Raw genomic sequence first — 57,671 nt, forward strand, 5'->3', positions numbered from 1 at the left:
CATACGGTTTTAGAAATTTTGAAAACTTCAGACAGCGTATTTTAATTAGCTTTAAAAATTCATATTTTGCGATAAATTACAAAAAAACAACTAATTCAAATTATGAATTAGTTGCTTAATAAATTAATTTAATTGTTTAGTCTATCAGTACCATTTGACAAAGAGCCTGTTTTACTCCAATGCTCTTTTTTATTTACAGTAATTTATGAAAATTTAATAAGTTAAAATATTTAAGCGCAAGCGTTCTAAGGCTTGATTATTAAGGATTAAATAGGTCAGGATAATTTGTAAGGGAGCCATGATTAATTGCTTGATAGCTCTAAGCTCGATTAACTTAATGGCAGCCATTCCATGATAATTATATGTTATGATAACCCATGTTGTATTCATGAAAATATTAACGATAATGAGGACTAATGAGACAGCAATAATCACCCGCACTAAATTGATTTTTGGCCGATTATAAAAGAAAATTCCATAAATGAAGACCCCAGTAATAGCTGATAAGGCAAAGCCAATAAAATAAGGATACCCACTCAGTAACGTGTTAATATAATCAGTAAAGACAGCCATGATACTTCCCCAAACTGGGCCAAACCATTTACCAATCAACACGACGACAATAAAGGTGACACTAAACTTCAAAAAGTCAGGTCCAAAAGAAAAACGGCTTAAAACTAATTGTAAAGCAGTTAATAGCCCCAAAAGAGCCATGCTTTTAACGGATAATTTCGGATATCCCCACGATAATGTTTTCATTAAGAAAACCTCCTTATATTTGGAGGGTTTCACTGTAACAGTGAATGCGATTACTAGCACCGCAAATAATTACTAACAGACTACTGAATATGGAAAATAGTAGAGGCTTATAATAATTATTTTTCGTTTATGGCTCACATCCCGTTTCCATAACACTTAACGCACTAGAATCTACCCTGTAAAACTTGTTGTGGTTAACAACTATTTAATAATATGCTATTTTTTGCTAAAAAGAAAGCTCTTAATTTTGTAAGTGAATTTTAGCAAATTTCTAAATTGTGTAAATACTCTGTTATAATGAAGACTAAAGTACGAGTGAGGGAGGCCAAAATGGCAAAAGAAAGCATTATTACATTGATCCATACCAATGATTTGCATTCACATTTAGAAAATTGGCCGAAGATAAGACGTTATTTAAATGCGCAACAACAAAATTTAAAAACGGCAAATAATGATGTATTCACTTTTGATATTGGTGATGCACTAGATCGAGTAAATCCGTTGACCGAAGCAACCTTGGGGACAGCTAATATTGCTTTGTTAAATCAAGCACATTATGATGGGGTTACAATCGGAAATAATGAAGGATTAAGCCTGCCCCAAACTGCGTTAAATAAACTATATGATACTGCTGAGTTTCCCGTTATATGCGCTAATATTTTTGATAAAAAAACTGGTGTCCGACCTAGTTGGGCGACACCGATTAGTTATCAAACAGCGCAAGATGGGACTAAAATCGCTGTTATAGGTTTGACCGCTCCTTTTCCTGATTCGTATCCGTTAAGGAATTGGACGGTCACCGATATTTGGTCGCTATTAACCGATTTGATTAAAACAGCTACCAAACAGGCGGATATTATTATTTTATTATCACATTTAGGAATTGATACAGATCGACAAATTGCGAAAGCTTATCCAGCAGTTGATGTCATTTTAGGAGCCCATACCCACCATCTATTAGAACATGGTGAAGTAATTAATAACACATTATTAGCCGCTGCTGGTAAGTGGGGACGGTGGATTGGCAAAATTAATTTATTTATCGAAAACCATAAGATAGTAAAAAAAATAGCGCGAGTAACTATAACCGATGAATTGCCCAAAATTGCTGCTGATGATGTTGAAATTGCCGGTTATTTTACTGTAGGTGAGCAACAATTAACTGCTAGTAAAATTGCTAAATTAAAAGAACCATTACGTCGAAATGATGGGACGTTAATGCAAGAAACCTTAAATATGCTTAAGGCGCGAACCAATACTCCAGCGGCTTTTTTATCAACTGGTCTCTTTCTAACTGATTTACCGGTGGGGTATATTAATAAAAATGATCTATTAAAGCTCTTACCACATCATATGTATCCGATGGTGACCGAGTTAGATGGGCAAAATTTAATCAGGTTATTAAAGGAAATGCACAAAAACCAGATGTTTATGCGTGGATTCAAAATGGTGGGGTTAGGCTTCCGTGGTAAGGCATTAGGTGATATTGTGTTCGATGGTATTCATTATGATCTTAAATTAAAACAATGGTATTATGACAATGAGCTAATTGATGAACAAAAACGATATCAAATAGCTAGTTTAGACTATTATAAATTTTTACCTTTTTTACCAAGCATTGAAATTGCTGGTAAGAATCGGATAATTATGGAAAAAATTTTACGTGAGGAATTGGCGGATTATTTAATGCAAACTTATCCGCTTAATTAAAAGGAATAAGCATGGATCGTGAGACAATGAAAAATAAGACCGACGCGCAAATTATTGAGCGTGCGGCAGAAACTAAATTGGTGCATTTACCAGAAAGTCAATTAATGATAAATGATCACCCATATAAATTACTTGATAATTATCGGGATGCATTTGATGATTTAAAGTTGAAGGCCCGTTTTAGTGATATTTTAATAAAATACGATTATATTGTAGGGGATATTGCTGCTGATCAACTCCGATTAAAGGGCTTTTATACAGTTGATCGCCCCAATGTTAATGCTAACCAAACGATTGCAACGTTAGAAGATTATTTGTTTGAATATGTTAACTTTGGGGCACCCTATTTTGTTTTACAAAATTTAAATCCTAAAATGGTGAGTGCTAATCGCAGAGAGCCAGTTACAAATCGGACGAAAAAAAGAAATCGGCGGCCAAGTAGTACTAGCACTAAGTACGCCGAAAAAAATAATAAAGCAACTGATAAGCAGCAAACAGGAAATAGCAGAAAAAATAAAGCAGCTAATAAAGTACCTGAAAAAGGTAGTACACCAACGGCTAAACGAACCAACAATTATAGCCGTAATAAGCGGCAGCGACAAGCACAAGCAAATATTAAAGAAGTTCGTACTGAAGTTAATGATATGAAACAAACGGTAAGTAATAATAGTGTTGCGATAACTCAAAAAAGGCATAATCATCATAAGCGCCATTTTACTATTAAACAAAAAGAAGATTGAGATAGGAACTACGAATGACAAGTTATCAAGGATATTTAATTGATTTAGATGGTACAATTTATCAAGGTAAAAATAAAATGGCGAGTGGCAAACGGTTTATTGAACGCTTACAAAAGGCAAATATCCCATATTTATTTTTAACAAATAATTCAACGAAGACACCACAACAGGTTGCCCAAAATTTAACAGTCAATCATGATATTAAAGCAACCGCTGAGCAAGTTTATTCATCAGCATTAGCAACCGTTGATTATCTAGAGAGTATTAGTACGGATAGTACAGTTAAAAAGGCATATGCGATTGGAGAAGCTGGTTTAAAGACAGCCTTGCAAGCCGCTGGCTACACATTAACGGCCAAACAACCAACCTATGTGATTGTGGGCATGGACATGCAAGCAACGTATGCAATGTTTGAAACGGCAACGCTAGCAATTCAAAATGGGGCGCAGTACATCGCAACAAACTTAGATACTAATATTCCAAATGAACGTGGTAATGTTCCAGGGGCTGGCTCATTAAATGCATTAGTGACTTATGCAACAGGAGTTAAACCACTTGAAATTGGGAAACCAAGCACAATTATTATGGATTATGCGCTTAAAAAAATGGGCTTAAAGCACAATGAAGTTGTGATGGTAGGCGATAATTATCATACCGATATTTTAGCAGGAATAAGAGCCGGCATACCAACCTTACTAACATATACTGGTATTTCAACGATTAGTGATGTTGCAAAACAAGTGCAGCAACCGACGCATGAGGTTAAGAATCTTGATGAATGGCAAATTTAAACGAACTATGGTATGGCTGATGCTATTAATTTTTTTATTAACCTTAAGTATTACCATTACGATAAATAGTACGTGGTTATATGCATTAAATGTTTACTATGGTGACTTCTTACCATTAGTTAATTTATCCGCAAAGGCCATGTTGCAAAACTATCATGCTTTGCTTGCCTATTTAAATTATCCATGGGTGACAACATTAAAAATGCCAGACTTTACTGACTCACCAAGTGCCTTAGTGCATTTTAGCAATGTTAAACAATTATTTATGATTAACTATATTATGTTGATTGGGACTAGTTATCCAGCTATAAAGTGGTTAAATTGGTTGAAAAAGCATGAACAGCAATGGCGATTAATTAGCATCATGCAAGGAACACTAACAGTGTTGGGGTTTATCTTAATAATGATGTTTTTGAATTTTAATCAATTCTTTATTGTGTTTCACAAAGTTCTTTTTCGCAACAATGATTGGGAGTTTTATCCTCAACAGGATCCAATTATTAATGCATTGCCCGAAAGTTTTTTTGCGCAAGCCTTTTTATTATGGTTAGGCTGTTTTAGTGTTTTTTGTTTAGGATTACTAATTTATGGTAAACTATATTTCAAAAGTAAAAAGTAAAAACAGGTTTTAGTTGAGCAAGGCGTAATTACCCAAATAATATTAAAAAGCACCAGTGTGAAGGAATTAGCCTACACTGGTGCTTTTATTAATTAGCATTTAAGCTAACTATGGAATTACAAAATTTATTTGATCCGCTTTCAAAAATTGGAAGATCCGCTATAATCTTCGTCAACTTTAATATTAATGGATCATCAATAAAAAATAAGTGTGGCTTTAATCAGCCATCAATTGCATGTAAGGTTCTTTGCAAAGAGTAAGGTAAATGATGATGATGGGCTTCCACAAACGATAATAAAGCATCCCTATTAAAGTGTTCCATGACATAGGCATATTCCTTTTTGGTATCCAAAACAACAACACAAGGAGTATTAGTGATCGCAAACTCCAAAGCTAATCGTTGATTTTGAGTCAAGCGTTGTTTTGTCTTAGCAAGTTGCCGTTCATGTAAAAAATTATTAACATCGACACCGAGTGTGTTAGCAATTTCAGTAATTAAACTTTCTGAATACACACAATGCTGCGTAATAACGGCACTTTGGAGTGTACGTAGAAAAATGCGCGCCACTTTACGACCTTGAATAGCGATTGCTTCATGATCAATACTCATTTGAAACGCTAGCTGCATTAGATAATTTGGATCAGAAAATTGAGAAGTTGTAGTAAGTTTATCAGCAATTTTGGCATAGGTTTTTAGATTAAGCAACGGAATATATTTATAACAAACTTTAGTGTCAAATTTTGAAAGTATTTTTATCATCTTTTGTTCAGCTTCTAAACTCTCTAATTGCAAAGGATTGATAAATTGAAAGACTTCTAGCACAGCCTTAATGCCTCCTTCTGTTAGTTTGTAATCCCAATGTTACATTGGTAGACAACAGATTAATTAAATCTGTTTAAGTCGGTAATCCAAAATATAGTTTAGCATTGAACTAGTAAATCGGCTAGTATTTTGTCTTATCAAAAATAAAAAAGTTGCATGTTATAAGAACTTATAAAATTGATAGTTTCTAAATCGCTTCTTGCTAATTTTACACTGACAAAGTGGTATAATTTAGAAATGAGCTTATTTATAGATAAAGCTTAAGGAGGAATGTGATGATTGAAGATTGGGAAAATTTTTTATTACCATATGAGCAAGCAGTTGCTGAATTAAAAGTTAAATTGCGCGGTATGCGCCCACAATTTGATCAAGAAAATCAGCAAACCCCCATTGAATTTGTGACTGGCCGGGTTAAACCAGCTGAAAGTATTCAAGAAAAATTAATTCGGCGGCATATTTCTGAAAGTCGCATTGAGCAAGACCTACAAGATATTGCTGGAATTAGAATTATGACACAATTTGTTGATGATATATATCAGATTGTCGATATATTACGAAAAAGAACTGATATGAAAATTTTAGAAGAACGTGACTATGTCATTAATGCGAAGCCTTCGGGCTATCGATCGTATCATATTGTGATTGAATATCCAGTACAATTAGTGACTGGTGAAAAGAAAATTTTAGCCGAAATTCAAATCAGAACAATGGCTATGAATTTTTGGGCGACAATTGAACATTCGTTAAATTATAAACATAGTGGTGTTTTTCCTGCTGATGTAAGTGCAAGATTAAAGCAAGCTGCAGACACAGCATACTCAATTGATCAGGAAATGTCTGCAATTCGCTCCGAAATTAATGAAGTACAGTTAACTGATGAAACTGCCAAATAGGAAGAGATAAGATGAAAGTCGGATTATATGCAAATGCAAGTGAACATTCTCAACGCGTTAAACATCATTTATTAGAAGAACTAGGTAAACAAGCAATTGATATTGACCATGAAGAGCCTGATATCTTAATTAGTATCGGAGGTGATGGGACCTTACTTGGGGCGTTTCAAAAGTATCGTAATCAATTAAGTAAAATTAGATTTGTCGGTCTTCACACCGGTCACCTAGGCTTTTATACTGATTGGCGCGAGTATGAAATTAAAGAGCTAATAGCCTCGATTCTGCAGGATACAGGCCAATATGTTACCTATCCCTTGCTAGAAGCAGTCGTAAAATTTGTTGATGGGTCTGTGATGCGGACGTTATCATTAAATGAAGCAACGATTAAAAAAATGTCTGGGACAATGGTGGCTGATGTGTATTTAAGTGGCGATTGGTTTGAACGTTTTAGAGGAGATGGGCTAGCAATTAGTACCCCGACTGGATCGACAGCATACAATAAAGCGATTGGGGGAGCAGTCATTCATCCCAATTTAGAAGCAATTCAATTAGCAGAATTAGCCTCAATTAATAATCGGGTATTCAGAACGTTGGGGTCACCATTAATCATTGATCCTGATGATACTATCAGAATTGTTCCCGCTGATTCAGTTAATCTAGTGTTAACATATGATCAATGTGTTATCGCTGGGCGGCCAATTAGTGAAATTATTTATCATGTGGCACCAGAAAAAATTGCTTTTGCCAAATATCGGCATATGCATTTTTGGCACCGCGTTAATGAATCATTTATTGGCAAATTACAAGAATAAAAAAGTTGAATAGGATAAAGTTATATGGAATTTACATGGCTAAAAGAGACACCCCAAGAACAAAGGGTTAAGGCCTTTTTAATTGGACATGGGGTCTCACATCGAATGTTTACTTTAATTAAGCACAATGGTGGCGATATATTGGTTAATGGCGTTCATGGTCGTACAGTTGATCACATTAAAATGGGTGATACGGTGACTGTATTGATGCCACCAGAAGTAGATAACGATGTAGTTGCTACTAGTTATGGTGAATTAGAAATTGTTTATGAAGATACTAATTTTTTAATTGTTAATAAACCAGCAGGCCTAACTACAGTGCCCGGTAAAGCAGACCGCGAAGACACATTAGTTAATCGGGTAAAAGGCCATTTAAAGCGGCAAGGGGCGACTGATTTAGTACCCCATATTGTAACACGGCTTGATCGCTTTACTTCGGGGTTAGTATTGATAGCAAAGCACCGTTTTGCTCATGCAATGATGGATAAGTTATTGCAAGCACATGCCTTAGAAAAGCGCTATTATGCCCTTGTTGCTGGTCAATTAACCAGTGAACATGCCCTAATTGATGCGCCAATTGGACGAGTTGATGATGATTTTATCCGGCGTGAGGTTCGTAGTGATGGACGGCCATCACAAACCGAGTACTGGCTTAAGAAAAGAAAAGATAATTTTACGTGGGTAAAAGTACAACTACATACTGGGCGGACCCATCAAATTAGAGTGCATTTTAAATATATTGGACATGCATTATTGGGAGATGAAATCTATGATGGGCCGATGGATCAAGGGATTACACGGCAAGCTTTACATGCTTATTATTTGAAATTTGTGGATCCTTTTACTAATAAGATCCTCGAATTAAAATTGCCCCTACCAATGGATATGCAAAAAATAATTAAAAATGGGGATTAATGGGTAATGGATGACATTCGGGATGAAGTACTTGATCAATTAAAACACATGCAGTTTTTAATTGATGAAAACCAATTAGATGACGCTAAAAAGATTTTCTTAACGTTGCATGATTTTGAACAAGCAACTATATTTGTCAATTTAAATGCAACGCATCGCCATGCTTTAATTAAAATTTTATCCGATCAGGAATTGGCAGATGTCTTCGATGATATTGATGAAGAACCTAAAAAAATTATTGGACTGTTAGAAGAGTTGTCACCTAAACGGGCTTCACATATTTTAAATTTAATGTATACAGATAATGTTGCTGATATTTTAAGTGTGATGGAAATTGAAGAATTAGCGACTTATTTAAGCTTAATGCCCAAAGATGATGCTGAAGAGCTACGACAGTTAATTAACTATGAAGATCAAACAGCAGGAGCGTTATTAGCGACAGAATATTTAGCAATTGAACCTGATTGTACTATCGGTGAAGCACTACAACGAGTTAAACAAGAAGCTAATAATGCCGAAACAATTTATTATGTTTATGTGGTTGATGATACTGAAAAACTAGTAGGGGTTGTTTCGTTAAGAGATTTATTAACTAACCCGGATGATTATCTTTTGAAGACCATTACGAATACACGAATTATAAGTGTGCATCCAGCTGATGATCAAGAAGATGTTGCTAAAATGATGCGGGACTATGATTTCCTAGCTTTACCCGTAACTGATGTATTTAATCATATGATTGGGATTATTACTATTGATGATATTGTGGATGTAATGGACGAGGAAGCTATCAGCGATTACTCAGGTTTGGCGGGGGTTAACGTTGATCAAGGGACAATTAATCCTTTCTTAGCAGCAGCAAAGCGGCTCCCATGGTTAATCACCCTTTTATTTTTAGGAATGTCCACTGCATCGTTAATTTCGCACTATGAAACTTTGGTGGCAAAAGCATCCGTTTTAGCAGTTTTTATATCATTAATTACAGGGACTGCCGGAAATGCTGGTACTCAATCATTAGCCGTGGCAGTACGAGGCATTGCATTAGATGAAGAAAAATCAATGTTAAAAATGATTTTTACTGAAATTTTAATTGGTCTTTTAATAGGGACAATTACCGGTTTGACAATTTTTATAATTGTTGGTATTTGGCAAGCTAATTGGCTATTAGGCTTTATTATTGGAATATCAATGATGGCAGCCATTACTGTGGCTAATGTGGCTGGGGCCTTGATTCCACTTGGAATGAATAAAATTGGGGTTGATCCAGCCGTAGCATCGGGACCATTTATTTCAACGCTATCCGATTTAACATCAGTATTAATTTATTTTTCGATTGCGCAAATATTTCTTTCAAATTTTATGAATCACCATTAGAATAGAGGGATAGGCTAAAAAAGGAGAACGAAGCAAGTGGTCGTAACGCGTGAAAAATACAAGGTTAGACTATACTTATCAGAACTATATGGCGAAGAGCTAGAAGTTACTGGTGTTTATCGGGTAATCGATAAGCAAAAAAGAATTTTAATTGAAGATGTACATGATTTAGAAGGGAGGTTTATTGCAAACCATTTATGGTTAAAAACTAATCCAGAATTTTATCATTATTTAGTTGGTATGAAATTACAACGCGGATCAAAAATTAGATTAAAAGGTTATGTTGGTACCTACAAGCGACGATATAAAGATGAAGGTGGCCGCGTACGGGTGACAAGTTCCGATGAATATACCTTAAAAAAAATAACCTTAGTTTCAAGTACTATTTTTGAAAATAGTGAAAAATTTGTTAGACCTGCTGAATTATATTTTTATTCAATCATTGCTATTAATAATGGTGATGAATTTGAATTAGGAAAATTACAAAAATATGCAGATGCGTTAGGGTATGCCAAACAAGCTAGCAAAAAAGGTAAAGTTAAAGTACGACCAGCAAATGGTGAATCGCGTTTAAAAGCTTGGGTTGGGCGGCTAACAAAACAACATGGTTAACAGCAATTATTAAAATGTTGATCGTTTTATTAAAAACATAGAAATCAATCGGTTTAGTGGATCGTTGATAAAATTATTTTTTAAATAAATGGATGCCAATGTAAAACTACATAATAACATTATCACCATTAACGTTTTAAAAGACGTCAGCAATTAAATTATAAATGATAAGAAGGTTAGCGCTAGCGATACAGTAGTGCTAACCTTTTTGGCGCTTTGTCAAATGGTACTGATAGACTAATTAATTTTTTTACCATTAGTTGTAATATGTTGTTAACGTAAAAAATAAGTGTCTGCTAACTTTACCAAGCATATCTTTAATTTTAATCGGCTTAATTTTTCCGGCAACAATTAAAGTAATTGTTTTGACAGCTAGCAATAATGTAATTAGTTTTAGTGTTCAACCCAGACTTCATGATAGTAACCAACATAATATTTATTCTTCGCTAGAGGATAATTGTGTAACAGATGAACAATAGGAGGATGTTACTAGCATAGTTAACTTTTTTAAGGGGGCTAAATGCTGAGAGAAACATTTAAAAGATCTATTAGTACCACCATAAAAATGATATTAGCCTACTCAACAACCGGTACTTTTTATTTACTTAAAAATACGATGCACTTTATTAAGAATATATTTCCATCATTATTTATACTCGCTATGATTGAAAATCATTAGTTATTACAGCATAAAGTAAATACCAATGATAATATACGGTGTTAAGAATGAAAATTAATTAGGCGTGGTACTACTTAGGTAAAGGTTAATAATAGGAAAATTTAATAGCTAAAATTTTAATTATCAATTAGATATTAGCAATCAAAATTACTATAATGAAAGCGATGAAATGATTTGTGAATATTTTATCAAATTAAAAAACGTAGTATTGAAAGGATTTGGTAATTAATTATGAGTAACGAATTAGATGGAAGAACTCGTTTATTGACTTTATTTGGCTCACCAATTGGCCACACCAACTCACCAAAAATGTATAACTATTGTTTTGATAAAATGGGCATTAATTACATTTATATGGCGTTTGATGTTAAAAAAGATGGTATCGCCAAGGCACTTGAATCAATGCGAACGTTAAACGTACGTGGTGGGAATGTAACAATGCCTAATAAAAAAGCGGCCGTTGAGTTAGTCGATAAACTAACACCAGCAGCCCGGTTAGTTGGGGCGATTAATACGGTCATTACTGGCTACAATACTGATGGTGAAGGATTCGTTAAAAATTTAGCTAATAATGATGTTTCAGTTGTCGATAAAACAATTACTTTATTAGGTTCAGGTGGTGCAGGTTCAGCGATCACAGCACAACTAGCATTAGATGGCGTTAAATAGTTAATGATTTTTAACCGTCAAGATGATTTTTATGCACCGGCAGAAGCATTAGCTAAACGGGTAATGTAAGAAGTCCCTACGTGCCATATAACAGTTACAGATTTAGCAGATCAAGCAGCTTTAAGCGCAGCAATTGCAAAATCACAAGTTTTAATTAATAGTACGGGTGTCGGCATGGCACCAGATATTGATGGTATCAATATCAAAGACCCAACAATGTTTAGACCGGATCTAGTGGTCGCTGACACTGTTTATAATCCTGGTCAAGCACGAATGCTCCGGGAGGCAAAAGCAGCGGGCGTTACTAAGACGATTAATGGTGATGGCATGATGCTATGGCAAGGCGTTGCCAACTTTAAGCTTTATACAGGTCAAGCCATGCCAGTCGCTGAGGTTGATAGGTTATTTAATATTAAATTAAGTACTAAAGTAAGTAATTAGGATCAAAAATTTTTAGCGTATACTTAGCTAATAAACGGGGCAAAGTAGCTAGGTGGACGATCAATAACTATGCAAAAAGAGCCGAAGGTAAAAATTCGGCTCTTTTTGCATAGTTATTGATAATAATTAGCAGACTGATTTTATTAATTATGGCCAATGCTATTTAAGGATGTCAGCAACAAATTGATCGATGAGCGGTAGGTCCGTTGCTTCAGGCCACAAATTTATTTTTAAGTTAGCCGTTGCTTTAGTTGCATTTGTTGCTTGAAAGGCGAGATCAAAAATATCGACGGCTTTACAAAAATCACTGCCATAAAAGTCATCACCTGATCCAGCAACAGCATATTTAATACCGGTTAGATCTAACGTTGCCAAGTCATCATAAAAATCAAGACCTTCATCCGGTAAAGCTCCTAAATCATAGGTGTAAGGAACAAGGATGATTAAATCAAAATTTAGTAATGTTTCAGGATCACTTAATGATATTTCTTCTTTAACGGTGGCTATATGGTTACGGCTTAAACGTTCAATAATTAAATCAGCTAATTTTTCATTATTACCGGTAATTGTAGCATAAATAACTTTGGCATTCATCTTAAAACCTCTTATCTTAAAGTATATACATACCTATCCTACTTAATCTACAGCGTAAAAACAAACATTATTGTAAAATTGCAATTTCTTTTTCACTAATGAACTGAATAAAGGCGTTGGCTGCTGTATTTAGGGTATGCCGTTTTGAGGTACAAAGGTAAATGAGGCGTCTAGGGCCATTAGTGACTAAAGGAACAATACATAACTTTTGGGTGGCTAGAGCAAGTCGTTTAGGCACAATTGCCACACCTAAATTGTTAGCTACTAAGCCAGCAACTGCTAAATCATCATCAACCTGATATTTACTTTTTGGTTGCCAGCCGTATTCTTGATAGAGACTTGCAATAATAGGAGCAAGGCCGCTACGTTTGGAATAACTTACTTGGTCGTATGGTAATAAATCTTCAATTGTTAAACTCGTTGCTGTGCTTAAAGGATGCCCTAGTGGGGTAATAACAACTAATTCTTCTTGCGCAATTGGTGTAAAGTTGATATCAGGATAACCGTTAATTTTGGAAGCAAAGCAAATATCATATTGATTATCACGGAGATTGTTTAATAAGTTTAGCGATAAGGTCGTATCACTGATGAAGGAAAAAGCCACATTTTTACCAGCTGAAGTATTTTTGAACTCACTGATCATCTTAGGCAGCCAAACGGCATTTAAAGCTGGAATCGTTACCAATGTAATTTGGTCCTGATGCGTATTATTAGGATATAAACTAGCAATGCCGGCATCTAAAATTGTCAGTGATTGAGTTACTTTTTGGGCGAATAACTCCCCATTTAAGGTTAATTTGACATTACGACCAGTTTTATAAAAAAATTGAGTATTTAATTCTTTTTCTAGCGTGTGGATTGCACTGGTTAACGTTGGTTGCGTAATATGCAATGATTTGGCGGCTTGTGTATAATTTTGCAAAGCGGCTAGGCGAACAAAGTAGCGTAGATGATTAACATTCATAAGCGAACTCCTAATTGTTGTTAAATATATAGAAACTATCTATGAATAGAATATAAATATTCAATTAGATATATTAGCATAATTTCCATATAATATAAATGTAAAATGATTGTGAAATTATTATCAATAATTTTATATGTGAAATATTAGTTAAATTATTAATTAAAAGCGGAGCTACCATTTTAAATGGTTCCAATGTTGTCGCAACTGGGTCAAAAGTAGCGGATAATATTTTTGGTGCTAATACCGATACAGCCGCGCAGCTTGCAGCTGATGTAACTCGCGAAAGTAAAGGGACGAATTATCCTGAATTAACCCAATTAATGACGGCAAATATTGGCTCAGCAATTGATTTTATTAGTGATTTTGCTGATTTACACTATCAAAAAGCACAAACCCAAACCCCAGAACATAGTATTGCTCGGCAAGTCGAATTGCCAAGTGCAAGTAGTTATGAATTTATTGAAAAAGTTAGTCAGGCCTTTACCGCTAAAGGTGGTGAGATTCGTCTTGGAGCGCGGGTTGAAAAAATTAAACGCGATGAACAAGGGACAATTATTGGCCTAATTGCAGAGACAAAAACGGCAACTTTAGATATTAACTGTCGTTCAATTGTGTTAGTAACTGGGGGCCATGGGGCCAATGCTAAAATGCGTGGTAGTGAAAGTGAAGGGATTGATTACTACGATCCGATGACTTCAACTGGGGATGCGTATAGCTTTACTGAAGAACTTAATTTATCAACTCATGATTTAGGTTGGTATAAAATTTATCCGCACGGTGTTGAAGTTGAGCCCGGAATTGCTAAATTAACAACATATGCATCTAAGAAGGCAACTGACTTGGGTGGAATTTATGTTAATGTTGAAGGTAAACGGATCATTAATGAATTAGATGTTTATACAACTTTTAGAGATGTAATTTTACAACAAACTGGTAAGGTTGCTTATCTAGTAATGGATAAACGAACATGGCAAGAATTCTATGCATTGTTGGTGCAACATAATTTTTCTGAAGTGGAAGTCGCAGCTTTCTTTGAAGAGCCAGCTAAACGGCCGGTGTTTGCTAAAGGTTCACTTAAGGAAGTAGCTGCAATTGCTGGGATTAATGATAAACAATTAGCACAAACCATTAAAGACTACCAAGGCTATGCCCAAAGTGGAAGTTATTGAAATTAAAGATATTCCATTGTTTAATGAAGACGATATGCAAAATTCACCAAAATGTGTACACGTTTTAGCAGAGAAAATTATGCAAGCTGATGGGGTAATCTTTGGGGTCCCAGAATATGATCATGCGGTTCCAGCTAGTCTAAAGAGTGTTTTGGAATGGTTATCAAGTGTTGAACATCCTTTTGAAAATAAACCAATTATGATTGTTGGTGCATCATATGGTGTTCAAGGTTCAGTACGGGTACAAATTAATTTGCGGCAAATTTTAGATGCCCCCGGTGTTAATGCTCAAATTATGCCAGGTCATGAGTGTATGCTATCTAATGTACGTGAAAAATTCGATGAAAATGATAATTTGATTGATAGTTCAAGTGTTGCTTTCCTTGCAGAATGCTTTGGCTCATTCCTTTCATTTATTAAAATTGTTAATTTAGATTTAGTTGAAAATTAGTATTCAAAAATTAGTTTAAGCGAAGAGAGGCTAGGATTTTTATCCTAGTCTTTTTTGTACATTTGCATCAGCCATTAATTAATATAATCAGGTACTTTGCAAGAAATACAAGGGTAAATAGCCATTGTAGGTGGTTGTCAACTTTGGAAAAACCCCCGATATTGGATTTTAATCCAATACCGGGGGTTTACGTCAACTTTAGCTTTTTAGTATTTTGTTGCTAAATTCATTTAAAATTTTGTGTCTGTCGTTGTTGATAATAATTAAGTAGTGTGGGGCTTAAAATATAATCAACAGTAGTTAATGCATGTTGATCTTTAGCACCAACCAATGCAAAAAGTTGCTGTAATTGATATTGCCAGTTTAAGATTTCTTGATGGAGCCCCGCTTGTTTTTCGGTTAAGAGGGTATGCAAGAAATGACCAGCAATCCCAACGGCTTTGGCCCCCATCACTTGTGCTTTTAAGATATCAAGTGGTGAATTAATGCCACCAGTTGCTAATACCTCAATTTTTTGCGAATTAGCAATTTGAGTTTCGATTAAGGACTCTAAGGTGGTTTGGCCCCAATCAGCTAAAAAAGCATAATCGATGGCATGATTACGGCGATCCTCAATGGTGGCAAAATTAGTGCCGCCGCGACCACCAACGTTGATGTGTTTAACACCGATATTTTGGAGCTGCTGAATCGTTTTTTTGCTGATACCGAAGCCAACTTCTTTGACAATTACGGGAACAGACAGATGGTTAACAATGGCCTCAATGTTTTTAAGCCAGTGAAAGTCACGATCACCTTCAGGCATAACTATTTCCTGGGCTGAATTAATATGAATTTCCAGAGCATTTGCGTTAATTAAGTCAACAACTCGTTGAGCATTTTCAACGGAATGACTAGCGCCTAGGTTAGCCATAATAAAGCCATGTGGATTACTTTTACGAACGATTGTAAAGGATTTTTGGCTAGTGGGATCTTTTAAGACAATTGATTCAGAGCCCACGGCCATTGCTAAATTCGTTGCTTGCGCGATTTCAGCTAACTGCTGATTAATGGCGGTTGTTTTATTAGAACCACCAGTCATTGCTTCAATATAAAAGGGATGTTGCCACTCCGTATCTAAGACATGGGTTTTAAGGGAAACATCCGTAATTGCTAATTCTGGTAAACCGTGATGAACTAAGCGCATTGCTTGAAAAGCATCATTAGCTAGCCGTTGTCGATATTGGCTCTCAGCAATTGCTAGATGTTCATCCTTACGGTGAGCATGTGCTGACTCCATACTATTCCTCACTTTCTGCCAAAATGGCAATTGATTCGTGATAAGGTTTAACGGATAGAGGGATAATACCAGCGGCTTGCCAGCTAATTAAAATTTGATCAACGTTGGTATGTTCATCAACTAAAGCAATCCCACTATCACCAAAACCAGCGCCAGACGTTTTGGCGGCCCCACCCAGATTATTTGCAATTTCAATGAGGGTACGTAATAAGGGTGTTTCTATTTGAAGGTTTGCTGCTTGACTTAATGATAGTAAAAATTCGCGGTTTAAGGCAATTCCTCGTACAACATCATCGTAGTTGTTGGTTAATAAACCATTAATAATCATTGAAACGGCAGCATTAGAGGCAATTAAGAAATCTTGGTAGATGGCCGGATGTTTTTGGCGATCAATTTTTTTTAAAATATCTCCTGTTTTTGCAGGTGAACCAGTCCAACCAACAAGTAAACTAAGCGCGTTAGGTGCTGGAATCGATTGAATATTTAAATCAGGCCAACTCTGATCAACCAAAGTAGCATCAAGGAGATCAGCCGTTTGTGCAGATAACCAAGTCCGATTAGGTGAATTGTATGAAATCCAACCAGTATAAACACTAGCAGCCACATCGCCAAGTGAGCCGTTTTTTTGGATGGTAAAGTGAGCGAGACTAGCTAATTTATAAATCGTTTGAGTCGGTAGGTGGCGAAAATGAAAAGCTAAAATTGCTTTCACAACACTTACGCAAACCGCTGCGGAACTACCTAAACCATATTTAGTACCATCATCAGCATCAAGTTGACTATCAATCAATAGTTTAAAAGGTTGGAAGGGCCAATTATGTAGTCTAAAATAATTGTAAGTAACTTTTAAAGCGGCATTAATGAGCGTTAAGGACGGTGTTTCTTGCAGGATAATTTCATTATCACTTAAGGTCCAGGTAGTAATTTCAGTTGGTGCTTGTGTTGAGTGAATTTCACCAACTAGGTTGGCGGTAATGTCAGCGAACACAAAACGGTCAATAGCTACTAAAATAGCAGATTGACCATTTTCAACAACGGCATATTCACCGCTGATATATAATTTTCCAGGTACTTTGATTTGCATAAATAATTCCTTAATCTAAATAAATAAGACCATGACCAGGTTTAGCAATCTCCACTTGAACATGTGGAAAAGCTTGTTTGAGTATATCAATAATGGTGGCAGTATCTTTTGATTGAGCGATAATTTTAACATTAGGCCCCGCATCCATTGTTGCAAAGGCTAAAATTTGCTGTTTACGTAAATTCTGAACAAGATCTAAGATTTCAAGGGTACTACCATTAAAATACGTAAAACCCGGTTTGGCTGACAAATTAAGACTATGCATTTGCAAAGCATTATTTTCAGCCAAGGTACCAAGTGCTTTAAAGTCATTAGAAACAATTGCGGCCTTCATGGCCACTAAATCTTTGGCCGCTTCATTAACCCAGGTTTGATAGAAGGGTGAGGTTAAAAGAGCGTGTTGCATCCCCATCCGACTTGTAATCTTTTTTTCGTGCGCATCAACGACGACAGTAATCATCTGAATATCCATTGTAACATTTTCTTGAATTGGATGGGCGAAAGAATTTAAGTCGTTATCGCCGGCGTGCCATTCACTAAAACCGCCAAAAATCGAGCGTGCAGCCGAACCAGAACCACGACGGGCTAATCTTGATAGTGCTTGTTTAGTAAGTGTTAGGCCAGCTGCCTTACTACCAGCCCCAGCTAAAGCCGCAAAAGCACTCGCTGATGAAGCTAAGCCTGCGGCAGTTGGGACGTGGTTAATACTTTCAATTGTTGCAAAAGTATCAATTTGGGCTTGTTGGCGAATTAGCTTTAAAAAAGCAAAGGTTTTATCGGCAATCGGGCCAACCATTTGCTGGTGGTTTAGGTAAAAAGTATCTGCGGTGAGCTTATCATCAAAAGTAACTTTTGTATCAGTATAAAATCTATCTAAAGTTAATGATAAACTACTGGTGGTAGGAATGATAAGTTCTTGATTTTTTTTACCCCAATATTTAATTAAGGCAATATTAGTATGTGCGCGTGCAGAGCTAGTACTTTGCATGTTGATTACTCCATTCTATGTTAATTAGCTTCAAGTGGGCTAATCCAGTATTCCGTTGCCCCGGCTTTACTAAGGGCTTGGGCAATTGTGTTAGCATCATGTAAATTTCCAGCCAAAGCAATAATACTACCACCGATACCAGAGCCAGTTAACTTAGCACCGAGGGCATGATTTAAGAGGGCAGTTTTAACTAGTTTTTCTAAGTGTGGATGTGATACTCCAAGGGAGCGTAAATGATCATGTGCAGTGTTCATTAGGTGCCCAAGCATGTTTAAATCACCATGTTCTAGCGCTTGCTTAGCTTCAATGGCGGCTTGTCCAAGATCCGAAATATGGCGTCTAGTGCGTGAGGGCTCTTCAGCAAATAAACGTTTAACCGCGCTGACAGCTAACCCAGTTTGCCCCATAATACCAGTATCAGAGATCACTAAGAAGCCAGGCATATGAATTTTAAAAGGGGTAATTTCTTTGTTTTTAATGAAAAAGATTGGATCTTTTGAACTAGCAGTAGCCGTATCAATACCGCTAGGCGAACCGTGCGTTATTGATTCTTCAATCGCTGCTAATCTTTGTAAATTATTTGAGGTTAGCGACTTTTCGAATAAATTATAAAATGCTCTAATAATGGCAATTGATGTGGCCGCTGAAGAGCCCATGCCCCGTTCTTGGGGAATTTTACTATTAAAGGTTAAAGTGAAACCTAAATTGGGCGTTGCAAATTTGGCCAACAGACTAATGATTAATTGGCGAATACCTTCATAGTTGCCGGCGAGATCATTCATTGCCCCATGATAATAGCGACTATTGATGATTTGTTGGTGATCATTGCGTGTTTCGATTGTAACTTGCATATCAATGTTTGTGAGGGGGATAGCGATGGCTGGTTCACCATAAACGACCGAATGTTCCCCCATTAAAATTGCTTTAGCGTGACTGTGACCAATTCCTTGTGTAAGCATATCTCTCTTCTTTCATTTATTTTAAAGCCAAATAAAAATTAAGGTGTAAGTATTAAGCTAAAAAATTAATCCTAAATAATCATACCGCAATCAATAAAACTTGACTACTTATAGGCGACGTTTAACTGAAGTTTTAACTTTTTTTTGATAAAATAGACTATGAACCATTTTACGGTTAGAAGATTAAATGAAGATTTGTGAGGGTAAACTGTGTTTGCAAAAAATCAAAAATTTGCTGTTGTCGATATTGAAACAACAGGTACAAGTAGTAAAGATGGCGACCGAATCATGCAAATTGGAGCGGTCTTTATTCAAAATAATCAAATCATCCATACTTTTGCGACCAATATAAATCCCCAACATGCTATCCCCGATGCGGTCCAACGGTTAACTAAATTAACACCAAAGAAACTAAAAGATGCCCCCACTTTTGATGCAGTGGCGGCAACACTCAAAAACAAATTAACAGATTGTGTGTTTGTAGCCCATAACATTAACTTTGACTTGCCATTTTTAAATAGTGAATTTGAACGCGTCGGTCTAGCGCCAATTGATGTTTTAGGTGTCGATACGGTGCCATTAGCGCAAATTTTATTACCAACAGCACTCGGCTATCGTTTAGTGGATTTGACTAAGTTATTAAAAATCAAACATTTAGCACCTCACCGGGCTGACTCAGATGCGCGAGCCACTGCTGAGTTATTTTTGGCATTGATGCAAAAAGCGCAACAGTTACCGCAAATGACCTTAGATATGTTAGATAAAATTCCTTTGCAATTACCGCGTGAGACGCAACAAATTTTTGTAACTGCTTCGGCAATAGTTAAAGAACAGCGACCAACGTTACCGGGGAATTTACGCATTGTAAACGGACTCGCTTTACAACGGCTACCAGAAGATGCTAGTCGACGACTAAAAAATGCTAAATACCCAATAACACAAACGCAAAAAGAAAAATTATTTGGTTCGGTGTTGGCTTATCGTGGCGAACAAGCTAAATTAATGAATTTGATTTACAACAACTATACGCATGAAAAGGCGAAATCGTTGGTAATTGAAGCGCCGACTGGTTTGGGCAAAACGCTGGGCTATTTAATACCATTTAGTTACTTACGGCAAAAACAAGTTGTCGTTGCTGTCCCAACTAAGATTTTACAGCAACAGGTTCAACAAACGATTGATCAACAGTTAAATAAAATTATCCCAGGCACTGTCACAACCACGATCTTAAAGGGAAAACAGCATTATTTAGACTTAACCCGATTTAAGCAAAGCTTGCTAATAAAAGAACATAATTACGCTGTGCAATTTTTAAAGATGCGTATTTTAGTGTGGTTAACGATAACAACGACAGGTGACTTAGATGAATTGAAAATTGGTAATCAAGATACAGAATATCGCCAAGAAATTACGCAAGTAAGTAATAGTGACTTAAATCAGTTTGGCACTTATGATTTTCATTTACGGTTAACCGAAAAAGCTCAAAAAGCGAATATCTTAATTGTTAATCATGCATATTTATTAGCACATGCCGCTGAATTTACGAATAATCCGTATTTGATTGTTGATGAGGCCCAAAAACTAGCGCCCCAGGTTTTGAATTCATCAAGACATATTTTTAATTTTGAACAGTTATTCAAAACCATGCGCGTAGTAAAAAATATTCTAAAAAATCAAACGAATAGTGATTTAGCAACTGTTTTTGCTAATCAAGGTGAGTTATGGCAACTTACTAATAATCTACATCAATTACTAGCTAAATTTGAAGTGGACTTAACTAAATTACAAGGCTTATTATATCGTGAATTTGTTTTGAAAATGGGGGGGACTAAGCAACTTCAACGGCAAGCTGAGGTTTCGTTAAGTTCGCAAGACTTATCAATTTTCTTTACGAAAAATGTAACGACAATCACTAAGCTAAATACAAATGTCACTAAAATTGACCAATTAGAGGAGCAATTACAAAGTAAATTTACGCAACAAAGTAGCAATGATCGCTGGGTTATTTCGAATTATAATCGTATGCTTGAGTTTAAGCATAATTGGCAACAGTTTAAAGCAATCTTTTGTGAGTTGGTGAAAATTCAACAACAGGTCGGTGAGTTTTCTGATACGAGTTTATTTTGGCTAGGAATGCAAAATAAGCTTGGTCAATTAACGCTGAGTTGTTCGTTAATTAATACAGATGATTATTTTAGTAATCAACTTTATCCTTTTTTTCAACCGCCATTATTTATTGGAGCAACCTTATTTAGTTCTAGCCGCTCACAGTATTTATTTGACCAATTGAACTTAATTAAAAATAATGTCAAAGTAAAAAAATTCCCAACAACACTCCAATATGCTAAACAAGCCCAATTATTGATTGCTAGCGATGCTCCTCATCCCCAAAATGCTGGGCGGTTCCTCTATGTGGATTACTTAGCTCGGCAAATTGCCAATCTGGTTTTAACAACTAATAAAAAAACATTAGTGCTATTTAATTCCAATCAAGAATTAGAGCAAGTAACACATTTATTGCAAGGGGATGAACAATTAGATGAGTACGCAATATTAGCACATAATATTTCCGGGTCCGATGCGAAAATTTTGCGCAAATTTAAAGATGAACCAAAAGCAATTTTATTGGGAGCGGGTAGCTTTTGGGAAGGGATTGATTTACCATTAACCCAATTAGAATTGTTAATTATGACCAGACTACCATTTGAAGCCCCAGATTCGTTAGTTGTAAAGGCGCAAAATGATTGGTTAATTGCGCATCAACGTAATCCGTTTTTTAATTTAAGTTTACCAAAGGCCATTTTAAAATTAAGGCAAGGATTTGGGCGCTTAATTAGAAGTGCAGCTGACCAAGGCGTCGCCGTAATTTTAGATACACGCATCCTTGATAAACAATATGGGAAAACAATGCTAAAAGCGTTGCCCGTCGATTTGCCAGTGAAAGCCGTTGTGAGTCACGATTTAGCAACGAGTGCCCAAAATTTTTTTGAAAAAAACAAAGTGATAGATCATCAGGAGGAAAATGATGGCAACCCAACAACTATTATTAATTGATGGTAACAGTTTAGCTTTTAGAGCCTTTTACGCGATGCACAGCCAATTAGAGCGAATGAAAAACCAAGCGGGGCTACATACTAATGCTTTAGTAGCGTTCAATAATTTTCTAGATTCGCTAATTGATCCAATGCAACCAGACCTTGCACTTGTAGCTTGGGATGCTGGGAAGACGACTTTTAGAACAGAAAAATATGACAATTATAAAGAAAGTCGTCAAAGTACGCCACCCGAATTAAGTGAACAATTTCCATATTTACGCCAAATGGTCGAACTTCACGGAATAAAGTCATATGAGCTAGTTGATTATGAAGCCGATGATATTATCGGGACCATTGCTAAGTTGGCCACGACAACAAGTGAAGATATTAAAGTCACAATTATTACGGGTGATAAAGATTATGTCCAATTAGTTAGTGATCGAGTAACGGTACTCGTTACTAAAAAGGGCGTGACGGAGTTAGAAACGTATACACCAACCAGTGTTATTGAAAAATATGATGGTCTCGCAGCAACGCAAATTGTTGATATGAAGGCATTGACTGGTGATACTGCTGATAATTACCCTGGTGTAACGAAAATTGGACCAGTAACGGCTATTAAATTATTAAATGAATGGCAGACCCTTGAAAATCTGTATGAACATATTGATGAGTTAAAAAAATCAAAAATGAAAGAGAACCTAATCAACGATCGGGAGCAAGCATTTATGTCGCAAGACTTAGCGCGGATTAGAGCTAATGCCCCAGTCGATATTACGTTAGCTGATTTGACTTATCAAGGTCCTAATTATGCAAAAATTGTCCCTTTTTATCAGGAGCTAAATTTCAAACAACAATTAGCTAAATTAAAGGCCCAGGGCCATATGGACGCAATCAACTCTAATAGTGAACAGCAAGCGGTAACTTTTACGGAATTAACGGTTGATAATTTAAATGAAGTTAGCAAATTAACGAATGACATTGCCTTATACATTGAAGCCCCTAGTGCTAATTATCATCTAAGTGAAATGGTCGGATTTGTTTTAGGTAATGCCAAGCAAGGTTATTTTGTCAGTCGTAATATTGAATTATTACTAACGGAGCAAATACAAACGTTACTAGCTAAAGCAGCCAATCAGTTAAATGTTTTTAACGTTAAAGCCTTATATGTTTTATTGCAGCGATTAGGGCTTACGTTACCTCGTGTTAAGTTTGACTTATTATTAGCATCATATTTATTGAACACAAATGAAAATAGTAATGACTTGGGTTTATTAGCCCAACAGCATGAATATTATGATGTTAGTAGTGATGAGACGGTTTATGGACGTGGCGCTAAATTTAAAATACCAACTGATGATCACGTGTTTTTTAACCACTTGGTGCAAAAAGCTCACGCCTTAAATCAATTGGCGCACCCTTTATGTGCTAAATTGGTTGAACAAGAACAAATGGCCCTTTATCAATCAATTGAATTACCATTGGCCTATGTATTAGCTAAGATGGAAATCGCGGGAATTTGCATTGATACCGATGTTTTAAGTGCCCAGGGGAGTAAGCTGAAAGAACGACTTAGTGAGTATGAACAAGCGATTTATCAGCAAGCCGGTCAAGAATTTAATATCCAGTCACCTAAACAATTAGGCGTTATTTTGTTTGAAAAACTAGGGTTACCCGTAATTAAAAAAACCAAAACTGGCTATTCAACAGCAGTAGATGTTTTAGAACAATTAGCGGGGCAAGCACCAATTGTCGAAAATGTGCTACAGTATCGACAAGTAGCCAAACTACAGCAAACGTACGTTGATGGTTTATTGAAAGTCGTACATAGTACGGATAGCAAAGTGCATACTCGCTTCCAGCAAACTTTGACACAAACCGGGCGGTTATCATCAGTCGATCCTAACTTACAAAATATTCCTATTCGCTTGGCTGAAGGACGACAAATTCGCCAAGCATTTGTGCCTAGTCATCCCGATTGGATCATCTTTGGGGCAGATTATTCCCAAATTGAATTGCGGGTCTTAGCACATATTACCGGTGATCAACATTTACAAGCAGCCTTTTTAGCTAATGAAGATATTCATGCGGCCACGGCCAAACGCATCTTTAGTTTAAGGAGTGATCAAGTGGTGGATGCCAATATGCGCCGTAAAGCAAAAGCGGTTAATTTTGGAATTGTTTATGGTATTTCGGACTACGGTTTAAGTCAAAGTATTGGGGTTTCTAGAAAAGAAGCTCAACAGATGATTGAAACCTACTTTATGGAATATCCAGGGGTTAAAGCATGGATTCAAAATATTGTGGAGGAAGCCAAAAAGGCTGGCTTTGTCGAAACACTTGCCAAACGGCGCCGGTATTTACCAGAAATTAATGCTAAAAACTTTAATTTGCGAAGCTTTGCTGAAAGAACAGCAATGAACACGCCAATTCAAGGGTCTGCTGCCGATATCATCAAAATTGCTATGATTAATATGCAAAATGAACTAACGAAGCGTGGCCTACAGGCCAAAATGTTATTACAAGTACATGATGAACTGATTTTTGAAGCGCCTAAGAGTGAATTAGCAATTTTAACAGAGTTAGTACCTAAAATCATGGACTCAGCTGTGCAGTTAGATGTACCGTTAAAAGTAGAAAGCCATGCTGGAGCCACTTGGTTTGATGCAAAGTAAGGAGAAAAAGGATGCCAGAATTACCTGAAGTTGAGACAGTGCACCGGGGTTTACTCCGTTTAGTGAAAAATATGACCATTGAAAGTGTTGAAACAATATGGCCCAAAACGTTAATAGCTGATTCGCCCGCATTGCGAGCTAAATTAGCTGGTAAAAAAATTGAAACAATTGAACGACGCGGTAAATTTTTATTATTTCGCTTAAGTGATAATCTAACCTTAGTTAGTCATTTACGAATGGAAGGTAAATATTATACTGTGCCAGCAACAACACCCCTAGAAAAACATGTGTGTGTCGTCTTTCATTTGAACCACGCAACTGATTTATGGTATATAGATACGCGAAAATTTGGTCGAATGCAAGTCATTGAGACTGGCTTAGAAAATGAATTAGTGCCCGGAATTAAAAAAATGGGGCCGGAACCAACTACAACGACATTAACATTTGAATATATGCAAAAAATAATGAGCAAAAGTCATAAAATAATTAAACCGTTTTTATTAGATCAAGCCAATATTGCGGGCTTAGGTAATATTTATACAGATGAAGTGTTGTGGCAAACTAAAATTCATCCAGAACAACCAGTTAACACGCTTAGTGATTTAGAAATTAAGCAATTACGAGAAAATATTATTAATGAACTAGCAATCGCAACTGAACAACATGGAACAACGGTACATTCATACACGAATGCGTTTGGTGAGGCCGGCTCTTTTCAAGATCAATTAGATGTTTATGGCCGTAAAGGGCAGCCATGTAAACGATGCCAAACACCGTTATTAAAAATGAAAGTTGCCCAACGTGGGACAACCTATTGTCCGGTGTGCCAAGTGTTACATTAGGAGATTAGCATGAAGATTTTAGGTTTAACAGGTGGGATTGCGACAGGAAAATCAACTGTCAGTAATTATTTAAAGACTAAAAAAATTCCCGTTGTGGACGCAGATGTGCTAGTGCATGAGCTAATCACTAATAATCAGGAACTATTAGCACAGCTTAGCGCAACCTTTGGAACGGCCGTTTTTAACGAGCAGGGTGTTTTAGAGCGGAAGAGATTAGGTGAAATTGTATTTGCAGATCCTAAATGTTTGGTTAAACTGAATAAAATCATGGCCCCGTATATTGCGCAGACTATTAAGACTAATTTGGCACATTGGCGTCAACAAAATGTACCACTTGTCGTGCTAGATGCGCCAACTTTATTCGAAGCAGGTTACGCTAAAACGGTTGATTGGGTGGTGGTGGTGGCAATTTCAAAGTCACTACAAATCCAACGACTCATGCAACGTAATCACTTAGCCAAACCGGCGGCCCTAGCCCGGATTGCTACGCAAATGCCATTAACACAAAAAATAAAATTGGCTGACTTTGTAATAGATAATAGTGGCGATATAGCCGCAACCTATCGCCAAATTGATGAAATTTTAGCTACCTTAAAAGTTTGACATAGCAAATTGATGAAATGTATGCTATGATATTTTAATATATTTAGAATATCAGATGGAGGAATTGCGTCATGGCAAAACGCGGTATGCTCATCGTGCTCTCTGGGCCATCAGGTGTTGGTAAAGGAACAGTACGAAAAGCAATTTTTGAACAAGGTGGGAACGACTTTGTCTATTCAGTATCAATGACAACACGGCAACCGCGTGAAGGAGAGGTTAATGGAGTGGATTACCATTTTGTAACCAGAGCAGAATTTGAAACTGAGATTGCTAACGATGGGATGCTTGAGTATGCCCAATATGTTGATAATTATTATGGGACACCATTAAAATATATCAACCAAACTTTGGATGAAGGCCATGATGTCTTCTTAGAGATTGAAGTTCAAGGGGCAATGCAAGTTCGGGAAAAAATGCCTACAGGGGTTTATATCTTTTTAACTCCGCCGGACTTAAAAGAACTTAAAAGTCGCTTGGTTGGTCGCGGGACCGACTCATTAGATGTAATCGATAAACGAATTGAAACGGCAATCACTGAAATCAAAATGATGGAAAATTACGATTATGCCGTTGTAAATGATGAAGTTAATTTGGCAGTTGATCGTATCAAAGATATTATTCGGGCCGAACGATTACGGGTTATCCGAGTAATGCCAGAATACACAGAAATGATTGGAGAACTAGGGAAATGATTTTATATCCATCAGTTGATAAGTTATTAGAAAATGTTGATTCACGTTATAAACTAATCTCATTGGCTTCAAAACGAGCGCATGAGTTAGAAGCAGGCGCAACACCTACTTTAGAAGAATTTACGTCCGTTAAAACGATTGGTCAAGCATTAGAAGAAATTGAAGCGGGTGACGTGGTTATTGAACCAGGGACAGACGCAATTGCCGAAGCTGCTAAAAAAACTAAAAACTAGTTTAATAATGAGTTGAGCCGTAATTAAGGTCATTATCTTTAAATGCAAATAAAAGTGCTTTATGGCATAACATCCCACCTAGGGACGCCAAATAGTAATACGCAAAGGCATGTTAATTAGTAAATTAGCATGCTTTTTTGTTACGTGGCATTATTAAATTACTAATGAGGTGCTCTTATTAAGATAAAAAAGATATTTTGGATTAAATCGGTAAAAAAATGACCTGAAAGGTTATTTTAATTAAAATTTGCGGTATGATTAATATATGAATTAATTGAGATAAAATATTCAATTAATCAATGAAGTTATTAAAAAAATGGGGCGTGATGTTTAATGACAACTAATGAATATTTAGCAACGCAAGGACCAATTGTCCATCCAATATTACTTGAAAAATTGGATGACAAACTAAACTATTTAACAGCAGTTAAAACAGCCATTCAAGAGCACGATGATCGCTTACTGTATAGTTTGCTTGATCAAAAACGTTATCAAGAAGTTGTCGAAAATCGAATTGATAACCCTGATGATAATCAATTATCTGCAATGGTAATCAATTTAAGAGCTGAATTAAGTCATTTTTTAGCCCAAGAATTAATTACCTATTTGGCGAAGGCTTTTCCGTTCTTTTATTATAAAGAAATTGTTAATGGGGAGTACGAAATCTACTTTGGTAATTGGTGGGATCGACGGCGGTTTGGGACGTTAAATGTGCTTGAATTAGCTTTTGAATTTGATGATGTTGAGTATAGTAAATTAGAAAAATCAGTCGAATTGTCAAAAAATGGTATCCGCTTTAACAGTGATAATATTGCGATTTTAACTGATGAAAATGAAAAGTTACAAAAATTAATTGATACACAAGCCCAACGTGAATCAGCTAAAGAACAGCTCCGAGTTGAGTTAGATGAAACCAATAATATGCGGACGGGTTTATTTAACGGTACAAAAGCGCGCGAGCAACGTGAAGAGCTTGTTGAACAGTTGGCACAGCTTCAAGCTGATGACGAAAAAGCAGGGCAAGCACATCAAAAAATTCAAGTTAATAATGATAAAATTTTAGCATTATCAAAAGAAGATACGATTTTGATGTATGAACAAAAGAGTATTGAACAGCAGTTTCAAACGTTTACGGTATTTGAACAGCAAGCGCAAGCATTGTATCAAAGTTATATAACATTTTTAATAAATAATACTGGGGAGGAAGCATAATATGACAGTTTCAGACTTACCAGTAGGTGTTTTACCAAGTAAAAGTTTAATTGGTTATAATGATGAACTCAAAGCTGGCCTTGCAAATGGCTATCAGTTTACGGAATTAGTTGATCAATTACTATTAACTAATGATGCTAATCAATTATTAACGGCAGTGCTTCAATTAATTAATTTTGATTTGAATACCAAGCAAGTTCAGTTTCCTAACCAATATCAAAAAAACGATTGGTATCTTTTGTTTATGACTCGGTTACTAGAATTACACCAAAATAGTAATTTTAGTTTAGCTAGCGCCACTGATCATCAAGAATTAGGTTTGTTTTTAGCTGGGAGTGGGGTGCGGGCCCGTTTTCAATTTGAATTAGACACATCATATAACGGTGGGGCTTTCTTTACGGAAATTGAAACTAAACGGCGCTTGTTTTATCTTAACCTTGCAAAAAAAGAATTATTTTTTAATAGCCATGATTTAGTAGAGTTATTTGGGACCGAGTTGAGAGCAATTATTAGTGCTGATGCACGAATGACAGCGATTCATGTGATGATGGATTTTGCGGCAGCATTAAGTAGTGATTTTGCGTTCACAGTTGATTATAATATCTTAACAGTTGCAAATACCTATCAGTTTGAATTTAAAGAGGCTAATTTGGCGCCAGAACTATTAGATAAACTATTTGTGTTATCGGCTAAAGATGAAATTATCATGCAAAATGCGACTGATGGGTATGGAGCTAAATTAGCTTTACCAGGCAATATCATCGTTAACTTGCTTCAAAATATTGGTAATGATAATCAGCCATTTTGGTATTTAACGGTAATTGATGCGAATGAGCGCCAATCATGGTTTGATGTGTTGATGAATTATGATTTCATCTATCAATGGTATCAAACCGATTTAGCTAGCTTAGAAATTCAAGCAAATCAACGTGTGTTTGGTGCTAAGCCTAATCACGTAGAGGCAAATCGCGTCCAGGTTGAAGTTTTACAGCCACATTATAGTGAGGAAGGTTAGGGTTATGCTTGACACTGCTAAATTATTGCGCCTTTCTCGGGAAGCAAAACAGACAATATCTCTTAACCGCAATTTTCGGCAAAAACCAGCTGATTGGCGTAAAACGGTGTATGTTAATTTAGATGTACAATTAGGATTATTGGCTGATCAACTAGGTTGGTTTAAGGGGTGGCAAAATATGCCGGCAATGGCTATTAATGCAACAACTATTAACAACTATGTCCAAACCTTGAATTTGTTTTTATGGATTGCGCAAGTTGAGCAATGGACGCATTTAGTTGTTTTAGAAGAGAGCGAATTAACAAAGTTGGCCAAGATGCCTAAACGAGACTTAAATGCTCATTATTTAGGAATTAAAAGTATGTTGTGGAATTGTTATTTACAGGGTGATCAAGCTAGTTTTAAACATGCTTGGCATTCGATTATTAAATTTGGCTTAGTTGAATTAGCTTTAAAGCAAGATTTTCTACAACAAGCTTTTGAAGAACAAATTAACGCGCTCGTAACCGATTAGGGTACGTTTAGATGCAATTACATGAGCTAGTAAAAAGTTTTCCAAACTTAAAATTGAAATGAACACCCACCGGTTAAGAGGGACGGGGGTAAATCACTAAGGTTAATCGACAAGCAACTAACTCGGCATACGAGTTAGTTGCTTTTTAGTGTTTTAATCAAAGAGGTCCAAGCTACCATGTTAACTACAAGGCAATAGATTACCTATAGCGTGTTATAGGTAATCTATGGTATGCTAGAGAGCGAAATTAACTACATGATTATATATTTAAAATGCAAAATTGGGAGGTCAAATTAAATGACACGTAAAATTACAGTACTAGGGAGTTTAAATGCAGATACAATTTTACATATTTCACGTTTACCTAAGCAAGGGGAAACGATGGCTATGAACAATGCTAGTACTGCCCCAGGTGGTAAGGGTGCTAATCAAGCTGTAGCGGCTGCCCGCATGGGTGCCCAAACTAAATTTGTTGGGGCCGTTGGTCAAGATCAAAATGGTGAAATGATGTTAGCTGCGTTACAAGCCAATGTAGTGGATAGTAATCATGTGCAGAAATTAGCAAATATTGGGACCGGTTCAGCGTACATTTTGCTTGAAGAAGATGGTAATAATACTATTTTGATTCATGGAGGAGCTAATCAGGCCCTAACTGTTAGTGATGCTCAGAATGCTAGTGAAGCAATTGCAGCTGCCGACGTGTTAGTTGCGCAATTTGAAACACCTTTAGAAGTTACGTTAAAGGCTTTTGAGATTGCTAAGCAAAATGGTGTTTTTACGATTTTAAATCCCGCACCAGCTAAACAAGGGATTCCAACCGAATTATTAGAATTAACCGATTTAATTATTCCAAATGAAACGGAAGCAGAAATTATTACGGGGATAGCAGTAAGTGATGATGCTTCAATGGAAGAAAATGCCCGTAAATTCCGTGAACTAGGGGTGCAAAACTTAATTATTACCGTGGGGGCACGTGGAGCATATTATAGTACGATTAATGGTGCCGGTTTTGTCCCAGCGTTTAAAGTAGATGCAGTCGATACGACAGCTGCAGGTGATACCTTTATTGGCACATTGGCATCACAATTAGAATTAGATTTAAGCAATGTCATTGAAGCCATTCGTTTTTCAAATCGGGCATCTTCAATCACCGTGCAAGGGCCCGGGGCATTACCTTCAATTCCTAATTTAGAACAGGTTAAACAAGCTTTGGCTAGTAAAGAAAGCTAAGCGTTAAGCAAAAACAAATAAAATAGTAAAAAAGCATGGTTATTTTTTAGGAATTACCATGCTTTTTAGTTATTATTGTAAATAAGTAGTTACTAAATCGTCATAGGTTTTGATCATCGTAATAACTTGATCAGTTTCAACATATTCATCAACCATATGGGCTTTTTCCCAAGGCCCCGGTCCCATAACAATTGTTTCAAACTGATGAAGGCCTTTAACAAATTCAGAAGCATCAGTGGCACCATGAATAACTCCTAGGGTTGGTTCTTGCTTGAAGTTATTTTGGTACGCAAGTTTGGCAGCTGCAACGAGTGAACCGTTGGGATCACTTTCTACGGGCCAAAAGCTATTATCGATGGTTAAGGTGAGCTGAGCATTGGTTTGTTGATTTAAATTGGCAAGTAAAGTTTGTAATTTGAGGGTAACGGCATCATTATAAAAATTAGGAATGGGGCGTATGTTACCACGTAAGAACCCTTCACCAGGGATTGAATTAACCTGATGGCCACTAGCAATCACCGTAATTGAGTGTACAACTGGTCCTAGGGTCGAATGAACCGGTGCTTGATCGAAGAGTGTTTTTTCTTCATTATAAAAAGCAACTAAACCATCAATAGCATTGATACCGGCTGCTGGCATTGATGAATGGACTTGTTTACCTTCAGCGGTCACTGTATAATTTAATGAGCCATTATGGGCATAAATAATATGAGCATCAGTCGGTTCAGCGACGATTAGTGCTGTTAGATCATCAGCGTAATGTAGTTGAGTGAGTTGGTGAGCGCCTTGCGCACCATTTTCTTCACCAACGGTTAACATTAGGCGCACACGGCCATTTAATGTATCCGCTGATTTGGCTAAATTAATAAACGCAAATACAAGGGCAGCGATTCCTGATTTCATGTCAGCAGCGCCACGCCCATACAAGCGATTATCAACAATAGTTGCTTTGTAAGGAAGGTATTGCCATTTTGCTGGATCACCAGGTAAAACGGTATCTAAATGACCAGTTAGCCCGACAACGGTTTCTCCTTGGCCAATCTCAGCAATTAAGCTACTACGATTTTTGGAGTAACTAACAAGTTTACTCGAAATATTATGATGTGTTAGCTGATCAGCGATTAATTGCGCTAATTCATTTTCATTATCATTGGCAGTATTAATATCAATAAGGTTACTAAGAAATTTAATCGCTGGGTGCATATTGAGCCCTCTTTCATTAAAAAAATTTAATTAGTTTTAATCATACGCCAATTTATTGCGCTTGTATATCAAGTTTTTTAAAATATAACATAAATTAATTGTTAGCGAAATAAGCTGTAGAAGCTGTTTAACGCTAAAATGGGCTAATTAATGAATATTTATAAAATAGTATTGGATATCTTTATATCAATAAAAATTAGGAGCAGAAGTTAAAATGGATTTACCAAAAGATTTTGTTAGTAAGTATCAAAAGTTATTAGGAACACAAGCGGCTGCTTTTTTTGCGGCGTTTGATGAACCAATCAAAAAAGGCTATCGGATTAATCCTCTTAAAATAAATCAGCAATTAGCGGATACTGACCGCACAGCCTCAATTGATTATGTACCATTTGGGTACTATGGCAAAGTAAAGGGGCATTCGATTGATCACACAACGGGGCTAGTTTATTCCCAAGAGCCTAGTGCCATGTTAGTGGGTGAAGTTGCTCGACCTAAGCCAGGAGAAAAAGTCCTTGATTTATCAGCAGCCCCAGGTGGCAAGACAACGCATTTAGCCAGTTATTTAGGCAATTCAGGCTTATTAGTATCAAATGAAATCTTTAAAAAGCGAGCAGTGATTCTTGCGGAAAATGTCGAACGGTTTGGTCTAAGAAATGTAGTCGTAACCAATGAAAGTCCCCAGAAATTGGCACCACTCTTTCCTAATTTCTTTGATCGCATTGTGGTTGATGCACCATGTTCAGGGGAGGGAATGTTTCGAAAGGATCCTGATGCCATGCAGTATTGGCATCAAGATTATCCAAAAGAGTGCGCGCGGTTACAACGGGAAATTTTAGCTGCAGCAGTTAAAATGTTAGCGCCAGAAGCGGAATTAATTTACTCGACATGTACTTTTGCGCCCGAAGAAAATGAACAAATTATCGCGTGGCTGCTAAAAACTTATCCGGCATTAGAATTACTACCAATTGATAAACCAGCTAATGTTGATGATGGCCAACCAGCGTGGGCGGACAATAATCCTGAATTAAGTAAAACAGCGCGCCTATTCCCCCATCATTTTGCGGGTGAAGGCCATTTTATTGCTAAGTTAAAATGGCACAAACCAGTTATGCAAACTACGCCTAAGTTAGTGACAAGCAATTTGACATGTGAGCAACAAAAACTGTGGCAAATATTTGCCACTGACAATATATTAACCGATTTACCAGGTGTTTTGGTCACATTCGGGGATCAGTTATATTGTGTACCTAAAATGATGATTGATTTGAAAAGATTAACTATTATGCGTGCTGGGGTACACATGGGCACCTTTAAAAAGAATCGGTTTGAGCCAAGTTTTGCTTTAGGATTAGCGTTAACGCCCTTAGAGACTAAAAAACAAATTGAAATTACTGAAGAACAGTGGCGGCAGTATGTGCATGGTGAAACACTGACCCTAACATCAGCGCCTGTGACAGGTAATGGTTGGTACCAAGTTGTTGTTAATGGTAATGGTTTTGGTTTTGCGAAGGTGGTTGGCCAAACGCTTAAAAATTTTTATCCAAAGGGCCTACGCTTTTTGGTTAAATAAAAGAATAATCATAAAAAAACATGATCCTGAAGTTGTGAGCAAGGACCATGTTTTTGACTTTTAGGATTTATTATTTCCCCTTTGTATTTTTATGAACGGCGTGGGTTAAAAGACCTCCGTAAAATTTACGGGCGTTCTTATCAACTTTACTAGTTACAATTTGTTTTTGGGTAGGCGTTGGGTGTGCAGTTTGTTTGTGTTGCTGACGTAATTGGGCGCGAACAGTTTTCTTTTTAGCTTGCATAATTTCAAAATTTGCTTGATTAGTATCTGCTAAAATTAAAATTTCTTGTGCATGTGCTTGGAAAAAATCAAAGGCTTCTTTATTACTAGTTTGAACATAAAAACGGGCAATTCTAGTAGCTGCTGTTTGTGCTAATTGGCTATTTGACAACGGAGTATCATTAGAAATAGCAATTGTTTCAGCCTGATTATTATCATTAACTAGGATGTAATAATAAGTATTGTTTTGCGTAAAAAAATCAGCATGCCAACTGATAATATTAGTAGTATTAGCTGGGATGGCAGCATCTTTTGGGGTTTTTAGATGATTTGTTAAAAGCTTAGTTCCATAAATGACAAACATGTTCATACCTGTACTTTTCTAAAATTATTGCAGATAGCATATTTATTTGCAGATTATCGAGTGGTTGCTTGTACTAATTATAAAAAATAAAGTAAAATAGTACTAATGACGGAAAAACCTAGCTGAGGATAAACAAATTAAGTATGGCTATCAAAGCATATTATAGCTTGAATTTTAGATTAGATAAAGTTTGGGATAAACTTTATGATTTATATTTGAAACACTTAAAGTTCAATGTTAAACTTCTTATAATAAGATATTGGGAGGATCAGTGATGAGTGGTGGACAGATTGCGGGTTTAATAGCAGCATTAGCTTTTGTAGCGTTAGTAGTGGTGATTAGTATTTTCTTAGTTAGATTAACGAAAAGCTTAGGGATTATTACTAATGATATTGATCAAATTTCACATGAAGTAGAAGAAGTGTTAGCCAATGCTAATGTGTTATTAGCCGATGTCGATGAGAAAGTAAAAACAGTTGATCCAGCTTTTCAAGCAGTTGCTGATTTAGGCCTTTCGGTATCCGAATTAAATGGTGCTGCCAAGAATTTAACAAATCATGTTGGGAAAACCACGCGAAATGTTAGGGGCTTTAGTCGGTTAGGGTTGGTAACGATGCTTGGTAAACCAGCTTGGAATTCGTTTAAGCGGCATCGTGCGAATAAAAAAAATAAAACTAAATAAATTAAGATAACCTTGGAGGTAAAAAAGATGGCAAAAGCAATGAGTTTTCTAGCAGGAATAGCTGTAAGTGGTGTGGCTGCAATGGCGGCCTATAAAGCATTATCACCGGAAAAAAAGGCAGCTTTAAAAAAGCAATTGGCAGAAAAACAAGCAAGTTTACGTGATTTAGCAGTGGATTATGCCTTCTTTGCAGCTGACGCAGTTGAAGATCGCCATGGTGAATTAAAGGAAAATAACCAACATTATGCTGATTTAACTGATAAGGCCCAAACGGTGGCAAATAAAGCCCAGGCTTTTGCAAGCAAGGCTCAAACTAAAGTTGAGGATGTCAAAGAAAAGTTAAGTAAAAAAACAAGTGAAGTGACGGAACAGACTAACCAAGTAGGCAGCACTGAAGTAAACGATATTGCCTTAGATATTAGTGAAACTGCACTTCAGAAGCAGGATTCAAAAGACCAAGTTGTTGATGAAGCACCAGCGGCAACTAATGAATTTTGGGATAAGTTAGAAACTTTAAACCATAATCAAGATGATTCAGAAAAAACAGACAAATAAATAGCGGTGTTATGTACCTAAAGCTAGGTGCATGCTAAGCAGATAGCATATGAAGAAGGACTGAATTTCGCTAATTCAGCCCTTTTTTCGTAGTGAGGCTAAGCAAAGTGTCTATATAGAGGAGCAACAGTATCAACTAGTAGTGAATAGCACAGCACCGATGTTTAAATCGTGTGGTCATAAGTATTATAGATTACGTATATAATAGATGAGCGATTAATTCATTCGTAATAATAAGTGTTGAAACCAACGCGATCATATGTAATTATATAAATGTAAAAATTAAAAAAATAATTGTCGTTTTAATCTGCAATTAATCTTTTAACAGCGAATATTAGTTAGTCTGGCTTTTTATGAAAAATAATTATTAAATAATAGCGAAAATCAGAATTTCACTTAGATTGGAAACTGATTAAATTTTTCTTAGGTAATTTTACCAAACGATGCTTTTTAGGTATAATTGGCTAATGGCGTAGTTTCTAAGGAGTTAATATCAATGAAAGTAGCATTTCAAACGGATATAGGGTTAAGACGGCAATCTAATCAAGATTACGTAGGGACTTTTAAAAATAAAAAGGGATACACATTTGCGATGGTTGCAGATGGAGTTGGTGGCCAAGCAGCGGGGGATGTCGCATCAACAATGGCGGTTTTACATCTTGGTAATCAATGGGAACTAGATGACATTAGTACTCCAAAAAGAGCGAAGGAGTGGTTACTTGGGCAAGTGAAGAATGAAAATGCAGCGATTTTAGCAGCTTCACAACGCTTTAGGGACTTGCAAGGCATGGCCACAACGTTAGTAGCAACCATGATCTTTGATGATCAGCTACTAATGGCTAACATTGGTGACTCGCGGGGCTATGTTCTACATAAACAAGAATTAACACAAATAACGACAGATCATTCTTTAGTTAATGAATTAGTTAAAAATGGTAAAATTAAACCGGAAGATGCACAACTACATCCGGATAAAAATATTATTACTCGTTGGTTGGGGGTTAACGACGAAGCACTATTGGACACATATACATACATGATAAAACCGGGGGACATCATTATGTTATCAACGGATGGACTAACAAATTTTGTTACAGATTCAGAAATAAAAGATATCTTATCGGCAGAACTAACGTTAGATAAGAAAGTAAAAAACTTAGTAAAAAAAGCAAATAAAGCAGGTGGCCGTGATAATATTACGGTTCTTTTATTAGAACGTGAACTCGAGGTAAAGAACTATGATGCCTAATCAAATTATTGGTGGTCGGTATCAAATAAAGCGACCATTAGGTGAAGGTGGCATGGCTAATGTTTATTTAGCCCATGATCTAATTTTAGATCGGGATGTATCGCTAAAAATTTTACGCATTGATATGGCTAGTGATGTGCGCACATCACAGCGTTTTTATCGGGAAGCGGTGGCTGCTACTGAATTAGTGCATCCAAATATTGTTTCTTTATATGATTATGGTGAAGATCAGGGCATGCAATACCTTGTCATGGAATATATTGATGGTATGGATTTAAAGAGTTACATTAAAGAGACTTTCCCAATTCCATACGAAAAAGTAATAAAGATTATGGAACAAATTCTCTCAGCGGTTGCTACGGCACATCAGGCAGGGATTATTCATCGGGATTTAAAGCCACAAAATATTTTAATTGATAAGCATGAAGTTGCTAAAATTTCAGATTTTGGAATAGCATTAACTAATGATGCCGTATCAATGACACAAACTAATACTATTTTAGGCTCAGTTCATTATTTATCACCTGAACAAACGCGTGGAGGGATGGCAACCGATCGTTCTGATGTGTATTCGTTAGGTATTATTTTGTTTGAAATGCTGGTGGGGCATGTCCCTTTTGAAGGGGATAATGCTGTCGCAATTGCGTTGCAACATTCACAATCAGAAATTCCAGATTTAAAAGAATTAGATTCAAAAATTCCACAACCAATGGAAAACGTTGTATTACGAGCAACCGCTAAAGATCCAACATTAAGATATACTTCAGTGGCTGAAATGGCGACTGACCTTAGTAGTGTCTTAGCACCACAACGAGCAAGTGAACCACGCTTTATACCAGGGCGAATTGATGATGAAGCCACGAAAATTATTCCATTAGCTGACTTACAGTCAGAGTATGATGAAGATTTTGTAGATAATGCGAATGACCCGGTTGAAGAGGTTATGCAAAAACCAATCAAGAAAAAGCATCGCAAGCTGTGGTTGATGTTGGGTAGTCTAATGATGGCATTATTAGTTGGCGTAGGTATATTTGCATTTGAAAATAAGACCGTTGAGGTACCAAATTTAGTAAATAAAAGTCAAGCTAATGCGGTTAAGCTAATTCAAGATAATGACTTAAAGGTAGGCACAATTACTAAAACATCCTCCCAAAAAATAAATAGTGGCAATGTTATTTCGGCAACTCCAGGCTACAATAAGCAGGTTAAAAAAGGGACAACGGTTGATTTAGTAATTTCTAGTGGCCGTAAACTAATTCGGCTTGGTGACTATACTGGTGAAGAATATACTGAAGTAGCCACAACGCTCAAAACAAAGGGTTTTACTACCAAAGCGAAACGTGTTACCTCAAATGAAATTCCGGTTGGCGAAATTATTAGTCAAAATATCAATGCGGAGACTAAAGTAGATCCCACAACGACGACGGTGACGTTTAATGTGAGTGCGGGGCCAAATAAAATAACGGTACCAGATTTTACAAATGCAAGTCCTGCAAAATTTTATAATTGGGCAAATAACAATAATATTAAAATTTTGCAGCCTAATAGTACTTATTCAACTAAAGTCGCTAAAGGTAAAATTGTTGAACAAAGTGTTGTGAGTGGGCAAACGGTCGAGGAAGGTGATACTATGCGGGTAACTTTATCTAAAGGACCTAAAAAGATAACGATTCCGAACTTTATTGGTGCAACGCGGGCGAAGGTTAAAGCCTGGGCAAGTAGTAATTCCATCAATTTAAAAATTGAAAATGACAACAGTGATGATAATAATGAGGTTGTTAAACAAAGCCCTAGCAAAAATACGCAAATCAGTCTAGGTAGTACTTTAACGATTACATTAGCGGATACAACTACAAGTTCAAGTAGTGCTACGAATTCTCAAAAGCAAGAGAGTAGTGAAGACTCTAAAAATGCTTCCAGTACCGATAGTAGTCAAAGTAGTTCAAGTGGCTCAAGTGGCTCAAGTAGTCAAGCAACTAGTACTAGTGATGATGATGATTGATTAAAAAATGTTTTAGGTTATATGTGAGAAGGCCAATGCTAGTTTTAGCGGCCTTTTTTTTATAAAAAGTTTAGTTTATTTATCATAGGTATGCTTAATTATAGTAGGTATGGTAAAATTTAAGATTGAGTAACAATGGAGGTGAACCGTGTTTGGATTTAAAGGAAAAAAACAACCCACGATAGATAGCAATGAAACATTAGACTTGCAACGTATACCAAAGCATGTGGCAATAATTATGGATGGTAATGGGCGTTGGGCTCAACAAAGACATTTACCACGCATCGCTGGTCATAAAGAAGGAATGAACACTGTTAAAAAAATAACGATGGTTGCTAATGATTTAGGTATTCAAGTTTTAACACTGTATGCTTTTTCAACTGAGAATTGGAAACGGCCAGATCAGGAAGTTAATTATTTAATGGGTTTACCTGTAACTTTTTTTGATACATTTGTACCAGAGCTCATTGCTAATAATATTCAAGTTCAGGTGATTGGCTATACGGATCAATTACCAGCAAAAACACAAAAAGCCGTGAATAATGCAATTGAGCAGACTAAAAATAATACGGGCATGGTTTTAAATTTTGCTTTAAATTATGGTAGCCGAGCAGAAATCGTGAGTGCAGTACAAGCGATTAGTCAAGAAGTGGTTACTAACAATTTAACAATTGAGGCGATTGATGAAACATTAATCAGTGAGCACTTGATGACAAAACAGCTTAATGAGCTTGCTGATCCAGATGTAATTATTCGAACCAGTGGCGAGCAACGTATTAGTAATTTTTTACTTTGGCAAATCGCCTATAGTGAGTTTGTGTTTATTGATGAGCATTGGCCAGCAGTTGATGCTACTATTTTTAAACATGCGTTGTTCCTTTATCAAAAACGGGATCGTCGTTTTGGCGGTTTAAATAAGTAGAAGTGGAGAAAATAAAAAACAATGAAAACTAGAGTGTTAACGGCGATTGTTGCCTTAGCTGTTTTTATCCCATTATTAATATTAGGTGGTTTACCATTACAAATTTTGATTGCCTTTATGGCGATTGTAGCGGTTGATGAAATTTTAATCATGCGAAAAAAACTATTAATTTCATTTGAAGCGATTATTAGTAATATTGCAGTGATAATCGCAGTTCTACCAACTAGTTGGTGGCAAAATAATACGATTAAAATTTTAAGCCAAAATAATTTGATGTATCTCTTCATTATTTTGATGCTTTTACACACGGTAATTAGTAAAAATCATTTTACGTTTGATGATGCGGCGATTATGGTACTGACGGTCTTTTACGTCGGCTTTGGGTTCCATTTCTTTATGAGCGCGAGAAATATGAATAACGGTTTAGCAACCCTTTTTTATGCGTTATTAATTGTCTGGATAACGGACTCAGGTGCCTATTTAGTCGGCCGACAAATTGGTAAGCATAAGTTGGCCCCACGCATTAGTCCCAATAAAACTTGGGAAGGGTCAATTGGCGGAACAGTTGTTTCAGTAATTGTTTCGGCAATTTATCTTTTATTTTTTCCACAGACGTATAGTTGGTCAATTATGATTGTTATTTCATTGATTGCATCGTGCGCGGGACAATTTGGTGACTTGATTGAATCAGCGTTAAAACGCTATTATAATGTAAAGGATTCAGGTAAAATTTTACCAGGGCATGGTGGTATATTGGACCGGTTTGATAGTCTCTTATTAGTACTACCAGTTTTATATTTACTGGGCGTAATAAATTAGAAAAGTGAGGATAAATATTTGCACAATTTGTTAATAACAATTGCAACCTTTATTATTGTATTTGGGATATTGGTTATTGTTCATGAATTTGGTCATTTTTATTTTGCAAAAAAATCAGGAATTCTAGTTCGTGAATTTTCAATCGGAATGGGGCCTAAAATCTTAGCTTTTCGTAAAAATAATACTAGTTATACATTACGGTTGCTACCAGTTGGTGGTTATGTCCGGATGGCTGGTGCGCAAGAAGATGTTGACGATTTACAACCAGGAAAGATGGTTAGTTTACAATTAAATGATGATAGCCAAGTTGTTCGGATAAACGCATCAGATAAACAAATGCTTTTTCAAGGTATTCCAGTTCAAGTTAGTAAATTTGATCTAGTTGATGAACTGTGGATTGAAGGTTATGAAAATGCTGATGAAAATCAATTTAAACGGTTTTACGTTAACCATGATGCAACCATTATTGAACAAGATGGGATTGAAGTGCAGATTGCACCACGGGATGTCCATTTTGAATCAGCTAAATTGTGGCAACGAGCGTTGGTTAGTTTTGCAGGTCCGTTAAATAACTTTATTTTAGCGGTCGTTGTCTTTGCACTGGTCGGTCTTTTACAAGGTGGTGTGCCCGCACAAAATAATAAGTTAGGGGTTGTCTCAGATAACTCAGTTGCGCAAAAAGCTGGCTTAAAAGCGGGGGATCAAATTTTAGCACTTGATCATAAAAAAGTAACCGATTGGACATCAATGGCTACTAAAATTCAAAGTTCGGCAGGACAAAAAGTAGCTGTTACTTATAAACGTGGGGCTAGCGTCAAAACCATTACGGTCGTTCCTAAAAAAGTAACAGTTAGTGGTCAAACAATTGGCTTAATTGGGGTTTCATATCAAATTAAATACGACTTGGCCAGTCGGATTATGTATGGCTTTACGGGTACTTGGGCGATGATTGAACGCATTTGGCATGCCTTAGCTAATTTATTTACGGGTGGTTTTACACTGAATAAATTGGGAGGACCAGTGGCCATTTTTGCTAATACTGAACAGGCTGCGCAAAATGGTGTTGTTTCCGTATTAACGTTTATGGCTTTCTTAAGTGTTAACTTAGGAATTGTTAATCTTTTGCCAATTCCGGCACTAGATGGTGGTAAATTATTATTAAATCTAGTTGAAGCAGTACGGCGAAAGAAGTTATCTGAAAAAAGTGAAAATGCGGTGCAAATTGCTGGGTTTGTATTTTTAATGCTTTTAATGCTTGCGGTAACATTTAATGATATTTATCGTTATTTTATAAAATAATATAATATTAGGGAGATATTTATGAAACAGTCAAAGGTATTCATTCCAACTGTTAAAGAAACACCGGCTGATGCAGAAGTTGTATCACACCAAATGATGTTAAGAGCGGGTTATATTCGGCAAGTGACCGCAGGAATGTATGCGTACTTACCATTAGCTCAACGCGTAATCAATAAGATTAACACGATTATTCGTGAAGAAATGGAAAAAATCGATGCAGTTGAGATGTTGACACCAGTCGTGTTACCAGCTGATTTATGGCGAGAATCAGGGCGATATGATACGTATGGGGCTAACTTATTTAAACTACAAGATCGCCATGAAAGAGATTTTATCTTAGGACCAACTCATGAAGAAACAATGACTCAATTAATTCGTGATGATGTTAAATCTTATAAGCGACTTCCATTATCTTTATATCAAATTCAACCTAAATACCGGGATGAAAGTCGGCCTCGTTCTGGGCTATTACGTGGCCGCGAATTTATCATGAAAGATGCATATTCATTTTCAAGTGATGAAGCTGGGTTAGATAAAGCCTATCGTGATATGGAAAAAGCATATATTAATATTTTTAATCGGGTTGGCCTAGATTACCGTGTAATTGTTGGTGATGGTGGTGCCATGGGTGGTAAAGATTCAAAAGAATTTTCAGCAGTTGCCGCTGCCGGAGAAGACATAATTGCCTATTCAGATAAAAATGATTACGCAGCTAACTTAGAAATGGCTAAAGATTTTTTCCAAGTTAATCGTAATTTTGATGTTCAAAATGAAATGACTAAAATTGCCACACCTAATGTCCACACTATTGAGGAGTTAGCAGCATTCTTGAAAGTTGATGCAACTAAATTAGTTAAGACGGTGGTCTTTATGGCGGATGAAGCCCCTGTGATTGCCTTGGTCCGTGGAGACTATGAAGTTAACGATGTAAAGTTAAAAAACTTTTTAGAAGTTGATAATTTAGCATTGGCAACAGAAGCGGACACTAAAAAATTCTTAGGGGCTAGCTTTGGCTCACTAGGACCGGTAGGTGTAACAGCGGATATTAAAATTATTGCGGATGAAAATATCCAAAACATGGTTAACTTTACCGTTGGTGCGAATGCAGATGGGTACCATTTAACGAATATTAATTTAGATCGTGATTTCAAAGCAACCGCATTAGCCGATATTCGGGTCGCTAAAGAAGGGAGTCGGGATCCACAAGGCGAAGGCCAGCTAGTATTCACTAAGGGAATTGAAATTGGTCATATCTTTAAATTAGGAACAAGATATTCAAAAGCTTTAGGCGCCCAAGTTCTTGATGAAAATGGTCGGCAAAAAGATATTATTATGGGCTCGTATGGTATTGGCGTTTCACGGTTACTTTCAGCAATTGCAGAGCAACAAGCAGATGAAAACGGCTTAGTTTGGCCACAAGCAATCGCACCATATGATATTCATATCATCCCCATCAACCTTAATGATGATGCTCAAAAACAAGTAACAGCTCAAGTTGAAGCTAATCTAGGAGCTGCAGGATTTGAAGTATTGGTAGATGACCGTAAAGAACGTCCGGGTGTTAAATTTGCTGATGCTGATTTAATTGGTTTACCAATCAGAATCACAGTTGGTAAAAAAGCAAGTGAAGGGATTGTTGAAGTTAAATTACGCAAAACGGCGGAGACAATCGAAGTTAGAGTTGAGGAATTACAACAGTCTGTTGGTATTTTATTGGGCCAACATGCTTGAGTACAGAATAATTAAGTAAAAAAAGCTAGGCTAAACAATTGTGATTAAATTGTTCAGTCTAGCTTTTTAATAATTAAGCTACCAATTTGGTAATATTAAGCATACAAGTTTCATAATTTAAGTGGTATCTTTTTAAAATCATTTAAACTAATTTGGTATACTTACTTGGAGCTAGCAAAGTGTTGGCGAAATTCAAAATTAGCTTCATGAAGATTATTATAGGCATTTTGTTCATAATCTTTGAAAAAATAATTATCAGATTTTTTCCAACGTTGCCAAGTGAGGGCATCGGACCAAACTGTTAAAATGGTTAAATTATTATCACCAGTTGCGTGTTTACGCATAACGATAATTGCTGTTAAGCCAGTAACTAAGGGTTGGTTAAACCAACGATTTAAACGGGCTTCAAATAATTCTAAATTTTCAGGATAAACAGTTAAAAAGGAATAATTAAAAAAGCCATGCCAATTAGGTTTACCATGATAATTAATAACGTTATACGTTACGCCAGATTTAAAAATATTTTCTTGTTCGGATAAATCAAGCATTTGTAAACTGTCATTGGTCGAAGAACTAGGCGATAAAACGATAAACTCACGTTCCGGATATGCCGAGCGTAGGTCAGCTAAAATTTGTTTTGAACCATAAGTTAAGTTAAGTTTTCGTAACATAATGCTACCTCCAGTGTAATTTGTGTTCAACATAAGTATAGACTAAAATAAAGTAAAAAGTATTCAAGAGGGGAATTTTTATGAAATTAACAGTTTTAGGTTATTACGGTGGCTATCCAGCCAAAGGGATTGGGACAAGCAGTTTTTTATTAACTGCTACTAATGGTTATCAATTATTAATTGATTGTGGTAGTGGGGCTTTAATGGCCCTAGAACGAATTTTAGATCCGTTAAAATTAAATGCGGTTATTTTATCACACTATCACGCTGATCATATTGCGGATATTGGAGTACTTCAACACTATTGGCAACTAGCACCAGGAAATAAGGCGCAACCAATGCTACCAATTTATGGGTCACCATTAGATGAGCCCCATTTTAACCAATTGGATTGGCCAAACGCGACAGAGAAACATCCTTATCAAGTTGAAAAAAAACTGAAAATTGGGCCGTTTACGATTTCGTTTTTTCAAACTAACCATCCTGTAGCTACATCTGCGATGCGCTTTAAAGAGGATGACAGTGATAAGGAATTTGTCTATACGGCTGATACTACTGTTTGTGCCGATTTACCGGAATTTATTCAAGGGGCAGAGGTCCTCCTAGCTGATACCAATTTTTATGCGGATAAAACTGGGCAAAGATGGCATCTAACAGCACCTGAGGCTGGCGAATTAGCTAAAATGGCGAAAGTTCCAAATCTTTGGTTAACGCATTTGCCACAAACTGGGTTATTAACAACGTTGGTAACGCAAGCCCAACAAGCGGCTGGCCAGAAGGTTAATGTGCAACGCGTCCATCAAGGTCAAATAATAAAAATATAATAAAAACTTACTTTTTTTCAGTTAATTTTGTAAAAAGGGTTACATTTTATAATCAACTTGTATATAATGAGAATAGTTAGATAAAATTAATAGCAAACAAGACCGTTAAAGAATTGGAGGCAACCACTATGAAGGTAACGTTATACAGTTCGTCAAGTTGCACATCATGTCGGAAAGCACGCAAATGGCTTGAAGAGAATAACATTCCATTTACGGAACGCAATATTTTCAAACAACCTTTAACCGAGGATGAGATTAAAGATATCTTACGCTTAACCGAAGATGGAACCGAAGAGATTATTTCTACCCGTTCAAAAGTATTCACTGATATGCATATTCGTTTAGATGATTTAAAACTAGGTCAATTAGTTGCGTTAATTCAAGAGAAGCCCGCAATTTTAAAACGCCCAATCATGATGGACGATCGTCGTTTACAAGTTGGATACAATGAGGACGAAATTAGATTATTCCTGCCACGTCAGGTTCGAAAAGCCGAACTAAAGCGCGCGCAGTTAATGGATAATCTAGCATAAGAGAGATTGAAAAGATTACTGTGAGGGTGTTATGTAAATGACAGCCTTTTTTTATTGTGTTTTCGTTGAAAAATTTTAAAAAATTAGTAAAATATAGTAGATAGGGGTGTTGTAACAAAATGTTGGAATAGCTCTAAAGTAGAAAGGATGTGGCTGGTCATGAAGAGTTTACGAGTAAATGATAATGTCATTCGTGTGAGCCTAGCCGAAGATGATTTTAAAAAATTAGGTTTTACTTTAGGGGATGTCATTCATGGTGATGTTGATGTACAAGATATATTTGACGAAGTGATTGATGAACTTGATGTAAATGATGAGTTTGAAGTTGTGGGGCAATGTGCAATGCAATTAGCACCAGCTTATGGAGGACTCGAATTATATATTAGTAATAGTGAAGATGCTGATGCTTTTAAAAAATTTATGTCAGATGCTGAGTACTTTAAGGATGTTTTTGGTTATCCAATTAAAGACATGGCTGATGGCACGCATTATGATATTAAATTAATGCCAGAAGATTTTTTAGCTAGTCTTAAAGATTTGATTGAAGATCCTGAACTTTTAGATCGGTTTGCTAAAGAACATTTGGCCAAAACTGATAATAGTTCAGCTTTTGAGGAAAGTTTAAAAGAAGTCTCAAAAGTAATCGCTAAGCAAGAAACGCATGAATTACATGACTATTTGCCAGTTTTTAAATTTGCAAGCTTTGAAAATTTTGTCCAATTAGCACAAGATTTAGTCTTTATCAATGGGTTAAGTCATTTATATACCTATGAGGATGAATACTACTTAGTATTAGAATTTAAAGATATTACAGTAATTGATGATGCAATTTCACATGTTGTTGAACATACATTGGAATATAGTCAATTAGTTAAAATGGCATCTGCTAATATTTTACATGAGCATGGGCAATTGGTCATGAAAGATGTTGCAATTGAGTTAGCACGATACTATTTTAAATAAAGCATATTACTAGTTTATAAGTGCAAACCGGCAGCCACCATATTTATAAGGTGGCTGCTTTTTTGATGCCGTAATATCCGCTTAATGCGTATTTTAAAAGTATAGATTAGAAGGGGGTATCACTAATTTGTTAATGGCTTATGATCAATTGAATACCTTAATAGCTGCTAGTCAAATATTGACCACGGGCCCTTATTTTTGTCCAATTTGTCAACAACCAGTGATAAAGCGGGTTGGTCTTTATAAAGTTGCTCATTTTGCACATTATCAAAAAGCCTGTCTAGAAGCTAATGTTAGCGAAGGCGAAACAGTTGAACATTTAAAAGGTAAATTACAATTAGTTGAATTTTTTAAAGATCATTATCAAACTAGTTTAGAAGTTTACTTTCCACAAATTAAACAACGTGCTGATTTGCTATTACAAAATAAAGAACGCAAAATTGCGATTGAATTTCAATGTAGTCCAATCAGCTTGACTAAATTAATGGAGCGTACGAGTGGCTATCAACAACTAGGGATATCAGTTATTTGGATTTTAGGGCAACGCTACTTTAATCAGTTAAATAAAGAAAGTGTCTTAACTAAATTTGGTACATTAGTGAATCATAAAGTGATTGTTTTAGCGTGGGATATTAGGCTAAAGTATTTAAAAATTATCGCTGGTTTAGCAAAATGTGATTTTCAAAAAATATTGCTTATTACACGGCAAGTGCAAACATACGAACAATATTATCAAGCATTAATGGCTATCAAACAGTTAAAGGTTAATTTACAAATCAATGCAACCTTACGAGCTAGACATGCTTTGAAATGGGCACAGTATATTTATCGCGGATCACAACAAAAGACAGTTAAAAGGTGGGCTTATCGTGACGGTTGTCAATTAGTTGGTGCGCCGTGGCTTGTTCATGCGACAGTCAAAATGCCATTGGGACTGAAGTGTTTACAAGCTGAATGGCGTTGTCAAAATATTTTAAATTTACAGCAGTATCAAATTGGAGAAGTTATTTCCCTGATGGAGTTAAAAAAAAGATGGCTACGGCCTGTTGATTGGTGGCCAATGCGCCCTGACCTACTTGTAGCTAGTCAAATGAGGTTAATGGATCAGATGATAACTGATTTAGTGGTAGTTGGCGTTTTAAGACCGGTTAACACGACGCATGTTGAATATATAGCTAAACCGCAATGGTTTAAAAATTTAGATAAGAAATATCAATCATATAAAAATTAAATCTTGATGAGAGTGTTTTTGTGGTAAGATAGATATTATCAATATTTTGGAGGAATAATATGTCAGAAGTTAAGCAACTACCTACACGTGATGAAGTGCCAACCGCGCAAACATGGGATTTAGCAAAAATTTTTGTTGATGATAATGCTTGGGAAGAAGCTGTTAAAAAAATTAAAGCTGAATTAGTTACTACCGAACCATTTATCGGCCATTTAGCTGATGATGCCAAAACTTTATTAGCAGCTACTAAGGTTATTTTAGAAATAACACGAGAAATTGAAAAAATCTATGTGTATGCCTCGATGAAATCAGATCAAGACACCGCCAATGCTAAATACTTAGGTTATAGTACTAAAGCTGGTGCGCTATGGGCTCAAGCGAGTGCGGCAATTGCCTTTTTTGAACCAGAAGTAATTGCAATTGATGAAAAACAATTAGCAAGTTTTTTAGCCAGTGATCAAGAATTAGCGGAATATACGATGTTCTTTGCTAATATTACCAAAGCACGCGGGCATGTTTTATCGCCAAATGAAGAAAAACTACTTGCTGGAGCCAGCGATATTTTTTCCGCATCTGAAAATACATTTGGAGTCTTAGATAATGCTGATTTAAAATTTGGTGTCGTTCAAGATGAAGATGGGAATGATATTCAACTATCAAATGGAGTATATGCTCGGCACTTAGAGTCAACAAATCGGGCAGTTCGTAAGCAAGCATTTGAAACTTTATATGCTAGTTATGAACAATTCCAACATACCTTTGCTTCGACATTATCACAACATGTGCATGGTCATAATTATTTAGCGCGCGTACACAATTACAACTCAGCCCGAGAATCTGCTTTAGCCGGTAATAACATTCCAGAAGCAGTTTATGACACATTAGTAGCACAAGTTAATCAACATTTACCATTGCTCCATCGCTATGTAACGTTGCGGAAAAAATTATTAGGGGTTGAAGAATTACATAGTTATGACTTATATACACCAATTACTGGTGAAGCATCATTAACTTTTGACTATCAAGCGGCGCAAGCAGAAGCCTTAAAGGCATTAAAACCACTAGGTGATGATTATTTAGCAATTGTGCAAGAAGCCTTTGATAATCGATGGATTGATGTAACTGAAAATAAAGGAAAACGTTCGGGGGCCTATTCAGGTGGGGCTTATGATACCAATCCGTATATTTTACTTAATTGGCAAGATAATTTAGATAATTTGTTTACGTTAGTTCATGAAATGGGCCACTCAGTACATTCATACTTAACTAGACATAATCAACCATATCAGTATGGTGATTATACGATCTTTTTAGCTGAGATTGCATCAACCAGTAATGAAAACATTTTAACGGATTATTTATTAAAAACACAAACTGATCCTAAAGTGCGGGCTTATATTTTAAATCATTATTTAGATGGGTTTAAAGGTACTGTTTTCCGCCAAACTCAGTTTGCAGAATTTGAACATTGGATTCATGAACAAGATGCTAATGGAGAAGCACTAACAGCTGATGCTATGAGTGATTTTTATGCTGATTTAAATCAAAGATATTATGGTACGACATTAGTGGCTGATCCTGAGATTGCGTTAGAATGGTCGCGCATTCCGCATTTTTACTACAATTACTATGTTTACCAATATGCCACGGGAATGTCAGCTGCAACGACATTAGCTCATAATATTACAACTGGTGTACCAGGAGCTGTTGATGCTTATAAGACATATTTAAAAGCGGGTAATTCAGATTTTCCAATTAATGTGATGAAACAAGCAGGTGTTGATATGACGGCACCGGATTATTTAGACGAAGCATTTGCAGTATTTGAACAACGCTTAAATGAATTGGAAGCTTTGCTAGCTGAAAATAATTAAGGTACTCCTATAAAGCAAGTAACATAGCTTATTTAGTTGTACTTTTAGTTTCGCTTAAAAGAAAAGACGCTTTGTTACATGATACTGATAGTCTAAAAAGTAAATAAGTGATAAGCAATTAATTCAAAATATGGGTTAGTTGCTTTTTGTAATTTACGACAAAAAATGTTTTTTTGAATAATTAGTTACAATATTTTTTCATGTTTTATCTTGTTAAGGAGATTAAGTTAGGCTTACAATAAAAAAGCATTATGAAAAGAGTTAGGGGAATTTATGGCACATTTTATACAACAAGTTATTATCCTTATTCCCGTGGGGATATTGGCCGGCATTTTGAGTACAGTTACTGGCCTAGCTTCACTAGTTTCATATCCAGCATTATTAGCATTAGGTTTGCCACCAATTGTAGCGAATGTAACGAATACTACAGCGTTAGTGATGACTGGTATTGGCTCAGGGCTTGCATCAAAAAAAGAATTACGGGGGCATGGTGACGAATTATTAAAAATTTTAGTAATTGCTGTCATGGGAAGTTTACTCGGGTGTGTCTTATTATTAGTCGCACCAGCTAGTGTCTTTGAACATGTAGTACCGTTTTTAATTTTTGTAGCTGGGATTTTACTGCTTTTGAAAGCCCGACAGAAAATTGTACCACCAGTTAAGATTAACGGTGTTGTGCATAATGCCCAAAACGCAATACCGATGACTAAAAGGACCCAAATACTGTTTAATGTGGGGATTTTTTGTATCGGTGCGTATGGGGGGTATTTTGGTGCAGCAGCTGGTGTACTTATGCTAGCATTGTTAGCGTTTGAGGCTAAGAATGAATTTCCAGTGTATAATGCCATTAAAAATGTTGTACTTGGTGCTTGTAATATTGTATCAACGACAATCTATACCTTTACGGCGCATATCAATTGGCAAGTTGCGGTTGCAATGGGGATCGGGTTATTGATTGGTGGCTATATTGGACCATATATTGTGAGATTAGTTCCTGCACGTTTATTACAAATTGTAATTGCATTTGGTGCATTTGGTTTGGCAATCGATTTATTTGTGAAAGCTTTTTTTAATTAACGTAGAATGAATTCGATTATTAGAATTGGTGTCTCATCAAAATCAGCGTTAATAGGAAGTACCTTTAAAAGGATAAGATATATTTACCCATTTAGCGATTATGTGCCGTTTAAAAAAATTTACAACAAAGGTAGCAGTGCTAAAATAACTTAAATTAAGTTATTTTAGCACTGCTACCTTTGTTATATCATTTGAAGTGAATTATCGATATGGTAAAATTTATTTTTTGAAAAAACCAGTTGCTTTACTAATGGTATTTAATAAGTCGTTAGTATTATCAATTTCGTCATTTTCAAAAGCAGCCGCAATTGAAAGCCCCATTAGCTCGGTAAAAGCAACGGCAACAGAGGCATTCATGGTTGCCCCTAAGACGGTGCCAACCCCGGGAATAATTTTAATAATATTACCGGCGACTGACCGGGCAACTGAAGTAGTGGCAATTGCGGTTAAGACCCCTTTAATTGCACCATCGGAGATTCGATTACCATAAGCCCGATAAATAGCCGCGATCATGGCACTCTGAATTGGTACTAATAAAGTAGCATCGGTAAAGGGAATTGGACTAGCTGCCACCCCCGCAGCAGCAATAGCCGCGGTATGCACTGCTTTTAAGGCGCTGGTGTTAGTAATACCGGTTAAATTGGCCTTTTTAAGTAATTTATTATCAAGTTTAGCTAATTTTTTTGCGTTTAAGTTCATTATCAGTCCCCCACTAATTTATAATTAGCATATCATATAAACACTAAAAATATTAATTTAAAGTATCAATGTTACTAAAAATAAGGCTAGGATATCTTGAATACTTATCTAGTAACTTTAAAAAGTGCTAGTTATTAAATAATAATAGTACCCATAGTTCCTAAAAGTGTGATAATGTTTTAATTAAATTTAAAAGGAGCAATTTAAATTAGTAACATGAAATTTAACGATTATTGGAAAAAATCAGCTTTACAGCAATATTCAAAATTCTTTCGAGGGCTATACTTACTTTTTTGGCCAGTTCTTTTAGTTATTTTGATTACAGTTATGACGGGGCTTTTTAACCACGTAATTGCCTTAGTTGCCACCATTTATGTGGCAATATTTATGCTTACTTTTTTTATTGAAAGTATGCATAAATTTGTTAAAACCTCATATGAGCATAAACAAAATAAGGCTAACCAACATAAATACTAATTTTGGTAATTAAAAAAGCCGCCTAAAGGGAGCTAACGGAAATTATAGATAGATATCCTTGTTAGCTAAGTTATCAAGACATACTTGTAAATAATTTTGATTATGTTCAGGATAAATAGGGGTAGTTAACGGTACTGCAGGTAAGGTGGTATATGGTAAACATGTTTTACCACGGTAAAGGGGATCATACCAATGCTGATCTGGTCGATAACCACGTTTTTGCATTTCCGCTAAAACAAGTAAATGAAATTGGAACAATTTATATGGTGAATGCAAAAAGACATAATTTACCGTAGCGTGGTTTTTAGCCCAACCGTTGCCACGTAAAGCAGCTAGTTCACGATGTTGACCAAGTAACTGTTGGCGCGGTAACTTTGTAATAAGTGCTTCATGCCATAATCTCATAAATATCAACTAGTCCTTTATAATTAGAATTTATTTACTAATTGTAATACAGAAAAGTACGGCAAATCAAATTATTAAACTAAATTATTAACATCCAATTTTTGCTCTAATAGTGTTAGAAAATAAAAAATTGAGGCTATTATATGACGAAAATCTTATTGTTTATTGGAGCATTACTATTATTAAGCTTGCTATGGTGGGTAACCATTCAACTTTGGCAAAAACATAAATTGAATTTAGTTTTTGGCTTTTGTTTTTTTAGGATTGTTTGCTGGTAGTTTAGGATATTTATATTGGCTTATTCTTAATGTCAAAAATCCATTAATCACGAAATTTTTATGGATGCCATTGATTTCGGTTTTAAGTTTTATTGTGATGTTGTTTTTTGCATACCAATTGCTATTATTATGGAATGCATAGGTTGTTTGGCGTAAAGAAAGCCATAACTTAGGGAATTCATTAACCTTATTAGCAATCTTTGTTATACTATTGCCCATTGTCAGAGTCGTAACCAATCGTTACTTTTTGGGGACGATGGTCACCTTTTTAACAACGACTGTCATTATGTTATTGGGTTATGCAATGCTATTGTTTTTAAACTTTTTAGTTGTGCTGGCTTTATATCAAAAAAGTCGCATCAACCAACATGTTGATTTTATTATTGTGTTGGGTAGTGGCTTAATTGGCGGCACAAAGGTGCCACCACTATTAAGACAACGCATTAACAAAGCTATTGATATTTATGATACGCAAAAGGAGCGTGGCGAAACAGCGCCTAAGATAATTTTATCAGGGGGGCAAGGAGGGGATGAAAAAATCCCAGAGGGGCAAGCGATGTTAAAGTATGCCGTGACGCATGGTGTCGCGCAAACAGATGCAATTGCTGAGGATAAATCAAAAAACACCTACGAAAATATGCAATTTTCGAAAGTTATTATTGATGAAATGGCCCCCAAAACAGCTAATATAATCTTTGTTACTAGTAATTACCATACTTTTCGTGCTAGTCGCTTAGCCAAGCAAGTTGGTATCGACATTGAGGGAATCGGGGCCCCAGTATCATTTTTCTTCTTACCAAATGCGATTATTTGTGAATTTATTGCCATATATGCACCTAAAAAAGAACTCAAGTCGCGATGGGGTATTAGTCATCTTACTTGCAGCAATTGTTACGGTCTTAAATATGGGAATTGGTTAAATGGTGTTTGTGCCAAGGAATTCTAACAAGAGATAAATAACCGAATGTCATTTAAAAATGGCATTCGGCTATTTGCACTAGGACGTTTTAGTAAGATAAACCCTCAGGTTTCACTAAGCGCAGCGATAATTAGTTTCTCCATTTTAGCGGGTTTAGTAATTGGTGCATAGCGATGTAAGATGGTACCATCTCGGGCAATTAAAAATTTGGTGTAATTCCATTTGATGGGCCCTGTTTGCGACTGTGTTTTCAAGTATGTGAATAATGGATCAGCATTTTCACCGTTGACTAAAAGCGGTTTAGTAATTGGAAAGGTTACCCCAAAATGAAGTTGGCAATAATTTTTTATTTCGGCAGAATTAGTTAGTTCTTGATGAAACTGATTAGAAGCACAGCCAATTATGACTAACCCTTGCTCATGATAGGTTTGATACAACGCTTGTAAATCGGAGAGTTGTGGAGCAAGCCCACATTTACTAGCGGTATTAACAATTAATAAAACTTTATTTTTATAATCGAAGAGTGAAATTGGGGAGCCATCCATTTCAGTTAAGGTAAAATCATAAATTGTTGGCATAAAAGACCTCGTTATTAGCAAGTTTAATTATTAACTTAAAATGATCATAAACCAAACAAAATGAAAATCCAATGAAAACGCTTACGATTTAATAATTACTAAATTAATTAATAAAATGGTAAAATTAAATTAAGTATAAGCAGTTACTTAATTTGAAAAATCTGAAAAAATTTAAATTAGCTATAATCGGCTATATCTAGCTAAGTAGACCGTGTTACTCAATGATAACTTATTTGACAAGGATTATAATTATATGTTTATCATAGATAGATAGGTATGAGTAATTTTTCAACAAGGGGGGCTTTAATGACAATTGAGGTAGAAGTAAAAAACGTGACTAAAATTTTTGGCAAACAGCTAGCAAAGGCCAAAAAATTGGTACGTGAAAATAAAAGTAAAGAAGATATTCTTGCTCAAACTGGGGCGACGGTAGGCGTTGATCGCGCAAGCTTTACGATTAAACAAGGTGAAATTTTTGTGATTATGGGGTTATCAGGGAGTGGTAAATCAACACTGATTAGAATGATTAATCAGTTAATACCAGCAACTGATGGTCAAATCTTGATTGACGGTCAAGACTTAACCAAGTTAAATAAGCAAGAAATGATTGCTTTACGGCGTAAAAAAATGAGTATGGTTTTTCAAAACTTTGCGCTATTTCCAAATTATACGATTATTCAAAATGTTGCCTTTGGCTTGGAAATTAAAGGTAAAGATAAGGCCCAAAGAGAAGCACGAGCGCATGAAGCATTAGAATTGGTGGGGCTAAAGGGATATGATGACCAATATCCTAATCAATTATCTGGTGGTATGCAACAAAGAGTTGGCTTAGCGAGAGCGTTGGCTAGTGATACGGATATTTTGCTGATGGATGAAGCTTTTTCAGCACTAGACCCCTTGAATCGGAAAGAAATGCAAGATGAGCTATTACGCATTCAAAGTGAACTACATAAGACAATTATTTTTATTAGTCATGATTTAAATGAAGCATTAAAATTAGGTGATCATATTATGATTATGCGTGATGGGCAAGTGATTCAAACTGGAACGCCTGAGGAGATTTTAACACAACCGGCTGATGATTATGTGGAGCGTTTTATTGAAGATGTTGATCGCTCACGGGTGTTAACAGCTGCTAATGTAATGATAAAGCCTGCCATGGTGAACATTGAAAAGTCAGGGCCACGGACGGCTTTAAGAGAAATGCGCGAAAATAATACCTCATCGATTTATGTCATTGACAATCAACAACGCTTTATTGGGATGGCCGATGCTCGGGATGTCATTGAATTGGTTAGAAAACAGCAAAAAGATTTAGGTCAGGTTTTGCAAAAAGATGTGCCAACAACGAATCCTGACACACCAATCAAAGAATTAATGTCAGAGATTTCAACAACGCCAATTCCGTTTGCAGTTCTTGATGAGCGGGAACATTTGTTGGGGATTATTGTCAGAGGGGCTGTGTTAGGTGCTTTAGCTGGGGATGGGGTGACTGAATAATGGATATTTTAATCGCAAAACTACCGGTAGCCGATTGGATAAATGATTTTGTTAAATGGTTATCAGGCTTTACGGGCTTTTTTAATGGAGTGACCAATTTTATTGGTGCTATTGCCAATATGTTTCAATGGGTCTTTGACCTAATTCCAATTTGGTTATTCTTTGTTTTGATTTTAGGCTTAACATTTTATGTTAAACGTAATGATAAAAAATGGGGTCTTTTAATTTTTGAATTATTGGGATTACTTTTCATATGGAATATGGGATATTGGCGTGATATGACACAAACGCTAACGCTAGTTTTGACCTCATGTCTAATTGTCTATGTCATTGGTATTCCACTGGGAATTTGGATGGCAAAGACCCAGTGGGTTAATATGGTTATGCAACCGGTCCTTGATTTTATGCAGACCATGCCAGCCTTTGTGTACTTGATTCCCGCGGTGGCGTTTTTTGGTATTGGGACCGTACCGGGAGTTATTGCGTCAGTAATTTTCGCCATGCCACCAACAGTAAGAATGACGAACCTAGGAATTAGGCAAGTCCCAGTCGATTTAATTGAAGCTGCTGATTCATATGGTTCAACCAGTTGGCAAAAATTATTTAAGGTGCAATTACCATTAGCCCAGTCAACGATGATGGCCGGGATTAACCAATCTTTAATGTTAGCTTTATCAATGGTTGTAATTGCCTCAATGATTGGTACATTGGGCTTAGGAACACAAGTTTACTTTGCGGTTGGTCGAAATGACGCCGGGGCTGGATTTACCGCGGGTCTTTCAATCGTTATTTTGGCAATTATTCTTGATCGGATAACGCAATCATTAAAGAAGTAGGTAAGGGGGAAGAAGCGATGCAAAAAATAAGCAAACACTTACGCTTAAGTTCCCTACTGGTACCGATACTTGGATTAGTGCTCCTTTTAAGTGGTTGTGCGAGCCAACTGAAGGCTTATGATGCGCAACAAAAGCTAGGGCCGCAACTTAATTATACAATTACCGGGATCGATGCTGGGGCAGGAATTATGGGAAATACCCAGACGGCATTACAGGTGTACGGCTTGAAAACGGCTAATTGGCAACTACAAACAAGTTCAACGGCGGCAATGACAAGTGCTTTAAATAAAGCAATTCAGTATAAGCAACCGATTGTTATTACTGGTTGGCAACCCCATTGGATGTTTACTAAGTATAAACTTAAATTCTTAAAAGATCCTAAAAATGTGTACGGTAAAACGGAAAATATCGATACAATAACGCGCATTGGGTTTAAACAAAGTAATCCGGCGGTATATAAGTTTTTACAAAATTTTAATTGGACACCAACTGAAATGTCAGGCATTATGCTAAAAGTCAACAATGGGATTGATCCGGCTAAAGCAGCCCAAGCATATATTGATAAACATCCACAGCAAGTTAAGCAATGGCTAAAAGGCGTCGCTAAGGGACACGGCCAAAAGGTCACAATTGCTTATGTAGCTTGGGATTCTGAAATTGCTTCAACTAATTTGGTTAAACGTATTTTGGACAAACGAGGCTATCAGGTGACTATTCAAGCAATGGAAGCCCAACCAATGTGGGCAGCCGTTGCCACTAAGGCCGCTGATATCTCATTAAGTGCTTGGCTCCCAAATACACATGCGATTTAC

The 57,671-nt window shown here is 36.2% G+C and carries 56 protein-coding genes and 1 riboswitch (1 of these 57 running past the window's edge); of the genes, 42 read left to right on the forward strand and 14 right to left on the reverse strand.

Features of this window, described 5'->3' with window-relative positions; translation table 11 throughout:
- Positions 1–213 precede the first annotated feature (213 nt).
- Positions 214–759 carry a folate family ECF transporter S component gene (locus JOC59_RS03975; protein ID WP_205143506.1) on the reverse strand — a complete coding sequence of 182 codons (546 nt, stop codon included), beginning with the start codon at positions 757–759 and terminating at the stop codon, positions 214–216.
- A gap of 36 nt (positions 760–795) precedes the next feature.
- A riboswitch (THF riboswitch) is annotated at positions 796–940 on the reverse strand.
- Between the two features lie 149 nt (positions 941–1,089).
- Here JOC59_RS03975 and JOC59_RS03980 point away from each other — a divergent pair.
- The 4 genes from JOC59_RS03980 to JOC59_RS03995 are packed head-to-tail and all read left to right on the forward strand — an operon-like array spanning position 1,090 to position 4,619.
- Positions 1,090–2,469, forward strand: coding sequence for a bifunctional metallophosphatase/5'-nucleotidase (locus JOC59_RS03980; protein ID WP_205143507.1), 1,380 nt, complete (start codon positions 1,090–1,092; stop codon positions 2,467–2,469).
- 11 nt (positions 2,470–2,480) lie between these two features.
- On the forward strand, positions 2,481–3,209 hold the full coding sequence (locus JOC59_RS03985; protein WP_205143508.1) for a YutD family protein: 729 nt from the start codon (positions 2,481–2,483) through the stop codon (positions 3,207–3,209).
- Positions 3,210–3,223: 14 nt separating this feature from the next.
- Complete coding sequence (locus JOC59_RS03990) at positions 3,224–4,000, forward strand: TIGR01457 family HAD-type hydrolase (RefSeq protein WP_205143509.1); 777 nt, start codon at positions 3,224–3,226, stop codon at positions 3,998–4,000.
- Positions 3,984–4,619 carry a TIGR01906 family membrane protein gene (locus JOC59_RS03995; RefSeq protein ID WP_205143510.1) on the forward strand — a complete coding sequence of 212 codons (636 nt, stop codon included), beginning with the start codon at positions 3,984–3,986 and terminating at the stop codon, positions 4,617–4,619. The genes JOC59_RS03990 and JOC59_RS03995 overlap by 17 nt, the downstream gene beginning before the upstream one ends.
- Positions 4,620–4,839: 220 nt before the next feature.
- Here JOC59_RS03995 and JOC59_RS04000 read toward each other — a convergent pair whose 3' ends face one another.
- Positions 4,840–5,442, reverse strand: a complete 603-nt coding sequence (locus JOC59_RS04000) for a DsbA family protein (protein ID WP_205143511.1) — start codon at positions 5,440–5,442, stop codon at positions 4,840–4,842.
- A 275-nt stretch (positions 5,443–5,717) separates the two neighbouring features.
- On the opposite strand from JOC59_RS04000, the gene yjbM reads away from it, so the two are divergent.
- The 7 genes from yjbM (at position 5,718) to JOC59_RS09330 (ending at position 11,837) form a co-directional block, all read left to right on the forward strand.
- Positions 5,718–6,335, forward strand: coding sequence for a GTP diphosphokinase (gene yjbM / locus JOC59_RS04005; protein ID WP_205143512.1), 618 nt, complete (start codon positions 5,718–5,720; stop codon positions 6,333–6,335).
- Positions 6,336–6,346: 11 nt separating this feature from the next.
- Complete coding sequence (locus JOC59_RS04010; protein ID WP_205143513.1) at positions 6,347–7,147, forward strand: NAD kinase; 801 nt, start codon at positions 6,347–6,349, stop codon at positions 7,145–7,147.
- Positions 7,148–7,171: 24 nt separating this feature from the next.
- Positions 7,172–8,062, forward strand: coding sequence for an RluA family pseudouridine synthase (locus JOC59_RS04015; protein ID WP_205143514.1), 891 nt, complete (start codon positions 7,172–7,174; stop codon positions 8,060–8,062).
- A gap of 6 nt (positions 8,063–8,068) precedes the next feature.
- Positions 8,069–9,436 carry a magnesium transporter gene (gene mgtE, locus JOC59_RS04020; protein ID WP_205143515.1) on the forward strand — a complete coding sequence of 456 codons (1,368 nt, stop codon included), beginning with the start codon at positions 8,069–8,071 and terminating at the stop codon, positions 9,434–9,436.
- Positions 9,437–9,472: 36 nt separating this feature from the next.
- Positions 9,473–10,048, forward strand: a complete 576-nt coding sequence (locus tag JOC59_RS04025) for a hypothetical protein (protein ID WP_205143516.1) — start codon at positions 9,473–9,475, stop codon at positions 10,046–10,048.
- Between the two features lie 910 nt (positions 10,049–10,958).
- A complete protein-coding gene (locus JOC59_RS09325) occupies positions 10,959–11,396 on the forward strand; it encodes a hypothetical protein (RefSeq protein WP_239517009.1) in 438 nt (145 codons plus the stop codon).
- A 174-nt stretch (positions 11,397–11,570) separates the two neighbouring features.
- Positions 11,571–11,837, forward strand: a complete 267-nt coding sequence (locus tag JOC59_RS09330; protein WP_239517010.1) for a hypothetical protein — start codon at positions 11,571–11,573, stop codon at positions 11,835–11,837.
- Between the two features lie 159 nt (positions 11,838–11,996).
- On the opposite strand, the gene JOC59_RS04035 is transcribed toward JOC59_RS09330, so the two are convergent.
- Together JOC59_RS04035 and JOC59_RS04040 are read right to left on the reverse strand one after the other, a co-directional pair.
- Positions 11,997–12,431 (reverse strand): flavodoxin domain-containing protein, encoded by a 435-nt coding sequence (locus JOC59_RS04035; protein ID WP_205143517.1) that lies wholly within the window; start codon positions 12,429–12,431, stop codon positions 11,997–11,999.
- Positions 12,432–12,498: 67 nt separating this feature from the next.
- Positions 12,499–13,395 (reverse strand): LysR family transcriptional regulator, encoded by an 897-nt coding sequence (locus tag JOC59_RS04040; protein WP_205143518.1) that lies wholly within the window; start codon positions 13,393–13,395, stop codon positions 12,499–12,501.
- A gap of 230 nt (positions 13,396–13,625) precedes the next feature.
- Here JOC59_RS04040 and JOC59_RS09535 point away from each other — a divergent pair, with 230 nt between their 5' ends.
- Together JOC59_RS09535 and JOC59_RS09540 are read left to right on the forward strand one after the other, a co-directional pair.
- On the forward strand, positions 13,626–14,567 hold the full coding sequence (locus tag JOC59_RS09535) for an FAD-binding protein (RefSeq protein WP_420875265.1): 942 nt from the start codon (positions 13,626–13,628) through the stop codon (positions 14,565–14,567).
- Positions 14,545–15,018: an NADPH-dependent FMN reductase gene (locus JOC59_RS09540; protein ID WP_205143519.1), complete on the forward strand. Its 474-nt coding sequence runs from the start codon at positions 14,545–14,547 to the stop codon at positions 15,016–15,018. The genes JOC59_RS09535 and JOC59_RS09540 overlap by 23 nt, the downstream gene beginning before the upstream one ends.
- A 226-nt stretch (positions 15,019–15,244) precedes the next feature.
- Here JOC59_RS09540 and fni read toward each other — a convergent pair whose 3' ends face one another.
- The 4 genes from fni to mvk are packed head-to-tail and all read right to left on the reverse strand — an operon-like array spanning position 15,245 to position 19,325.
- Positions 15,245–16,294, reverse strand: a complete 1,050-nt coding sequence (gene fni, locus JOC59_RS04055) for a type 2 isopentenyl-diphosphate Delta-isomerase (RefSeq protein WP_205143520.1) — start codon at positions 16,292–16,294, stop codon at positions 15,245–15,247.
- 1 nt (position 16,295) lies between these two features.
- Positions 16,296–17,378, reverse strand: coding sequence for a phosphomevalonate kinase (locus tag JOC59_RS04060; RefSeq protein WP_205143521.1), 1,083 nt, complete (start codon positions 17,376–17,378; stop codon positions 16,296–16,298).
- 10 nt (positions 17,379–17,388) lie between these two features.
- On the reverse strand, positions 17,389–18,366 hold the full coding sequence (gene mvaD / locus JOC59_RS04065) for a diphosphomevalonate decarboxylase (protein WP_205143522.1): 978 nt from the start codon (positions 18,364–18,366) through the stop codon (positions 17,389–17,391).
- A 20-nt stretch (positions 18,367–18,386) separates the two neighbouring features.
- Positions 18,387–19,325: a mevalonate kinase gene (gene mvk / locus JOC59_RS04070; protein ID WP_205143523.1), complete on the reverse strand. Its 939-nt coding sequence runs from the start codon at positions 19,323–19,325 to the stop codon at positions 18,387–18,389.
- 210 nt (positions 19,326–19,535) lie between these two features.
- Between mvk and JOC59_RS04075 the strand changes: the two genes are divergently transcribed.
- The 10 genes from JOC59_RS04075 to rbsK all read left to right on the forward strand — a co-directional run bounded on the left by JOC59_RS04075 (position 19,536) and on the right by rbsK (position 31,376).
- The gene (locus JOC59_RS04075) at positions 19,536–22,379 is read left to right on the forward strand and encodes a helicase C-terminal domain-containing protein (RefSeq protein ID WP_205143524.1); all 2,844 of its coding nucleotides are present in this window, start codon (positions 19,536–19,538) and stop codon (positions 22,377–22,379) included.
- Complete coding sequence (polA, locus tag JOC59_RS04080) at positions 22,351–25,035, forward strand: DNA polymerase I (RefSeq protein WP_205143525.1); 2,685 nt, start codon at positions 22,351–22,353, stop codon at positions 25,033–25,035. Before JOC59_RS04075 ends, polA begins: the two co-directional genes overlap by 29 nt.
- An 11-nt stretch (positions 25,036–25,046) precedes the next feature.
- Positions 25,047–25,877 (forward strand): bifunctional DNA-formamidopyrimidine glycosylase/DNA-(apurinic or apyrimidinic site) lyase, encoded by an 831-nt coding sequence (gene mutM, locus JOC59_RS04085; protein ID WP_205143526.1) that lies wholly within the window; start codon positions 25,047–25,049, stop codon positions 25,875–25,877.
- A 9-nt stretch (positions 25,878–25,886) separates the two neighbouring features.
- Positions 25,887–26,480, forward strand: coding sequence for a dephospho-CoA kinase (gene coaE, locus JOC59_RS04090; protein ID WP_205143527.1), 594 nt, complete (start codon positions 25,887–25,889; stop codon positions 26,478–26,480).
- Positions 26,481–26,551: 71 nt separating this feature from the next.
- Positions 26,552–27,172 (forward strand): guanylate kinase, encoded by a 621-nt coding sequence (gene gmk, locus JOC59_RS04095; RefSeq protein ID WP_205143528.1) that lies wholly within the window; start codon positions 26,552–26,554, stop codon positions 27,170–27,172.
- Complete coding sequence (gene rpoZ, locus JOC59_RS04100) at positions 27,169–27,405, forward strand: DNA-directed RNA polymerase subunit omega (protein WP_205143529.1); 237 nt, start codon at positions 27,169–27,171, stop codon at positions 27,403–27,405. The genes gmk and rpoZ overlap by 4 nt, the downstream gene beginning before the upstream one ends.
- 333 nt (positions 27,406–27,738) lie before the next feature.
- Positions 27,739–28,617, forward strand: a complete 879-nt coding sequence (locus JOC59_RS04105) for a coiled-coil domain-containing protein (RefSeq protein WP_205143530.1) — start codon at positions 27,739–27,741, stop codon at positions 28,615–28,617.
- 1 nt (position 28,618) lies between these two features.
- A complete protein-coding gene (locus JOC59_RS04110) occupies positions 28,619–29,632 on the forward strand; it encodes a hypothetical protein (RefSeq protein WP_205143531.1) in 1,014 nt (337 codons plus the stop codon).
- A 4-nt stretch (positions 29,633–29,636) separates the two neighbouring features.
- Entirely contained in the window at positions 29,637–30,146 is a 510-nt protein-coding gene (locus JOC59_RS04115) for a hypothetical protein (RefSeq protein WP_205143532.1), read from the forward strand.
- A 297-nt stretch (positions 30,147–30,443) separates the two neighbouring features.
- The gene (gene rbsK, locus JOC59_RS04120; protein WP_205143533.1) at positions 30,444–31,376 is read left to right on the forward strand and encodes a ribokinase; all 933 of its coding nucleotides are present in this window, start codon (positions 30,444–30,446) and stop codon (positions 31,374–31,376) included.
- 72 nt (positions 31,377–31,448) lie between these two features.
- Here rbsK and JOC59_RS04125 read toward each other — a convergent pair whose 3' ends face one another.
- Positions 31,449–32,579: an ArgE/DapE family deacylase gene (locus JOC59_RS04125; RefSeq protein WP_205143534.1), complete on the reverse strand. Its 1,131-nt coding sequence runs from the start codon at positions 32,577–32,579 to the stop codon at positions 31,449–31,451.
- Between the two features lie 214 nt (positions 32,580–32,793).
- On the opposite strand from JOC59_RS04125, the gene JOC59_RS04130 reads away from it, so the two are divergent.
- Entirely contained in the window at positions 32,794–34,149 is a 1,356-nt protein-coding gene (locus JOC59_RS04130; RefSeq protein ID WP_205143535.1) for an RsmF rRNA methyltransferase first C-terminal domain-containing protein, read from the forward strand.
- Between the two features lie 70 nt (positions 34,150–34,219).
- Here JOC59_RS04130 and JOC59_RS04135 read toward each other — a convergent pair whose 3' ends face one another.
- Positions 34,220–34,735 carry a hypothetical protein gene (locus JOC59_RS04135; RefSeq protein WP_205143536.1) on the reverse strand — a complete coding sequence of 172 codons (516 nt, stop codon included), beginning with the start codon at positions 34,733–34,735 and terminating at the stop codon, positions 34,220–34,222.
- 274 nt (positions 34,736–35,009) lie between these two features.
- Here JOC59_RS04135 and JOC59_RS04140 point away from each other — a divergent pair, with 274 nt between their 5' ends.
- The 8 genes from JOC59_RS04140 (at position 35,010) to JOC59_RS04175 (ending at position 43,994) form a co-directional block, all read left to right on the forward strand.
- A complete protein-coding gene (locus JOC59_RS04140) occupies positions 35,010–35,417 on the forward strand; it encodes a DUF948 domain-containing protein (RefSeq protein WP_205143537.1) in 408 nt (135 codons plus the stop codon).
- A 27-nt stretch (positions 35,418–35,444) separates the two neighbouring features.
- Complete coding sequence (locus JOC59_RS04145) at positions 35,445–35,972, forward strand: YtxH domain-containing protein (protein WP_205143538.1); 528 nt, start codon at positions 35,445–35,447, stop codon at positions 35,970–35,972.
- Positions 35,973–36,468: 496 nt separating this feature from the next.
- Entirely contained in the window at positions 36,469–37,221 is a 753-nt protein-coding gene (locus JOC59_RS04150; RefSeq protein ID WP_205143539.1) for a Stp1/IreP family PP2C-type Ser/Thr phosphatase, read from the forward strand.
- Entirely contained in the window at positions 37,211–39,223 is a 2,013-nt protein-coding gene (gene pknB, locus JOC59_RS04155; RefSeq protein WP_205143540.1) for a Stk1 family PASTA domain-containing Ser/Thr kinase, read from the forward strand. The genes JOC59_RS04150 and pknB overlap by 11 nt, the downstream gene beginning before the upstream one ends.
- 148 nt (positions 39,224–39,371) lie before the next feature.
- Entirely contained in the window at positions 39,372–40,145 is a 774-nt protein-coding gene (locus tag JOC59_RS04160) for an isoprenyl transferase (protein ID WP_205143541.1), read from the forward strand.
- A 21-nt stretch (positions 40,146–40,166) separates the two neighbouring features.
- The gene (locus tag JOC59_RS04165; protein ID WP_205143542.1) at positions 40,167–40,964 is read left to right on the forward strand and encodes a phosphatidate cytidylyltransferase; all 798 of its coding nucleotides are present in this window, start codon (positions 40,167–40,169) and stop codon (positions 40,962–40,964) included.
- Between the two features lie 27 nt (positions 40,965–40,991).
- Positions 40,992–42,263, forward strand: coding sequence for an RIP metalloprotease RseP (gene rseP, locus JOC59_RS04170; protein WP_205143590.1), 1,272 nt, complete (start codon positions 40,992–40,994; stop codon positions 42,261–42,263).
- Positions 42,264–42,284: 21 nt separating this feature from the next.
- Entirely contained in the window at positions 42,285–43,994 is a 1,710-nt protein-coding gene (locus JOC59_RS04175) for a proline--tRNA ligase (protein WP_205143543.1), read from the forward strand.
- Between the two features lie 161 nt (positions 43,995–44,155).
- On the opposite strand, the gene JOC59_RS04180 is transcribed toward JOC59_RS04175, so the two are convergent.
- Positions 44,156–44,665, reverse strand: coding sequence for a hypothetical protein (locus tag JOC59_RS04180; RefSeq protein WP_205143544.1), 510 nt, complete (start codon positions 44,663–44,665; stop codon positions 44,156–44,158).
- A gap of 80 nt (positions 44,666–44,745) precedes the next feature.
- Between JOC59_RS04180 and JOC59_RS04185 the strand changes: the two genes are divergently transcribed.
- The 6 genes from JOC59_RS04185 (at position 44,746) to JOC59_RS04210 (ending at position 51,167) form a co-directional block, all read left to right on the forward strand.
- A complete protein-coding gene (locus JOC59_RS04185) occupies positions 44,746–45,489 on the forward strand; it encodes an MBL fold metallo-hydrolase (RefSeq protein WP_205143545.1) in 744 nt (247 codons plus the stop codon).
- 128 nt (positions 45,490–45,617) lie between these two features.
- On the forward strand, positions 45,618–46,022 hold the full coding sequence (spx, locus tag JOC59_RS04190; RefSeq protein WP_205143546.1) for a transcriptional regulator Spx: 405 nt from the start codon (positions 45,618–45,620) through the stop codon (positions 46,020–46,022).
- Positions 46,023–46,181: 159 nt separating this feature from the next.
- The gene (locus JOC59_RS04195) at positions 46,182–46,985 is read left to right on the forward strand and encodes an adaptor protein MecA (protein WP_205143547.1); all 804 of its coding nucleotides are present in this window, start codon (positions 46,182–46,184) and stop codon (positions 46,983–46,985) included.
- Between the two features lie 133 nt (positions 46,986–47,118).
- Positions 47,119–48,216, forward strand: a complete 1,098-nt coding sequence (locus JOC59_RS04200; RefSeq protein ID WP_239517013.1) for a competence protein CoiA — start codon at positions 47,119–47,121, stop codon at positions 48,214–48,216.
- 59 nt (positions 48,217–48,275) lie between these two features.
- Positions 48,276–50,090, forward strand: coding sequence for an oligoendopeptidase F (gene pepF / locus JOC59_RS04205; protein ID WP_205143549.1), 1,815 nt, complete (start codon positions 48,276–48,278; stop codon positions 50,088–50,090).
- 273 nt (positions 50,091–50,363) lie between these two features.
- Complete coding sequence (locus JOC59_RS04210; RefSeq protein WP_205143550.1) at positions 50,364–51,167, forward strand: sulfite exporter TauE/SafE family protein; 804 nt, start codon at positions 50,364–50,366, stop codon at positions 51,165–51,167.
- Positions 51,168–51,386: 219 nt separating this feature from the next.
- Here JOC59_RS04210 and JOC59_RS04215 read toward each other — a convergent pair whose 3' ends face one another.
- Together JOC59_RS04215 and JOC59_RS04220 are read right to left on the reverse strand one after the other, a co-directional pair.
- Positions 51,387–51,866, reverse strand: a complete 480-nt coding sequence (locus tag JOC59_RS04215; RefSeq protein WP_205143551.1) for a DUF697 domain-containing protein — start codon at positions 51,864–51,866, stop codon at positions 51,387–51,389.
- A gap of 519 nt (positions 51,867–52,385) precedes the next feature.
- Positions 52,386–52,748, reverse strand: a complete 363-nt coding sequence (locus JOC59_RS04220) for a TIGR02328 family protein (RefSeq protein ID WP_205143552.1) — start codon at positions 52,746–52,748, stop codon at positions 52,386–52,388.
- A 534-nt stretch (positions 52,749–53,282) separates the two neighbouring features.
- Here JOC59_RS04220 and JOC59_RS04225 point away from each other — a divergent pair.
- Positions 53,283–53,972, forward strand: coding sequence for a YdcF family protein (locus JOC59_RS04225; RefSeq protein WP_205143553.1), 690 nt, complete (start codon positions 53,283–53,285; stop codon positions 53,970–53,972).
- A 77-nt stretch (positions 53,973–54,049) separates the two neighbouring features.
- Here JOC59_RS04225 and JOC59_RS04230 read toward each other — a convergent pair whose 3' ends face one another.
- Complete coding sequence (locus tag JOC59_RS04230) at positions 54,050–54,523, reverse strand: glutathione peroxidase (RefSeq protein ID WP_205143554.1); 474 nt, start codon at positions 54,521–54,523, stop codon at positions 54,050–54,052.
- Positions 54,524–54,829: 306 nt separating this feature from the next.
- On the opposite strand from JOC59_RS04230, the gene JOC59_RS04235 reads away from it, so the two are divergent.
- The 3 genes in view from JOC59_RS04235 to JOC59_RS04245 are tightly spaced (at most 17 nt apart) and all read left to right on the forward strand, a layout consistent with a single transcriptional unit that may run on beyond the window.
- Positions 54,830–56,023, forward strand: coding sequence for a quaternary amine ABC transporter ATP-binding protein (locus JOC59_RS04235; RefSeq protein ID WP_205143555.1), 1,194 nt, complete (start codon positions 54,830–54,832; stop codon positions 56,021–56,023).
- Positions 56,023–56,859, forward strand: coding sequence for an ABC transporter permease (locus JOC59_RS04240; RefSeq protein WP_205143556.1), 837 nt, complete (start codon positions 56,023–56,025; stop codon positions 56,857–56,859). The genes JOC59_RS04235 and JOC59_RS04240 overlap by 1 nt, the downstream gene beginning before the upstream one ends.
- 17 nt (positions 56,860–56,876) lie before the next feature.
- Positions 56,877–57,671, forward strand: partial view of a glycine betaine ABC transporter substrate-binding protein gene (locus JOC59_RS04245; protein WP_205143557.1) — the 5' portion only. It continues 123 nt past the right edge of the window; 795 of the gene's 918 nt are visible here — the first part of the coding sequence; it begins with the start codon at positions 56,877–56,879; its stop codon lies beyond the right edge, outside the window.

This window comes from Periweissella beninensis (assembly GCF_016908275.1).
GTDB classification, from domain to species: Bacteria; Bacillota; Bacilli; order Lactobacillales; family Lactobacillaceae; genus Periweissella; species Periweissella beninensis.

Bases quoted from the DNA above. Each gene is read 5' to 3' on its own strand.
- JOC59_RS03975 (WP_205143506.1), bottom strand. From the start codon at position 759: ATGAAAACATTATCGTGGGGATATCCGAAATTATCCGTTAAAAGCATG.
- JOC59_RS03980 (WP_205143507.1), top strand. From the start codon at position 1,090: ATGGCAAAAGAAAGCATTATTACATTGATCCATACCAATGATTTGCAT.
- JOC59_RS03985 (WP_205143508.1), top strand. From the start codon at position 2,481: ATGGATCGTGAGACAATGAAAAATAAGACCGACGCGCAAATTATTGAG.
- JOC59_RS03990 (WP_205143509.1), top strand. From the start codon at position 3,224: ATGACAAGTTATCAAGGATATTTAATTGATTTAGATGGTACAATTTAT.
- JOC59_RS03995 (WP_205143510.1), top strand. From the start codon at position 3,984: ATGAATGGCAAATTTAAACGAACTATGGTATGGCTGATGCTATTAATT.
- yjbM (WP_205143512.1), top strand. From the start codon at position 5,718: ATGATTGAAGATTGGGAAAATTTTTTATTACCATATGAGCAAGCAGTT.
- JOC59_RS04010 (WP_205143513.1), top strand. From the start codon at position 6,347: ATGAAAGTCGGATTATATGCAAATGCAAGTGAACATTCTCAACGCGTT.
- JOC59_RS04015 (WP_205143514.1), top strand. From the start codon at position 7,172: ATGGAATTTACATGGCTAAAAGAGACACCCCAAGAACAAAGGGTTAAG.
- mgtE (WP_205143515.1), top strand. From the start codon at position 8,069: ATGGATGACATTCGGGATGAAGTACTTGATCAATTAAAACACATGCAG.
- JOC59_RS09325 (WP_239517009.1), top strand. From the start codon at position 10,959: ATGAGTAACGAATTAGATGGAAGAACTCGTTTATTGACTTTATTTGGC.
- JOC59_RS09330 (WP_239517010.1), top strand. From the start codon at position 11,571: ATGGCACCAGATATTGATGGTATCAATATCAAAGACCCAACAATGTTT.
- JOC59_RS04035 (WP_205143517.1), bottom strand. From the start codon at position 12,431: ATGAATGCCAAAGTTATTTATGCTACAATTACCGGTAATAATGAAAAA.
- JOC59_RS04040 (WP_205143518.1), bottom strand. From the start codon at position 13,395: ATGAATGTTAATCATCTACGCTACTTTGTTCGCCTAGCCGCTTTGCAA.
- JOC59_RS09540 (WP_205143519.1), top strand. From the start codon at position 14,545: ATGCCCAAAGTGGAAGTTATTGAAATTAAAGATATTCCATTGTTTAAT.
- fni (WP_205143520.1), bottom strand. From the start codon at position 16,294: ATGGAGTCAGCACATGCTCACCGTAAGGATGAACATCTAGCAATTGCT.
- JOC59_RS04060 (WP_205143521.1), bottom strand. From the start codon at position 17,378: ATGCAAATCAAAGTACCTGGAAAATTATATATCAGCGGTGAATATGCC.
- mvaD (WP_205143522.1), bottom strand. From the start codon at position 18,366: ATGCAAAGTACTAGCTCTGCACGCGCACATACTAATATTGCCTTAATT.
- mvk (WP_205143523.1), bottom strand. From the start codon at position 19,325: ATGCTTACACAAGGAATTGGTCACAGTCACGCTAAAGCAATTTTAATG.
- polA (WP_205143525.1), top strand. From the start codon at position 22,351: ATGGCAACCCAACAACTATTATTAATTGATGGTAACAGTTTAGCTTTT.
- mutM (WP_205143526.1), top strand. From the start codon at position 25,047: ATGCCAGAATTACCTGAAGTTGAGACAGTGCACCGGGGTTTACTCCGT.
- coaE (WP_205143527.1), top strand. From the start codon at position 25,887: ATGAAGATTTTAGGTTTAACAGGTGGGATTGCGACAGGAAAATCAACT.
- gmk (WP_205143528.1), top strand. From the start codon at position 26,552: ATGGCAAAACGCGGTATGCTCATCGTGCTCTCTGGGCCATCAGGTGTT.
- rpoZ (WP_205143529.1), top strand. From the start codon at position 27,169: ATGATTTTATATCCATCAGTTGATAAGTTATTAGAAAATGTTGATTCA.
- JOC59_RS04105 (WP_205143530.1), top strand. From the start codon at position 27,739: ATGACAACTAATGAATATTTAGCAACGCAAGGACCAATTGTCCATCCA.
- JOC59_RS04110 (WP_205143531.1), top strand. From the start codon at position 28,619: ATGACAGTTTCAGACTTACCAGTAGGTGTTTTACCAAGTAAAAGTTTA.
- JOC59_RS04115 (WP_205143532.1), top strand. From the start codon at position 29,637: ATGCTTGACACTGCTAAATTATTGCGCCTTTCTCGGGAAGCAAAACAG.
- rbsK (WP_205143533.1), top strand. From the start codon at position 30,444: ATGACACGTAAAATTACAGTACTAGGGAGTTTAAATGCAGATACAATT.
- JOC59_RS04125 (WP_205143534.1), bottom strand. From the start codon at position 32,579: ATGCACCCAGCGATTAAATTTCTTAGTAACCTTATTGATATTAATACT.
- JOC59_RS04130 (WP_205143535.1), top strand. From the start codon at position 32,794: ATGGATTTACCAAAAGATTTTGTTAGTAAGTATCAAAAGTTATTAGGA.
- JOC59_RS04135 (WP_205143536.1), bottom strand. From the start codon at position 34,735: ATGTTTGTCATTTATGGAACTAAGCTTTTAACAAATCATCTAAAAACC.
- JOC59_RS04140 (WP_205143537.1), top strand. From the start codon at position 35,010: ATGAGTGGTGGACAGATTGCGGGTTTAATAGCAGCATTAGCTTTTGTA.
- JOC59_RS04145 (WP_205143538.1), top strand. From the start codon at position 35,445: ATGGCAAAAGCAATGAGTTTTCTAGCAGGAATAGCTGTAAGTGGTGTG.
- JOC59_RS04150 (WP_205143539.1), top strand. From the start codon at position 36,469: ATGAAAGTAGCATTTCAAACGGATATAGGGTTAAGACGGCAATCTAAT.
- pknB (WP_205143540.1), top strand. From the start codon at position 37,211: ATGATGCCTAATCAAATTATTGGTGGTCGGTATCAAATAAAGCGACCA.
- JOC59_RS04165 (WP_205143542.1), top strand. From the start codon at position 40,167: ATGAAAACTAGAGTGTTAACGGCGATTGTTGCCTTAGCTGTTTTTATC.
- JOC59_RS04175 (WP_205143543.1), top strand. From the start codon at position 42,285: ATGAAACAGTCAAAGGTATTCATTCCAACTGTTAAAGAAACACCGGCT.
- JOC59_RS04180 (WP_205143544.1), bottom strand. From the start codon at position 44,665: ATGTTACGAAAACTTAACTTAACTTATGGTTCAAAACAAATTTTAGCT.
- JOC59_RS04185 (WP_205143545.1), top strand. From the start codon at position 44,746: ATGAAATTAACAGTTTTAGGTTATTACGGTGGCTATCCAGCCAAAGGG.
- spx (WP_205143546.1), top strand. From the start codon at position 45,618: ATGAAGGTAACGTTATACAGTTCGTCAAGTTGCACATCATGTCGGAAA.
- JOC59_RS04195 (WP_205143547.1), top strand. From the start codon at position 46,182: ATGAAGAGTTTACGAGTAAATGATAATGTCATTCGTGTGAGCCTAGCC.
- JOC59_RS04200 (WP_239517013.1), top strand. From the start codon at position 47,119: ATGGCTTATGATCAATTGAATACCTTAATAGCTGCTAGTCAAATATTG.
- pepF (WP_205143549.1), top strand. From the start codon at position 48,276: ATGTCAGAAGTTAAGCAACTACCTACACGTGATGAAGTGCCAACCGCG.
- JOC59_RS04210 (WP_205143550.1), top strand. From the start codon at position 50,364: ATGGCACATTTTATACAACAAGTTATTATCCTTATTCCCGTGGGGATA.
- JOC59_RS04215 (WP_205143551.1), bottom strand. From the start codon at position 51,866: ATGAACTTAAACGCAAAAAAATTAGCTAAACTTGATAATAAATTACTT.
- JOC59_RS04220 (WP_205143552.1), bottom strand. From the start codon at position 52,748: ATGAGATTATGGCATGAAGCACTTATTACAAAGTTACCGCGCCAACAG.
- JOC59_RS04225 (WP_205143553.1), top strand. From the start codon at position 53,283: ATGGTCACCTTTTTAACAACGACTGTCATTATGTTATTGGGTTATGCA.
- JOC59_RS04230 (WP_205143554.1), bottom strand. From the start codon at position 54,523: ATGCCAACAATTTATGATTTTACCTTAACTGAAATGGATGGCTCCCCA.
- JOC59_RS04235 (WP_205143555.1), top strand. From the start codon at position 54,830: ATGACAATTGAGGTAGAAGTAAAAAACGTGACTAAAATTTTTGGCAAA.
- JOC59_RS04240 (WP_205143556.1), top strand. From the start codon at position 56,023: ATGGATATTTTAATCGCAAAACTACCGGTAGCCGATTGGATAAATGAT.